This is a genomic window from Paenalkalicoccus suaedae (genome assembly GCF_006965545.2).
Taxonomy (GTDB): Bacteria; Bacillota; Bacilli; order Bacillales; family Salisediminibacteriaceae; genus Paenalkalicoccus; species Paenalkalicoccus suaedae.
Genome location: NZ_CP041372.2, coordinates 3,504,058 through 3,561,728, shown reverse-complemented (window position 1 = coordinate 3,561,728; position 57,671 = coordinate 3,504,058). Strand labels below are relative to the sequence as shown.

At 45.7% G+C, this 57,671-nt stretch carries 56 protein-coding genes (2 of these 56 only partly in view); 48 read left to right on the top strand and 8 right to left on the bottom strand.

Going from position 1 to position 57,671, the window contains the following annotated elements:
- From icmF to FLK61_RS18135, 5 genes are all read left to right on the top strand, one after another.
- A protein-coding gene (gene icmF / locus FLK61_RS18155; protein WP_249777634.1) for a fused isobutyryl-CoA mutase/GTPase IcmF crosses the window boundary here: on the top strand, positions 1-1,811 show its 3' portion. The gene continues 1,420 nt to the left of window position 1, outside the view; the window shows 1,811 of its 3,231 coding nt (coding positions 1,421-3,231); its start codon lies beyond the left edge, outside the window; it ends in the stop codon at positions 1,809-1,811.
- A gap of 1,221 nt (positions 1,812-3,032) precedes the next feature.
- Positions 3,033-3,542 (top strand): DNA-directed RNA polymerase subunit delta, encoded by a 510-nt coding sequence (gene rpoE / locus FLK61_RS18150; RefSeq protein WP_176010756.1) that lies wholly within the window; start codon positions 3,033-3,035, stop codon positions 3,540-3,542.
- A 324-nt stretch (positions 3,543-3,866) separates the two neighbouring features.
- Positions 3,867-5,465: a CTP synthase gene (gene pyrG / locus FLK61_RS18145; RefSeq protein ID WP_176010755.1), complete on the top strand. Its 1,599-nt coding sequence runs from the start codon at positions 3,867-3,869 to the stop codon at positions 5,463-5,465.
- Positions 5,466-6,415: 950 nt separating this feature from the next.
- A complete protein-coding gene (locus FLK61_RS18140) occupies positions 6,416-6,733 on the top strand; it encodes a hypothetical protein (RefSeq protein ID WP_176010754.1) in 318 nt (105 codons plus the stop codon).
- Positions 6,734-6,776: 43 nt separating this feature from the next.
- Positions 6,777-7,319: a dihydrofolate reductase family protein gene (locus FLK61_RS18135; RefSeq protein WP_249777633.1), complete on the top strand. Its 543-nt coding sequence runs from the start codon at positions 6,777-6,779 to the stop codon at positions 7,317-7,319.
- On the opposite strand, the gene FLK61_RS18130 is transcribed toward FLK61_RS18135, so the two are convergent.
- Positions 7,316-7,825: a GNAT family N-acetyltransferase gene (locus tag FLK61_RS18130; protein WP_176010753.1), complete on the bottom strand. Its 510-nt coding sequence runs from the start codon at positions 7,823-7,825 to the stop codon at positions 7,316-7,318. The genes FLK61_RS18135 and FLK61_RS18130 overlap by 4 nt on opposite strands.
- Before the next feature lie 527 nt (positions 7,826-8,352).
- On the bottom strand, positions 8,353-8,850 hold the full coding sequence (locus FLK61_RS18125; protein ID WP_176010752.1) for a DUF2529 family protein: 498 nt from the start codon (positions 8,848-8,850) through the stop codon (positions 8,353-8,355).
- A 225-nt stretch (positions 8,851-9,075) separates the two neighbouring features.
- Between FLK61_RS18125 and FLK61_RS18120 the strand changes: the two genes are divergently transcribed.
- From FLK61_RS18120 to FLK61_RS18085, 8 genes are all read left to right on the top strand, one after another.
- Positions 9,076-9,447, top strand: coding sequence for a response regulator (locus FLK61_RS18120; RefSeq protein WP_176010751.1), 372 nt, complete (start codon positions 9,076-9,078; stop codon positions 9,445-9,447).
- Between the two features lie 235 nt (positions 9,448-9,682).
- A complete protein-coding gene (gene fba / locus FLK61_RS18115) occupies positions 9,683-10,546 on the top strand; it encodes a class II fructose-1,6-bisphosphate aldolase (RefSeq protein WP_176010750.1) in 864 nt (287 codons plus the stop codon).
- 90 nt (positions 10,547-10,636) lie between these two features.
- Positions 10,637-11,287 (top strand): fructose-6-phosphate aldolase, encoded by a 651-nt coding sequence (gene fsa, locus FLK61_RS18110; RefSeq protein WP_176010749.1) that lies wholly within the window; start codon positions 10,637-10,639, stop codon positions 11,285-11,287.
- Positions 11,288-11,366: 79 nt separating this feature from the next.
- Positions 11,367-12,653: a UDP-N-acetylglucosamine 1-carboxyvinyltransferase gene (murA, locus tag FLK61_RS18105; RefSeq protein WP_176010748.1), complete on the top strand. Its 1,287-nt coding sequence runs from the start codon at positions 11,367-11,369 to the stop codon at positions 12,651-12,653.
- 63 nt (positions 12,654-12,716) lie between these two features.
- Positions 12,717-13,685 (top strand): class II fructose-bisphosphatase, encoded by a 969-nt coding sequence (glpX, locus tag FLK61_RS18100; RefSeq protein ID WP_176010747.1) that lies wholly within the window; start codon positions 12,717-12,719, stop codon positions 13,683-13,685.
- A 368-nt stretch (positions 13,686-14,053) separates the two neighbouring features.
- Positions 14,054-15,361, top strand: coding sequence for a transcription termination factor Rho (rho, locus tag FLK61_RS18095; RefSeq protein ID WP_176010746.1), 1,308 nt, complete (start codon positions 14,054-14,056; stop codon positions 15,359-15,361).
- 114 nt (positions 15,362-15,475) lie between these two features.
- Positions 15,476-15,718, top strand: coding sequence for a type B 50S ribosomal protein L31 (locus FLK61_RS18090; RefSeq protein ID WP_176010745.1), 243 nt, complete (start codon positions 15,476-15,478; stop codon positions 15,716-15,718).
- A gap of 1,135 nt (positions 15,719-16,853) precedes the next feature.
- A complete protein-coding gene (locus FLK61_RS18085; protein WP_176010744.1) occupies positions 16,854-17,471 on the top strand; it encodes a thymidine kinase in 618 nt (205 codons plus the stop codon).
- A 39-nt stretch (positions 17,472-17,510) separates the two neighbouring features.
- Here FLK61_RS18085 and FLK61_RS18080 read toward each other — a convergent pair whose 3' ends face one another.
- Positions 17,511-17,966, bottom strand: coding sequence for a DinB family protein (locus FLK61_RS18080; RefSeq protein ID WP_176010743.1), 456 nt, complete (start codon positions 17,964-17,966; stop codon positions 17,511-17,513).
- A gap of 233 nt (positions 17,967-18,199) precedes the next feature.
- On the opposite strand from FLK61_RS18080, the gene FLK61_RS18075 reads away from it, so the two are divergent.
- From FLK61_RS18075 to FLK61_RS18060, 4 genes are all read left to right on the top strand, one after another.
- Complete coding sequence (locus FLK61_RS18075) at positions 18,200-19,138, top strand: cell wall hydrolase (protein WP_176010742.1); 939 nt, start codon at positions 18,200-18,202, stop codon at positions 19,136-19,138.
- A 153-nt stretch (positions 19,139-19,291) separates the two neighbouring features.
- Entirely contained in the window at positions 19,292-19,507 is a 216-nt protein-coding gene (locus FLK61_RS18070) for a DUF3953 domain-containing protein (protein WP_176010741.1), read from the top strand.
- 811 nt (positions 19,508-20,318) lie between these two features.
- A complete protein-coding gene (locus tag FLK61_RS18065) occupies positions 20,319-20,882 on the top strand; it encodes a helix-turn-helix domain-containing protein (protein ID WP_176007880.1) in 564 nt (187 codons plus the stop codon).
- Positions 20,846-21,712, top strand: coding sequence for an IS3 family transposase (locus tag FLK61_RS18060; RefSeq protein ID WP_176008054.1), 867 nt, complete (start codon positions 20,846-20,848; stop codon positions 21,710-21,712). Before FLK61_RS18065 ends, FLK61_RS18060 begins: the two co-directional genes overlap by 37 nt.
- Before the next feature lie 652 nt (positions 21,713-22,364).
- Here FLK61_RS18060 and FLK61_RS18055 read toward each other — a convergent pair.
- Positions 22,365-23,699, bottom strand: coding sequence for a CoA-disulfide reductase (locus FLK61_RS18055; protein ID WP_176010740.1), 1,335 nt, complete (start codon positions 23,697-23,699; stop codon positions 22,365-22,367).
- 131 nt (positions 23,700-23,830) lie between these two features.
- Here FLK61_RS18055 and prfA point away from each other — a divergent pair, with 131 nt between their 5' ends.
- From prfA to FLK61_RS18030, 5 genes are all read left to right on the top strand, one after another.
- Complete coding sequence (gene prfA, locus FLK61_RS18050; protein WP_176010739.1) at positions 23,831-24,898, top strand: peptide chain release factor 1; 1,068 nt, start codon at positions 23,831-23,833, stop codon at positions 24,896-24,898.
- A 12-nt stretch (positions 24,899-24,910) separates the two neighbouring features.
- Complete coding sequence (prmC, locus tag FLK61_RS18045; RefSeq protein ID WP_176010738.1) at positions 24,911-25,759, top strand: peptide chain release factor N(5)-glutamine methyltransferase; 849 nt, start codon at positions 24,911-24,913, stop codon at positions 25,757-25,759.
- Between the two features lie 146 nt (positions 25,760-25,905).
- Entirely contained in the window at positions 25,906-26,493 is a 588-nt protein-coding gene (spoIIR, locus tag FLK61_RS18040; protein WP_176010737.1) for a stage II sporulation protein R, read from the top strand.
- Between the two features lie 46 nt (positions 26,494-26,539).
- A complete protein-coding gene (locus FLK61_RS18035; RefSeq protein WP_176010736.1) occupies positions 26,540-26,941 on the top strand; it encodes a hypothetical protein in 402 nt (133 codons plus the stop codon).
- A gap of 177 nt (positions 26,942-27,118) precedes the next feature.
- Positions 27,119-28,162, top strand: coding sequence for an L-threonylcarbamoyladenylate synthase (locus FLK61_RS18030; protein ID WP_176010735.1), 1,044 nt, complete (start codon positions 27,119-27,121; stop codon positions 28,160-28,162).
- 187 nt (positions 28,163-28,349) lie between these two features.
- Here the strand turns inward: FLK61_RS18030 and FLK61_RS18025 are convergent, their stop codons facing one another.
- Genes FLK61_RS18025 through FLK61_RS18010 form a run of 4 tightly spaced genes read right to left on the bottom strand, consistent with a single transcriptional unit; the run spans position 28,350 to position 30,624 of the window.
- Positions 28,350-28,913: a group-specific protein gene (locus FLK61_RS18025; RefSeq protein WP_176011299.1), complete on the bottom strand. Its 564-nt coding sequence runs from the start codon at positions 28,911-28,913 to the stop codon at positions 28,350-28,352.
- A gap of 48 nt (positions 28,914-28,961) precedes the next feature.
- Complete coding sequence (locus tag FLK61_RS18020; RefSeq protein ID WP_176010734.1) at positions 28,962-29,639, bottom strand: VOC family protein; 678 nt, start codon at positions 29,637-29,639, stop codon at positions 28,962-28,964.
- A gap of 56 nt (positions 29,640-29,695) precedes the next feature.
- Positions 29,696-30,103 (bottom strand): hypothetical protein, encoded by a 408-nt coding sequence (locus FLK61_RS18015; RefSeq protein ID WP_176010733.1) that lies wholly within the window; start codon positions 30,101-30,103, stop codon positions 29,696-29,698.
- A 17-nt stretch (positions 30,104-30,120) separates the two neighbouring features.
- A complete protein-coding gene (locus tag FLK61_RS18010; protein WP_249777632.1) occupies positions 30,121-30,624 on the bottom strand; it encodes a GNAT family N-acetyltransferase in 504 nt (167 codons plus the stop codon).
- A 458-nt stretch (positions 30,625-31,082) separates the two neighbouring features.
- Between FLK61_RS18010 and FLK61_RS18005 the strand changes: the two genes are divergently transcribed.
- From FLK61_RS18005 to FLK61_RS17880, 26 genes are all read left to right on the top strand, one after another.
- The gene (locus tag FLK61_RS18005) at positions 31,083-31,619 is read left to right on the top strand and encodes a manganese efflux pump MntP (RefSeq protein ID WP_176010731.1); all 537 of its coding nucleotides are present in this window, start codon (positions 31,083-31,085) and stop codon (positions 31,617-31,619) included.
- A 117-nt stretch (positions 31,620-31,736) separates the two neighbouring features.
- On the top strand, positions 31,737-32,396 hold the full coding sequence (locus FLK61_RS18000) for a low molecular weight protein arginine phosphatase (protein ID WP_176010730.1): 660 nt from the start codon (positions 31,737-31,739) through the stop codon (positions 32,394-32,396).
- Positions 32,397-32,399: 3 nt separating this feature from the next.
- Positions 32,400-32,840: a ribose 5-phosphate isomerase B gene (rpiB, locus tag FLK61_RS17995; RefSeq protein ID WP_176011298.1), complete on the top strand. Its 441-nt coding sequence runs from the start codon at positions 32,400-32,402 to the stop codon at positions 32,838-32,840.
- Between the two features lie 12 nt (positions 32,841-32,852).
- Complete coding sequence (locus FLK61_RS17990) at positions 32,853-33,401, top strand: TIGR01440 family protein (protein ID WP_176010729.1); 549 nt, start codon at positions 32,853-32,855, stop codon at positions 33,399-33,401.
- A gap of 983 nt (positions 33,402-34,384) precedes the next feature.
- Entirely contained in the window at positions 34,385-35,623 is a 1,239-nt protein-coding gene (gene glyA / locus FLK61_RS17985; protein ID WP_176011297.1) for a serine hydroxymethyltransferase, read from the top strand.
- 280 nt (positions 35,624-35,903) lie between these two features.
- Positions 35,904-36,533: a uracil phosphoribosyltransferase gene (gene upp / locus FLK61_RS17980; RefSeq protein WP_176010728.1), complete on the top strand. Its 630-nt coding sequence runs from the start codon at positions 35,904-35,906 to the stop codon at positions 36,531-36,533.
- Positions 36,534-36,559: 26 nt separating this feature from the next.
- The gene (gene wecB, locus FLK61_RS17975) at positions 36,560-37,702 is read left to right on the top strand and encodes a non-hydrolyzing UDP-N-acetylglucosamine 2-epimerase (RefSeq protein ID WP_176010727.1); all 1,143 of its coding nucleotides are present in this window, start codon (positions 36,560-36,562) and stop codon (positions 37,700-37,702) included.
- A gap of 1,085 nt (positions 37,703-38,787) precedes the next feature.
- A complete protein-coding gene (locus tag FLK61_RS17970) occupies positions 38,788-39,825 on the top strand; it encodes an HD-GYP domain-containing protein (protein ID WP_176010726.1) in 1,038 nt (345 codons plus the stop codon).
- Positions 39,826-39,894: 69 nt separating this feature from the next.
- Entirely contained in the window at positions 39,895-41,952 is a 2,058-nt protein-coding gene (locus tag FLK61_RS20270) for a S8 family serine peptidase (protein ID WP_176010725.1), read from the top strand.
- 313 nt (positions 41,953-42,265) lie between these two features.
- A complete protein-coding gene (locus FLK61_RS17960) occupies positions 42,266-42,499 on the top strand; it encodes an AtpZ/AtpI family protein (protein ID WP_176010724.1) in 234 nt (77 codons plus the stop codon).
- On the top strand, positions 42,496-42,870 hold the full coding sequence (locus FLK61_RS17955) for an ATP synthase subunit I (protein ID WP_176010723.1): 375 nt from the start codon (positions 42,496-42,498) through the stop codon (positions 42,868-42,870). The genes FLK61_RS17960 and FLK61_RS17955 overlap by 4 nt, the downstream gene beginning before the upstream one ends.
- A gap of 78 nt (positions 42,871-42,948) precedes the next feature.
- A complete protein-coding gene (atpB, locus tag FLK61_RS17950) occupies positions 42,949-43,647 on the top strand; it encodes a F0F1 ATP synthase subunit A (protein ID WP_176011296.1) in 699 nt (232 codons plus the stop codon).
- Positions 43,648-43,735: 88 nt separating this feature from the next.
- The gene (atpE, locus tag FLK61_RS17945; protein WP_176010722.1) at positions 43,736-43,957 is read left to right on the top strand and encodes a F0F1 ATP synthase subunit C; all 222 of its coding nucleotides are present in this window, start codon (positions 43,736-43,738) and stop codon (positions 43,955-43,957) included.
- Positions 43,958-44,056: 99 nt separating this feature from the next.
- The gene (atpF, locus tag FLK61_RS17940; protein ID WP_176010721.1) at positions 44,057-44,554 is read left to right on the top strand and encodes a F0F1 ATP synthase subunit B; all 498 of its coding nucleotides are present in this window, start codon (positions 44,057-44,059) and stop codon (positions 44,552-44,554) included.
- Positions 44,551-45,105, top strand: a complete 555-nt coding sequence (locus FLK61_RS17935) for a F0F1 ATP synthase subunit delta (RefSeq protein WP_176010720.1) — start codon at positions 44,551-44,553, stop codon at positions 45,103-45,105. Before atpF ends, FLK61_RS17935 begins: the two co-directional genes overlap by 4 nt.
- Positions 45,106-45,116: 11 nt before the next feature.
- Positions 45,117-46,616, top strand: a complete 1,500-nt coding sequence (gene atpA, locus FLK61_RS17930; RefSeq protein ID WP_176010719.1) for a F0F1 ATP synthase subunit alpha — start codon at positions 45,117-45,119, stop codon at positions 46,614-46,616.
- 66 nt (positions 46,617-46,682) lie between these two features.
- A complete protein-coding gene (gene atpG, locus FLK61_RS17925; protein WP_176010718.1) occupies positions 46,683-47,567 on the top strand; it encodes an ATP synthase F1 subunit gamma in 885 nt (294 codons plus the stop codon).
- 52 nt (positions 47,568-47,619) lie between these two features.
- Positions 47,620-49,032, top strand: a complete 1,413-nt coding sequence (gene atpD / locus FLK61_RS17920; RefSeq protein ID WP_176010717.1) for a F0F1 ATP synthase subunit beta — start codon at positions 47,620-47,622, stop codon at positions 49,030-49,032.
- Between the two features lie 79 nt (positions 49,033-49,111).
- The gene (locus tag FLK61_RS17915; RefSeq protein WP_430708821.1) at positions 49,112-49,516 is read left to right on the top strand and encodes a F0F1 ATP synthase subunit epsilon; all 405 of its coding nucleotides are present in this window, start codon (positions 49,112-49,114) and stop codon (positions 49,514-49,516) included.
- A gap of 1,024 nt (positions 49,517-50,540) precedes the next feature.
- Positions 50,541-50,774, top strand: a complete 234-nt coding sequence (locus tag FLK61_RS17910; RefSeq protein WP_176010715.1) for a DUF1146 domain-containing protein — start codon at positions 50,541-50,543, stop codon at positions 50,772-50,774.
- A 281-nt stretch (positions 50,775-51,055) separates the two neighbouring features.
- A complete protein-coding gene (gene murA, locus FLK61_RS17905) occupies positions 51,056-52,366 on the top strand; it encodes a UDP-N-acetylglucosamine 1-carboxyvinyltransferase (protein WP_176010714.1) in 1,311 nt (436 codons plus the stop codon).
- Positions 52,367-53,260: 894 nt separating this feature from the next.
- Complete coding sequence (gene spoIID, locus FLK61_RS17900; RefSeq protein ID WP_249777631.1) at positions 53,261-54,241, top strand: stage II sporulation protein D; 981 nt, start codon at positions 53,261-53,263, stop codon at positions 54,239-54,241.
- Between the two features lie 61 nt (positions 54,242-54,302).
- Positions 54,303-55,052, top strand: a complete 750-nt coding sequence (gene spoIIQ / locus FLK61_RS17895) for a stage II sporulation protein SpoIIQ (protein WP_176010713.1) — start codon at positions 54,303-54,305, stop codon at positions 55,050-55,052.
- Between the two features lie 424 nt (positions 55,053-55,476).
- On the top strand, positions 55,477-55,761 hold the full coding sequence (gene spoIIID / locus FLK61_RS17890; RefSeq protein ID WP_176010712.1) for a sporulation transcriptional regulator SpoIIID: 285 nt from the start codon (positions 55,477-55,479) through the stop codon (positions 55,759-55,761).
- A gap of 378 nt (positions 55,762-56,139) precedes the next feature.
- Entirely contained in the window at positions 56,140-57,144 is a 1,005-nt protein-coding gene (mreB, locus tag FLK61_RS17885; protein ID WP_176010711.1) for a rod shape-determining protein, read from the top strand.
- A gap of 21 nt (positions 57,145-57,165) precedes the next feature.
- Positions 57,166-57,671: the 5' portion of a flagellar hook-basal body protein gene (locus FLK61_RS17880; protein WP_176010710.1), read on the top strand. Its footprint extends 310 nt past the window's final position; the window shows 506 of its 816 coding nt (coding positions 1-506); the start codon lies at positions 57,166-57,168; the stop codon falls past the right edge of the window.

Here is a 57,671-nt window from a genome sequence, read left to right as displayed (position 1 = left end):
GCGCTATCGAAGAAAAGCGCGCGCATATTGATCGCTCGCTTCAATCCGATGTGCGCGAGGCGTTAGATGCTTGGCCTAAGAAAGTAGAAGCTTATAAACAGGACTCCTTTGTCACGAAAATCCGTGATAAAGAGCTCGTAACCGAGCTTACGACAACAAGTCTCTCTGGTCTCTCGATTCCAAAGGTGTCCCTCCCGCGCTATCAGGACTACGGCGAGATCATTAGCTGGATTCGTCGTGAGAACGTCCCTGGCGAATTCCCGTACACGGCGGGCGTGTTCCCATTTAAGCGCAAGGGCGAGGATCCGAAGCGCCAATTTGCCGGAGAAGGTAGCCCTGCACGCACAAACCGTCGCTTCCATTATTTATCGAAGGACGACGAAGCGAAGCGCCTCAGCACGGCCTTCGACTCGGTGACCCTGTACGGCGAGGATCCTGGCCACCGCCCGGACATTTACGGCAAGGTTGGTGAGAGTGGCGTGAGCATCTGCACGCTCGAGGACATGAAGAAGCTCTACGACGGCTTTGATCTCATCGCACCATCGACCTCTGTTTCTATGACCATTAACGGGCCGGCGCCGATCATCCTAGCCATGTTTATGAACACGGCCATTGATCAGCAGCTGCAAGCCTTTGAGGCAGAAAATAATCGGAAGCCTACGGACGACGAGGCAGCTTCGATTCGAGCGAAGACTTTAGCCGTTGTGCGAGGCACGGTGCAGGCCGATATTTTAAAGGAAGACCAAGGCCAAAACACGTGCATTTTCTCCACAGAATTCGCGCTACGCATGATGGGCGATATTCAGCAATATTTCATTGATAACGAAGTCCGTAACTATTACTCGGTCTCCATTAGTGGCTATCACATCGCAGAAGCAGGCGCTAACCCAATTAGTCAGCTTGCCTTTACGCTTGCGAATGGCTTCACCTACGTCGAGTACTATTTAAGTAGAGGCATGGATATCGATAAATTTGCACCGAATCTCTCATTTTTCTTCAGTAACGGACTAGACCCTGAGTATACGGTGATCGGTCGCGTTGCGCGTCGTATTTGGGCGATCGCGATGAAGCGCAAGTACGGCGCAAACGAGCGTAGCCAAAAGCTGAAGTACCATATTCAAACGTCCGGCCGCTCTCTGCACGCGCAGGAGGTGGACTTTAACGATATTCGTACGACCTTGCAGGCGCTCCTTGCGATTTATGATAACTGTAACTCGCTCCACACGAACGCCTACGACGAAGCGGTGACAACGCCGACAGAGGAGAGCGTGCGCCGTGCGATGGCGATCCAGCTGATCATCACGAAGGAAATGGGTCTCGCCAAAAACGAGAACCCCCAGCAAGGCTCCTTCATCGTCGAAGAGCTCACCGATCTTGTCGAGCAAGCGGTGCTCTTAGAGCTCGAGCGCATGAACGATCGTGGCGGCGTCTTAGGCGCGATGGAAACCCAGTATCAGCGCGGCAAAATCCAAGAGGAGTCCCTCCTCTATGAGACGAAAAAGCATAACGGCGAGCTCCCAATCATCGGGGTGAACACGTATCTCAACCCAGAGGAGCCATCAGACGACGATTTTAAAATGGAGCTAGCTCGTGCGACCACAGCAGAGAAGGAGTCACAAATAGAAGGCCTCCGTGCCTTTCAGGATGCGCACAAAGATGAATCTGGTCCAGCACTAGCGCGCCTCAAAGAAGCGGCGATTGCAGGCGAGAATATCTTTGCGGAGCTCATGCATACGGTGCGCGTGGCGAGCTTAGGGCAAATAACGGCGGCGCTTTATGAGGTTGGCGGGCAGTACAGAAGGAACCTTTAGTTGCCCAAAGGCTAACTAGCTTAGAGCGTCATATGATCAAGAGCCAACTAGTTTAGAGCGTCAGCTCTCCGAGCTTAATATGATAAAGAGGAGTCAGCTCTGCGAACACCCTACGACATTAGTAGGGTCAGTGCCTGAGCCTACTCGTCGGGCAGGGTGAGGCTGCCGCCTTACCCTAAACGCCCTTCTGCGTGGTCTCAGTCTCTGCCTATTCCTACTAATTGTCTCCAGGCATTCTCCGAGTCTGCCTCCTCCTGAGTTTTTAGGAAAAGAACAGATCTAAGCGTAAAGTTATAGTTTAGTTCATGTGCAAAATCCAACGCTAAATGAATGCTAAATCAGGTACTGGATTACAAGCGGATAATATGACATAAACCGTGAAAGCTCGTCTGCTTCTTTTTTTAGGGAAGGGCGGGCTTTTGTTGGCGTTTATTTGGAGAGGAAGACGGGTCTTTTTTTATATGAATAATGATTTGGAAGAAAACAAACACAGAATGCGAGTTACCAAACACGAAATTGTGAAATCGACGAGAAACCAAACACAGTACCTTGGTTACCAAACAAGAAAGCTAGAAATCAGCTATTTACCAAACACACGTCCAACATGCATGCGTGTTTCTTGTGGATCTTACTAAGCGGCAGTTGATTAAATAAGAATTTCCTGTGAATGTTGTAGATCTGTCGCTATTGTGAAGAGAAAGCACGAAGTAGTGAAGAGCAAGTTGCCAGAAGTGACGCGCAAAATGAGAAAAGTGACGAGAAAGCAAGAAGTGGAATTAAAAGCGAGGCAACGCCCTTCCGCCTCGTGCCCCTAACAAAAAAGAAGAAGGTTTTGCAATTAATATACCGTCACCGCAGGCGACCCGCAGCGACGTTTGTGCACTACCAGTGGTAGCCCTTCCGCGAAGCGAAAATCCTTTCGACCGGCCATTGGTTTGGCCGGACGAAATAGTTGAGCAAGCCACCACAGGTAGAAGCAAACGACGCGTAGGGGCGCCGGAGGTGCCGCACTTGACCTAGTTCTTGACCTGCAAAGTAGAAGAAGGGGCGCCGGAGGTGCCGTACTTGACCTTGACCTTAAACACCATTTAATAAAAAATACACAGAACATATAGCATAATCCCAAGACTTGTGTTTATAATGGAAGGTATGAATTCGTTCGCAACACGCTATCACACGTAGCCCAAAAGCTACGGCCAATATAGAAAGGAAGTGTCAAGGATGAGCTTGAAGGATTACACGAAAGAACAGCTAGCGGAAATTTCCATGCTTGATATCGCATATGAACTATTAGTAGAACAAAACAGCCCAGCTGACTACCAGGCGTTACTTAGCCGCATTGCTGAGCTACGTGACATGACAGAAACACAGATTCAAGAGCGTATTTCTCACCTTTATACACAAATGTCTATTGATGGACGTTTCGTCAACTTAGGTGAAAACCGTTGGGGACTTCGTTCATGGTATCCATTCGACCAAACAGAGGAAGAGCTTTCTCAAACGATGCCTAAGAAGAAAAAGGCACGTGCTGAAGAAGACGAGGAAGTTGTTGATGAGTTTGAGGTGGAAGATATCGACGAGTTCGAAGACTTAGAAGATGAGCTTGATGATCTTGCAAACGAAGAGGATACAGACTTCGATGAGTTAGATGAAGATGAAGAAGAAGAGTATGATGAAGAAGATGAAGACGAGGACGATGATGAGGAAGACTTTGAAGAGGACGAGCTGTAAAACCAGCTTCGACTTTCCAAAAAACCTTTCAAAAGCCTTACGTTTTCGGCTTGACTTTTATCACACGGATAGATAGAATCATGATTGGGCTCCATAAATTTGGAGACTAAATAACGTTTACGTTTCAATCCCCCCTCTATGTAGTGGCAGAGGGGGGATTTTTGTTTTTTTGAGAATCTTATGCGGTAGGATGAAGGATGACGAATAATGTACTGCATAAGCTACATCTACGTACGGCGTCTCTAGATGAAAGAGGCGTTACGAGTGTTTCTTACAGCCAAAAAAGGCCCCTATATAACTATGAAGCTTGAAGGAGTGAGCGTTTTGACTAAGTATATTTTTGTGACGGGCGGCGTTGTGTCGTCTTTGGGTAAGGGTATCACGGCGGCGTCTTTAGGACGATTATTAAAGAATCGCGGATTAAAGGTGACGATTCAAAAGTTTGATCCATATATTAACGTGGATCCGGGGACGATGAGCCCGTATCAGCACGGGGAAGTTTTTGTAACCGATGATGGTGCGGAGACGGACTTGGATCTTGGACACTATGAGCGTTTTATCGATATTAACCTTGGTAAGTTTAGTAACGTGACGACTGGTAAGATCTACTCGACGGTGCTTAAAAAGGAGCGTCGTGGTGACTATCTTGGCGGTACGGTGCAGGTTATTCCGCACATCACGAATGAGATTAAGGAGCGCGTATTCCAAGCGTCACGCGAAGGTAGCCCAGACGTTGTTATCACGGAGATCGGCGGTACAGTTGGGGATATCGAGAGCTTGCCGTTCCTAGAGGCAATTCGTCAGATTAAGAGTGACGTCGGTCACGAAAACGTGATGTACATTCACTGTACGCTGATTCCGTACCTTGGTGCTGCAGGTGAGATGAAGTCGAAGCCAACCCAGCATAGCGTAAAGGAGCTTCGTAGCTTAGGTATCCAGCCAAACGTGATCGTCGTTCGTACAGAGCGTCCAGTGCCAGAGGATATGAAGGACAAGATTGCGCTCTTCTGCGATATTAACAAAAACGCCGTGATCGAAGCGCGCGACGCAGACACGCTTTACCAAGTGCCACTTGAGCTTCAGGCGCAAGGTCTTGACCAGTATGTGTGCGACCACTTAAAGCTTGATTCCCCAGAGGCAGACATGGAGGAGTGGATCGGCCTTGTTGAGAAGGTAAAGAGCCTTGATAAGAAGGTCACGATCGCGCTCGTTGGTAAATATGTCTCCCTCCCGGACGCATATTTATCCGTTGCCGAAGCATTGCGCCACGCCGGCTATGCCTTCGACGCAGATATCGATATCAAATGGGTTGATTCTGAGACCGTTACGCGTGAAAATGTGGCGGAAATGCTACACGGAGCGGACGGAATCCTGGTTCCTGGCGGATTCGGAGATCGTGGTGTAGAAGGTAAAATCGCTGCTATCGAGTATTCTCGTTTAGAGGGTGTCCCATTCTTAGGTATTTGTCTTGGTATGCAGCTCGCGACGGTGGAGTTCGCACGAAACGTACTTGGCTACGAGGACGCGCACTCAGCAGAGCTAGATCCAGAGACAACAAACCCAGTTATCGACCTTCTGCCTGAGCAAAAGGATATTGATGACTTAGGTGGAACGCTTCGTTTAGGTCTATTCCCATGTAAGCTTCGTCCTGGTACGAAGACGTTAGATGCTTACGGTGAAGAGGTTATTTACGAGCGTCACCGTCACCGCTATGAGTTTAACAACCAGTACCGCGAAGAAATGGAAGCGAAAGGCTTCATCTTCTCTGGTACAAGCCCAGACGGTCGTCTAGCAGAGGTTATTGAGATCACGGAGCATCCGTTCTTTGTAGCATCTCAGTTCCATCCGGAGTTTGTGTCGCGTCCAACGCGTCCACAGCCATTGTTTAGAGAGTTTATTGGTGCTTCTTTAAAGTCGGAGTAATTTTTAACGGACTTTAGTGAATGCTATTTATATGAGCGGAGGCCAGCCCTGTGGGCTGGTTTCTTTTTATTTGCTAAAGTGCTAACTAGCTTAATGCCGAGCTCTTCGAGCTATTTGCTAAAGTGCTAACTAGCTAAGATCAAGAGATTTAGCTCTTCGAGCTTTAATTGCTAAAGTGCTAATTAGTTTAAATCTGCACTTCGAGCTGTCAGCCCTCCGGACACTCTGCGACATCCATAGGGCCGGCCTTTGAGCTTCCTCGTCGGCAGGAGTCGACTGTCGTCTCCTCCTAAACGCCTCCTGTGGGATCTCAAAAACCTCTTTCCCCTATTGATTGTCTCCGAATGTCCTCCGGGTCTGCCAGCTCTGCGTTTGATTTAAAAAGTGCGTGATGAAGAAACTCTTTTTAGTTGATTTTAGATATTGGATAAGTGGCTTTAAAGCAATTTAAGGTTTTATGTACCGTGTTGAGAAAGAATGTACTGTATAGAAATTTTATGTACGGTATGAAAAAAGAATGTACCGTGTGCGAGATTTATGTACCGTATACAAAATTAATGTACCGTGAGCAAGTTTTGTAATGGATCGCTCTTACGTTTTTTAAAAGCTAGTTAAACGGTCTTTAGGCATGTAATGTAGTAAAAATGTGTTTGTTTTTTTAAGAACGGTTACCTTCGATTCTCCGAAGCGAAGGCTGGCGTCTCCTAGAGGGGAACTTTCGCGCACCGAAAATCCTTTTGCACGACCCTTGGTCGGGCAAAATAGTTGAGGAAGCACCTCAGGAAAGCGCCAGCCGGGAGCGAAGGAGAATCGAAAATTTGAGTTCGCGCTTGAATTTTTGACGACCGTTGATGAATATATTATTAAAGTGGGCGGCGCTGATTGGGAATTTCGTTCTGAGGATATTTCGAGGAACTAAACACGTCGCGTGAGGGAAGGTGCTGGTAAGAGTGCGTAGGTTTGTAAAAGACATCGGTAGGTCGCTTGAGTTACTTCTCTTTTTGGGTATTGGATTATACATAACAGAGTATGTGGCTGGTCCTTTTTATGAAGGACAGGGAATACGTTTTGAGGGAAACGTTTGGGTGAATTGGTTTGCGATCTCGTACGTGCTATTTGTGGTATACGTAGTGATAATGGGGCTGTTTTTGTTTAAGAATGTCGCGTTTTATCGATGGTTCCTAAGCTCCGTGATCTTTTGGATTTTATGCGCGGGGGCTATCTTTGTGGTGGTATTACCAGTTGTTGTTGGAGAAAATCCGTTTTAGAATAGACTAGATTTTCTGTTAATAAGTAAAGGGGTGCGTGTGAATGAAAAGAAGTGTTGCGCTATTTATCGCGACTAGTCTCGACGGCTATATAGCGACGGAGGAAGAGACGCTGGAGTGGCTGTTTGAGGTTGAGGGCGAGGGCGATAACGGATACAGCGATTTTTATACGACGGTGGACACAGTTCTAATGGGCAACAACACGTATAAGTGGCTCATGGACTCAGAAGAGGTGGAGGAGTACCCTTATAAGGATAAGGAAAGTTATGTGTTTACGAGCGCGGAGATAGCTTCTGATGAGAACGTCGAATTTGTGAATGACCCTGCTGCGTTGATTACGACGCTGAAGCAGGAGGACGGCGAGAGAATTTGGCTTGTAGGCGGTGGTAGCCTATTTTCGTCGTTTTTAGAAAAAGGGTTAGTGGACGAGATTATTATGACAGTAGCCCCGAAAGTGATTGGAGAAGGCATTCCGTTGTTCCAACCTAGAAAGTATCGAGCGAATTTAGAGCTAGTTGGCGTGCAGACATTTAATCAGTTTGTCGAGCTACATTATAAAGTAATACATGCCCCTTCCGCCGATTAGCGGAGGGGTTTACTCATGATGACGCTACGATAATTGGTCGCTTCCCAGTCCACATATTCCACAAATCCGTAGCCTCTTTTTGTGTACAAGGCTATTAGGTGGTCAGCGGTTTCGGCTGTATCAAGCGCAACGTGATGCATGTGATCTTGCTCTCGTGCATACTGCTCGATTGCGTCTAAGAGGCGCTTGCCGACGCCACTACCTTGATACTCTGGAAGGACACCAAACTGTCCAATCACAGCTACATCCGATTTACTGTACCACGGACAGCTCACTTTTGTGCCAGGAGGATAGAACGAGATCGTACCGACGATCCGCTCCCCGTCTAACGCAACGAGGCAACGTGCCTGTGCAATGCGCTCACGCGTAATCGTGCTGTTCTGATGCGACGCCACATAGCGCATCCCCATATCCGCAAGCTGCTTATACGCACGATTCAGCACAACCGTCAGCTCCTCAATATCCCTCTCGTCTTCAGAAAATACAGTGATATCTATGTTTTGCATGTAAATCTCCCTTCAAAATGTGAGTTTTAGAATGATGTTTGTGAGTTAAGTTCTTTACTTTAGAGTTATGTGCCTCATTAAGGAGTTATGTTCCTCGTTCTGGCGTTATGGACTCCATCTGCTAGTCCTATATCGCACCTCAACTTATAAGAACCACTTACTGCTCTCAAAGTTCTAAACAGCACGGCACTCCATTCACTAGCAACCCCAATCGAATCAAAAGCCAGCCATCACTCCACATCAAAGCCTTCCAAAAGAAAAGCGAGGCAACGACCTCACGCCTCGTATCCTATACAAAAAAAGAAGGTCAGGGATTGCATACTAACCGTAACCGAAGGAGACCTGAAGCGGCGTTTGCGTAACTACCAGTGGTAGCCCTTCCGCGCAACGAAAATCCTTTCGAACGGCCATTGGTTTGGTCGGTCGAAATAGTTGAGTAAGCCATCACAGGTAGTAGCAAACGCCGCGCAGGGGCGCCGAAGGTGCCCGCCCTTGACCTCAATTCCTTGACCTTATCCTAACCTACCTCAAGCATACTCCTCCAAGATCTCTGTCACTAAAAAGTACAACCGATAGTAAGCCTGTAACGCCATCAACAAATGCGGCTCCCCAACCCGACTGCCATCCTCCATCGGAATCAGCCCGCGCGTCACTCCAGTCTCAATGACAAACGATGCCCCCTCCGTTGCAGCGCCTGCCTTTGGCGCAAACACGATGGTAGTCATTCCTGCAACTTTTTCTAAAGCAGCACGAAGCTCTTCGCTCTCACCAGATTTGGCAAAGAAAAGGGCTGTGTCGATCGGATGAGCCTCCGTGCACTCCTCTATGCGCGCACTCTTTGTGATCGCATCCGTGCCCATCTGTGTCTGGAGGAAAATACCGTCGAGCTCTTCCTCGGTATACCAGTAAACAGCACCGTCACCTAAAATACTTTGAGCAAGCATACGAGAAGCGTCCTCAAAGTCCTCCTCAAATTGATCTAATTTTTGTAAAAGCCCTTTTAATTGGGTGTCGAAAATTTTCATTTTATACCAACTTTCTTCTTATTTAATAGTCGATTTTTGCTTATTATATCAAGCTATACACATGTTTCTCGAAAAAATGTCGAAAAAGAACTGACAATGTCTACCGGAAAGGTTTGAATTTTTTCCAAATTTTTATATAATAGATAAGTAGCATTTAGTAGAAATGGCTTATGTATCTATCTCTATTTTAACAACAAGGCATACAAAGAGGGAGGGGATTTTTTCATGGTAGAAAAGCTATTAGTCGTCGATGATCAATTTGGAATAAGGGTGTTACTAAAAGAAGTATTTCAAAAGGATGGATATGAAACGTTCGATGCTTCGAATGGAAAGACCGCGCTTGAGATTATTGAGCAAGAACGTCCGAATCTCGTTCTGTTAGATATGAAAATCCCAGGAATGGATGGCTTGGAGATACTGCGAGAAATGAGAAGGCAAAAGCTTGATGTGGATGTAATCATGATGACAGCTTACGGGGAGCTGGAGATGATTAACGAGGCAAAATCATTAGGAGCAATGGCACATTTTTCTAAACCATTTGATATTGATGAAGTTCGCACGCGAATTCGCGATTTTTTTAATGAAAAAAACCAATGAAGGCGGTTCCAGGAAATTAATTAATGCGCAGGGCGTGAAAAATGCGTCGAATATGCTATAATGATTTCGTGAGTCTGCCTGTAGGAGAGCTATGGCCAGCATGGTGATGGCTTTTTATCATGCAACGTCCGAAGCATACAAATGGTCGTGAGTACGTCACCGCTATTTGTATGTTTGTAAATGCATGCAGGAGTTAGACGAATGCTCGTATTTAATCAAAGGGAGGATTTATCGAATGCCTTTAGTATCGATGAAAGAAATGCTTATTACTGCGAAAGAGAAATCTTACGGAGTAGGTCAGTTTAACCTAAACAACTTGGAGTTCACGCAAGCTATTTTACAAGCTGCTGAAGAGGAAAAGTCTCCAGTAATCCTTGGTGTATCTGAGGGTGCGGCACGTTACATGGGTGGATTCAAAGCGGTTGTTGCAATGGTAAAAGGTCTTATGGAGGAGTACGGTACAACTGTACCTGTTGCGATCCACTTAGACCACGGTTCAAGCTTTGAGAAGTGTGTAGAAGCGATCCACGCAGGATTCACATCTGTTATGATCGACGGCTCTCACTACCCACTTGAAGAGAACATTGCACTAACAAAAAAGGTTGTTGAAGTTGCTCATACGCTTGGAGTATCTGTTGAAGCAGAGCTTGGCCGTATCGGTGGACAAGAAGATGACCTAATCGTTGACGATGCAGATGCTGCATACGCAATTCCTTCTGAGTGTGATCAACTAATCCGTGAGACAAATGTAGACTGCTTCGCACCTGCATTAGGATCTGTACACGGACCATACAAAGGCGAACCAAACCTTGGTTTTGATCGCATGGAAGAGATCTCTACACTAACGGATGTACCTCTAGTGCTTCATGGCGGAACTGGTATCCCAACAAAAGATATCAAGAAAGCTATCTCTTTCGGTACAGCTAAAATTAACGTAAACACAGAAAACCAAATCACGTCTGCAGCTGCAGTGCGTAAAGCTCTTGAAGAAGATCCAAACATGGTTGACCCACGTAAATATCTTGGACCAGCTCGTGAAGCGATTAAGCAAACGGTTATTGGCAAGATGCGTGAATTCGGTTCTTCAAACCAAGCATAATTTAACAAAGTCGGCGTTCCTTTTGGGGCGCTGACTCCATTTTTATAGAGTTAGAAAGCGTTATCATTCCGAATTGGAGGGGCATGATCTATGAAATTTTTTGTAGATACAGCGAACGTAAATGAAATTAAAGAGGCGCATGAGCTAGGTATTATTGATGGCGTAACGACAAATCCATCACTTGTAGCAAAGGAAGGCGTAGATTTTCACGATCGTTTAAGAGAAATTACACAAGTAATTACAGATGGATCCGTTAGCGCAGAGGTCATCGCTCTTGATGCACCGGGAATGATTGAGGAAGGGAAGAAGCTTGCCGAGATTGCACCTAACATCACGGTAAAAGTCCCGATGACATTAGAAGGTCTTAAAGCTGTTCGGACGTTCAGCGAGCTTAATATTACGACGAATGTCACCCTCATCTTTTCTGCCAATCAAGCGTTGCTTGCAGCAAGAGCTGGCGCTACATATGTCTCCCCATTTTTAGGAAGACTTGATGATATAGGGCATAATGGGGTAGAATTGATTTCAACGATTTCAGAAATATTTGACCGCCACATGATCGAGACACAGATCATTGCCGCATCGATTCGACATCCACAGCACGTAACAGACTCCGCACTAAATGGTGCAGACATCGCAACTGCTCCACTTAGTGTATTAAAGCAGCTAGTTAAACACCCACTTACAGACGCAGGCATCGAGAGGTTTTTACAAGATTATGAAGCGAGTCAAAAAGGATAAGTAAATGGTTATGCCTAGGGGGAGCGAGTGTCAGTCGCTCCCTTTCGGCACAAGCATTTGTGTAGAAAGGAAGCGGCGTATGGATAAAATTTTGATTGATGGTGGACGCGATCTTGAAGGGACCGTTCAAATAAGCGGCGCAAAAAACAGTGCAGTAGCACTCATTCCTGCAGCAATTATGGCGGATTCAACGGTAACGATTGATAATTTACCGGAGATTTCAGACGTAGGAATTTTAAAGGATTTACTGGAGGAGATTGGCGGTACGGCCGAGCTATCGGGAGATACGCTCGTCGTGCACCCCGAAAAGATGTTTTCGATGCCACTCCCAAACGGAAAGGTAAAAAAGCTACGTGCCTCTTATTATCTCATGGGTGCGATGCTTGGAAAGTTTAAAAAAGCCGTGATTGGTTTACCTGGAGGCTGTAACCTAGGGCCTCGTCCGATTGATCAGCATATTAAAGGCTTTGAAGCACTTGGTGCGAAGGTAACGAATGAGCAAGGAGCGATTTATCTACAGGCGGACGAGCTTATTGGGAATCGCATTTATCTGGACGTTGTGAGCGTTGGCGCGACGATTAATATTATGCTCGCAGCTGTTAAAGCGAAGGGCCAGACGATTATCGAAAACGCGGCCAAGGAGCCGGAAATCATTGATGTGGCAACCCTCCTATCTAGTATGGGTGCTCGCATTAAGGGAGCCGGAACGAATGTCATTCGTATCGACGGGGTGGACACGCTCCATGGATGTCGCCACTCCATTATTCCAGACCGGATTGAAGCAGGCACGTACATGATTTTTGCAGCTGCGATGGGGAAGGGTGTTACGGTGGATAACGTCATTCCACTTCACTTAGAGTCACTAAGCTCGAAGCTACGTGAAATGGGTGTGCAGCTTGAAGTAGGCGATGACTGGATTCATATCTCTAAAAACGGCGAGTTAAAGCCGATTGATGTGAAAACACTTGTTTATCCTGGTTTTGCTACAGACCTACAGCAACCAATGACAGCGTTACTAACGCAATCAGAGGGATCGAGTATTGTTACGGATACCATCTACAATGCGCGATTCAAGCATATTGACGAGCTTCGTCGCATGGGAGCATCTATTAAAGTAGAAGGACGCTCCGCTTTAATTAACGGTAGCTCCAATCTTCAAGGAGCGAAAGTACGAGCAACGGACTTACGTGCTGGTGCTGCATTAATTGCAGCGGGACTGGTGGCTGACGGAGTAACGGAGATCACAGACGTGTATCACATTGACCGCGGCTATACGTCTATTGTAGAGAAGCTTACGAGTCTTGGAGCCAAAATTTGGCGTGAGAAATTGACAGAAGCTGAGCTTGAAGAAGTAAATAATTCGTAAGCGCATGTGCACCATCTTTTCTGTACAGACAAATGATTGACTATCATTAGGGGGCGAAGTGAGATGGAGAGAGGTTTATCAATGGAATTAGTGCGTGTCACGGAAGCGGCGGCACTTGCATCAGCTAGATGGATGGGACGAGGTCAGAAGGATGAAGCGGATAACGCAGCAACAGAGGCGATGCGCGATGTATTCGATACGATTCCAATGAAGGGCACGGTCGTCATTGGCGAGGGAGAAATGGACGAGGCGCCAATGCTGTACATTGGTGAGCGTCTAGGGAACGGCTTTGGCCCACGCGTTGATGTTGCAGTAGATCCGCTCGAAGGGACAAACATTGTTGCCGCTGGAGAGTGGAACGCACTCGCAGTTTTAGGAGTGGCGGATAAAGGCTGTCTATTGCACGCTCCTGATATGTACATGGATAAAATTGCTGTCGGTCCTGAGTCCGTTGGTAAAATTGACATTGATGCACCAATCCGTGATAACCTACACGCCGTTGCACAGGCGAAGGGGAAGGATATTGGCGATATTGTCGTGACGATTCTTCGTCGTGAGCGCCATCAGCGAATCATTGATGAAGTGCGCGCGGCCGGAGCTCGCATTAAGCTCTTAGGAGATGGAGATGTGGCAGCGGCGATCAATACTGCCTTTGAGGATACAGGTGTCGATATCCTACTTGGATCCGGCGGAGCTCCTGAAGGGGTGCTAGCGGCTATTGGTCTTAAGTGCTTAGGTGGCGAAATTCAGGGAAGGCTTCTCCCGCAAAACGAGGAAGAGCTTGAACGTTGCAAAAAGATGGGGATAGCAGACATTCGTCGCGTTCTCCATATGAACGATCTTGTATCTGGGGACGATGCGATCTTTGCAGCAACAGGTGTAACGGACGGAGAGCTATTAAAAGGTGTCCGTTACAAAGGGCAAACTGGAACGACGCAATCTCTCGTTATGCGCGCGAAGTCTGGTACTGTGCGATTCATTGATGGGAAGCACCACTTAGAGAAAAAGCCTGATTTAGTGATTAGAACTTAAGTGAAAAGGGAATAGATAGAAAGCCTAGGCTGCAGAGGAAGTGCTCCGCTGTAGCCTTTTTAAAAAAACTATTGTCAGATAAACAGGACTATGATTAGATTAATAGAGGATTTTCACCTACTCCACGATCCTTCTTTAGCGACTTCATCCGCTTTGCGCGGACCTACAACCTACCGAAGAGTTATCCAAAACCCAAAAGAATCGTGAAGAGAATACGTTTTAACCGCCATTAGTGATCACGAATCCACTAAACGACGGCTATTTTTTGTCTTTATATACAAAAGAATCACAGGATAAGAGCCTACCTACTCTTATTTTCAGAAAATCATAGATGATCGATAAAAATGAATTGAAGAAGGTGCTAGTTAATGGGAGTAACACTGACAGAAATGGAAGGCATGAAGCTAAAGGAGCTGTACCAGCTTGCGAAAGAGCATAAGGTCCAGTACTACAGCCAGCTGACCAAAAAAGAACTTATTTTTGCCATCTTTAAAAAACAGGCAGAGAACGAAGACCTGATGTTTATGGAGGGTATTCTAGAAATCATTCCATCTGAAGGCTTCGGCTTTTTACGATCAAATACGTATAAACCAAGCTCACAGGATATTTATATTTCTGCGTCTCAAATTCGCCGCTTTCAGCTACGTAACGGCGACCGCGTCTCTGGTAAAGTAAGAAAGCCAAAAGAAAATGAGCGCTATTATGGACTACTTCAAGTTGCAGCAGTAAATGGTGAAGACCCAGAGCGCGCAAGTGAGCGCCCTCACTTCCCGCAGCTAACGCCACTTTATCCAGACAAAAAGATGAAGCTTGAGAACTCTCCAAAGAGTGTCGCTTCTCGTGTGCTAGATATGATCGCGCCAATTGGTTTTGGACAGCGTGGACTTGTCGTCGCACCGCCTAAAGCTGGTAAAACACTACTATTAAAAGAAGTGGCGAATAGTATCGCAACGAATCACCCTGACGTAGAACTAATTGTGCTTCTAATTGACGAGCGTCCAGAGGAAGTAACGGACATGGAGCGTTCTGTTAAGGGTGAGGTCGTAAGCTCTACCTTTGACGAAGTGCCAGAGAATCATATTAAGGTAGCCGAGCTTGTGCTAGATCGCGCGATGCGCCTAGTCGAAGCAAAGAAGGACGTCGTTGTTCTCATGGACAGCATCACGCGTTTAGCGCGTGCCTACAACCTCGTTATCCCGCCGAGCGGACGCACGCTCTCAGGTGGTATCGACCCAGCCAGTTTCCACCGTCCAAAGCGCTTTTTTGGTGCCGCGAGAAACATCGAGGAAGGTGGCAGCCTAACCATTTTAGCGACTGCGCTAACGGAGACAGGCTCTCGTATGGATGACGTTATCTACGAGGAATTTAAAGGAACGGGTAACATGGAGCTCCACTTAGATCGTAAGCTTGCGGAACGTCGTATTTACCCAGCAATTGATATTCGTCGTTCTAGCACACGTCGCGAAGAACTATTGCTTCCTAAGCAGGAAATCGAAAACCTATGGGCGATCCGTCGTACTATTAATGATCAGCCTGACTTTATCGAACGCTTCTTAAAGAAGGTCCGTGAGATCGAGACAAACGAAGAACTTTTCAAATCATTTGAGCGTGGAAAAAACGCATCGCGTGCGAAACAGGCATCTAAACCATCTACATCGGAAAAAACATCTGACTAAAAAGATTGTATTGCATTCTCCCGGTTCAGTTGTTATACTACGTCTATGTGTGAATAAGATTGGCACAGATAGAACTCTGTTTCGAAAGATTCAGGGCGGAAGGAGTGAAGAGACATGAGAGAAGGAATTCATCCAGATTACCGTAAAGTAGTATTCAAGGATACTAGTACGGGCTTCATGTTCTTGAGCGGTTCCACATTGTATTCAAGCGAAACAGTGGAATGGGAAGACGGAAACTCTTACCCACTTTTAACAGTGGAAGTAAGTTCTGACTCACACCCATTCTACACAGGTAAGCAGAAATTCGCTGATGCTGGTGGACGTGTTGATCGCTTCAAGAAGAAGTACGGCATGTAATCACATAGTGCTATTAAAGCAGGCTTCGGAGCTTCGTCTCCGAGGTCTGTTTTTATGTTAACGAGCAAGCAGCTCGTTAACAAACAGCATCGTAGACTGCGCTCTTTGCAGTCGGAGCTAGCCTTGCAGTTAGAAACCAGTGGGCGGTTTTCCCGCTGGTTTCAGGCTAGCGGTAGATGCTTTATGTTAATCAAGTGCCGACTAGCTAAATGTCTTAGCTATTCGAGCTTCAATTGCTAAAGTGCTAACTCGTTTAAATCTGCACTCCAAGCTGTCAGCCCTGCGGACACTCTCCGACATCCATAGGGCCGGTCTTTGAGCTTCCTCGTCGGCAGGGTGCGGCTGCCGCCTTACCCTTAACGCCTCCTGTGGGATCCGGGAGACCTCTTTCCCCTATGGATTGTCTCCGAATGTCCTTCGGGTCTGCCATCTCTGCGTTTGATTTAAATAGTGCATAAGAGAAGAGCCTTTCTAGGTTAGTGAGGCTACGTATTTTTGCTTTCTTGTCACTTCTGGCAACTTGCTCTTCATAACGTGTTACTTTCTCTTCAAAACGCTGGTGCTTCGCTTCACTTCTCGACAATATTAATCTTACCCAAAAGAAGCTCAAGAGGAGGCAGACTCGGAGAATGCCCGAAGACAATTAGCAGGAATAGGATGGAGATGAGACCACGCAGGAGGCGTTTAGAGGGAGACGATAGTCGACCTCTGCCGACGAGTAGGCTCATCTTCAGACCCTGCTAATGTCGTAGGGCGTTCATAGAGCTGACTCCTCTTACTCAGTGTTGTAGATAAGACTGGACGAAACTAGTTTGCACTTAAGTAATTGAAAGCTCGTAGAGCTGGTCCAATGTAAGATAAAGGAGCCGCCAGCCTAGACCGAAAAGGGACCGAAGGTTCTTCACTTGAACTACAGTGTAGAAGCATAACACCAGAGGTCTGATAAACCTTCTTGACCGCCAAACAAAAGAAGTGGTAGGATAATTTGGTCTGTGTTTTTAACGTGTGACTATAGACCTTTCCTCAGCGAATTACCCAAAATCGCTGATTTAAAATACGAAAAAAGCTATAATAAGGGAATAGGAAATTACCGCGTAGGTACATACGTGATTATGGAAAACGGGAGAGTCGGAGTATGCATTTAACGAGAAAAGAAGGTTGGCTTGAGGTTGTTTGTGGAAGCATGTTTTCAGGGAAATCAGAGGAACTGATTCGCCGAGTACGACGCGCTAGCTTCGGTCGACAGAAGATACAAGTGTTTAAGCCGAAGGTCGATAACCGCTACAGTCAACAGGAGGTTGTCTCGCACAATGGCTCGAAGGTTTACGCCGTGCCACTTGAAAGTGCCAATGAAATTTATGATTTATTAGAGGAAGATACGCAGGTCGTTGCGATTGATGAAGTACAGTTCTTTGACGAAGCTGTTGTTTCTGTCGTACAGGAGCTTGCGGATAATAATATTCGTGTTATTGTTGCAGGTCTTGATCAAGACTTTCGCGGCGAGCCGTTCGGACATATGCCACAGCTATTAGCATTAGCAGAATCGGTCACAAAGCTCCAGGCTATTTGCTTATCGTGTGGATCACCAGCTAGTCGTACGCAACGACTTATTAATGGAGAACCAGCTTCTTATGATGATCCGATTATTCTTGTCGGAGCTTCGGAGTCTTACGAGCCAAGGTGCCGCCACTGCCACGAGGTCCCTGGTAAACCAGAGCGTATTGCAAAGATGCAAGTGATAGAAGGTAGCTAATAAGAAAGGCCTCTCCGAACGCTCGGAGAGGCCTTTTGCTTATCCTCGTTCTATAGCTGCGTGGATTTGTTTCAGGTGATGCTCGTCATGTTTGACGAAGATTCTCGCAATTTTTTCTGCAGTAAAAGCACGTGTGCTCTTGCCAATTTTAAACGTTGCATCCTGATCGACAGCCGCAAGCGCCGAGGCAAGCTCTCTCCGCGTCCCAACAAACGTACGCAAAATGTACGCCGCGCTTCGGCCAGATAAAGCGCCAATCGCCGCAGCGTTAAACGTGTCATGGTTAGGGAAATCACGCATTTGCGCGCCTTCGGTCATCTGAGGCACAAGCTCCTCTAATATGTATTTATCCCAGTAGAGCATGTGACCCACGATCTCGCGAGTCGACCACTTACCAGGCTGATACGGCTTTGTCAGCACCATCTCGTTAGACTCCTGCAGGACACCATCCACCGTCTCCGCAGTCTGAAGCAATGATTCATAAGACTTTTTCATGTCAAACACCTCCAAAGAAAATTTTACCATACAATGCCCATAGTCGGGAGGGAATTAAAGGTCATAAGCCTTACTTAATATGACAATAACTCCTAGTAATATTATAGTTTGTTACAGTGTATTACGTTTTAGTAACATCCGTTGCTTCCTATAAGATTACCGACTAAGATGGTAAAAGCTAAAAGAAGTAATAGGGGGGTGAATCAGGCAATGTACCTCAGATTGCCTGGTATATGATAGTAAAAACATTTTTGCAGTTTAGTCTACTAGCCTTTGCGCTTTTATTTTTCGGAACTACAGCAAGTGCAAGTGAACCGAATATCATTGTTGATGGGGACAGACTGTCTTTCCAAGAATCAATTTTTGTAGAGAATAATCGTACATACGTACCTGTGCGTTTCATTTCAGAAAATATGAATGCGGATGTTAAGTGGGACCAATTAAATCAAAAGGTAACAATTGAAACGACTATTGGCGACACAATCATCTTGTATATTGGCAGAAGCGAAGTCACGCTTAATGATGCTGTGCATGCAATGGATGTATCACCGATCGTAAGGCATAACCGAACATACTTACCAATTCGCCACATATCAGAAATTTTGCATAGTGAAGTAGCATGGCGCGATGGAAATGTTCATATCAATCGAGTCCCTCTTCACGTCATTAAAAGTGGAGAAACATTAACATCGATTGCTCAGAATACAGGCGTAACAGTCGAACAGTTACGTGAGAGAAACGGATTAAGCGGCTGGTCACTATTTGCTGGCGAAGCGTTAAAAATCGTCATTCCATCACTTATGAACGAAAATTTCGTAGATGAAGATGTAGACCTGCTCGCAAGATTAATTCATTTAGAAGCAAATGGGCAACCGATGTCTGGTAAAGTTGCTGTTGGAAGTGTCGTCATGAATCGCGTAGCAAGCAGTAGCTTTCCAAACAGCATTCGTGAGGTCATCTATCAGCCACGACAATTCACTCCTGTCGGAAACGGAAGAATAAATAGTGTAACAGCGAGTGAACGATCTATAGAAGCTGCAAGAAGAGCCATAGCTGGCGAAAACCAAGTAGCCAACGCACTATTCTTCTTCAACCCAAGAATCTCAAGTAGCTCTTACCTGCACGGCCTAACACCAGTAACAACAATCGGCGACCATCGCTTCTCAAGATAGGTTTGAAGCAAGAGCAGAAAACATAAGAAATTTATAAGAAAGACCTCTCCGAACACTCGGAGAGGTCTTTTGCTGTGAAGCAACTCATTAGATGGCTATTCTTTTCCATGTTAAAATAGGCAGAAACGTAAGAAGAAGGAGGATCTATATAAGATGATTCAAAAGCTTTTACCAGTCTTTGGAGTTGGCACATTAATATTCGGACTAGCTGCTATTAACAGCCCGGAGCGTATATATAGTGTGTTATTTGGAGTCTTCATGGCTTTGATGTTTGGCGCAGTAGGGCTAAGAGACTATAAACAAGATAAGGTAATTGGTATCATGATGATTCTAGGATCCATCGGTGTGATCATAATCACTTTTCGCTAATCATTCATAAACAGCGCATAGCTTATGCCACTGGCTACTGCAGCTGTTGCTGCTATTATCACTACTCTAATAAGGCCTGATAGATCGGGGGCTGCATAACTCAAAAGTAACTCAAAAGTAACGAAACCAATGCAACGGTAATACCTACAGTCAAAAAAGAAGGGTCTATTAGAACGCTAGGGGTAAGCCTTTTTCCTTTTCTTATACGCATGTACAATAATGATGAAACAGGAGTCAGCTCTATGAATGCCCTACGACATTAGCAGGGTCTGAATCTAAGCCTACTCGTCGGCAGAGGTCGACTAACGTCTTCCTCTAAGCGCCTTCTGCGTGGTCTTAGCTCCATCCTTATCCTGCTAATTGTCTCCGGACATTCTCCGAGTCTGCCTCCTCAAGGAGACGTTACGCTTCAGAGCATCAAAAGAAACAGTACTTTAATAGCGCGAACGCTTCTTTTTTGATAACTATTTTAGGCGAAAGTTTATTCCCTAGCTTTAAGAGCAAGTCTTGCATGCGGTACATTTATTTCGTTTATGGTACATAAATTTTCTATAAGGTACATAAATCTCGCACAGCGTACATTTAGTAAAGGAAGTAGCCCTCAACGTACATTCATTCTAAATACAGTACATTTATTTCGTACACGGTACATAAAGCTTAATTGCGGTACATAACTCTCAAATACGGTACATAAAAATCCTATCTGCTAAAGAACCACTTCTCTAAAACCTCAAGTCAACATAAAAAAAGAGCACTCCGGTACCGACCCCCGAAAGTTAGAGTAGATAATCTAACTTTCGGGGGTGTTTTTATGGCCAAATATAGTGAAGAATTTAAAATGAAACTTGTTAGCGAATATTTGAATGGAAATCTCGGGTATAAATTATTAGCTAAAAAGTATAATATGCCCTCTCGAACTCCACTACAAAATTGGGTAAGATCCTATAAAACGCAAGGGGTTGAAGGATTAAAACGAAGAAGAACGAATGAGGCGTACTCTGTTCAATTTAAAGTGGATACGATACAATTTATGCTTGAGACAGGTGCTTCTTTTCAGGAAACTGCTGAACAATTTAGATTAAATAATCCTGCTTTAATTTACAGTTGGATGAAAACATTTAATGAACAAGGATTAGGAGGCCTGAAACCAAGATCAAAGGAGCGACCTTCTATGTCTAAAAACAGTAATAAATCAAAGGGAAAAGAAGAGAAGAAGTTAACACGTGAAGACGAACTAGAACGCGAGAATGAACTGTTGCGGCTAGAAAATGCCTACCTAAAAAAGTTGAGAGCTTTTCGAGAGAATCCGAATGCCTTCCACGAAAAGCACAAGCAACAGTGGCGTTCGAACTCAAAGAAGAAGGATACCGATTAAAAGATATTCTAGTTATTGTAGGTATTCCAGAATCAACCTACCACTATCATGTGAAAAACTTTGGGAAAGAAGATCCGGATAGAGAACTAAAAGAAGTCATTACTGAGCTGTTTAAGGCGTTTCATGAACGTTATGGTTATAAACGCATTACCAAGGAATTAAAGAAATCAGCCTGGTGTATTAATCACAAAAAAGTGTATCGACTTATGAGGGAATTAGGGTTAAAATGCGTAAAGTTTATGAGGAAGTCTCGTAGATACAATTCTTATAAGGGTAAGGTTGGAAAGGTAGCGAAGAATCGACTGTCCCGCCGATTTAGCACGCCTATTCCTTTTCAGAAATTAGTAACCGACATTACAGAATTCAAATGTCTAGGAGAAGAGAAATTGTACTTAAATCCACTCCTTGATCTTTACAATGGGGAAATTATCGCGTTTGGTATCAAGAAACGTCCAACATTAGATCTTGTCATGGAACCTTTAAAAGAAACAATAGAAGTACTAGGAGCTCAGGCAACCTATCGTACGACTATCCACTCCGATCAAGGCTGGCATTATCAGCACAACCAATGGGTGAGGACATTAAAAGAAAATAAAGTATTTCAAAGCATGTCACGTAAAGCAACCTGCGCAGACAATGCTTCAATAGAGAATTTCTTTGGTATATTAAAACAAGAAATGTATTATGGAGAAAAATTAGTGAGCTACGAAGAATTAAAAAGGCAGATTGAAGAATATATTTACTGGTACAACCATATACGATCAAAAGAAAAATTGGCTGGTTTTAGTCCAGTCGAATACCGAACACAAACCAGCCAATTAGCTGCATAATAAAAACTCTAACTTTTAGGGGTAGCCACCTCCAATAAAAAGGAAAGCTCTTTTTTAAGCATTTTTTAAATCAAACGCAGAGCTGGCAGACCCGGAGGACATTCGGAGACAATCCATAGGGAGAAGAGGTCTTTGAGATCCCACAGGAAGGCGCAAATTAATAGAGCATCGACCGCTAGCCTGAGAACAGCGGCAACATCACCCTCTGTTCTCTAAGTGCAAGGCTAGCTCAGACTGCAAAGAGCGCATTCTGCGATGCTAGTTCAGACCGCAAAGTACGCGGTCCTTGCCGACGAGGAAGCTCAAAGACCGGCCCTATGGATGTCGTAGAGTGTCTGGAGGGCTGACAGATCGGAGTGTTATCACTTTCCTTTAAAGCTAAGCATCAACCACTAGCCTGAAATCAGCGGCAAAAGCCCCCACTGCTTTCTAAGAGCAAGGCTAGTTCAAAAAGCTCGCAAAAACCGCAAGCTTTTTGTGATGCTTTTCAGACCGCGAAGATCACACGGTCAATGGATGTCGTAGAGTGTCCGGAGGGCTGACAGCTCGAAGAGCAGATTTAAACTAGTTAGGGCTTAGTCATTCTAGCCCGAAGGGCTTGCTCTTAAACTAGTTAGCACTTAAGCAATTAGCCCGAAGGGCTGCTCTTAGCTCACTTAAACCGCCGCGCACTCTTTTGGATAGGATCCCACGTCGTATTAAACGGCGGCGCATAGCTCAAATCAAGATCCTGCAACTCCTCCGTCGTCATCTCATTAAATAACGCCACCGCCGCCACATCAATCCGCTTCGCAATCCCTTGCGTACCAACAGCCTGCACACCTAAAAGCTGATGCGACACCTTATGGCGAACAAGTTGCAACCACAGCTTTTCCCCACCAGGATAGTAGCCAGCGTGAGGAGAGTGCTCAAACACATTCACATCATACGGAATGCCAAGAGACTCCGCCTCCGCAGTACTCAAACCCGTACGACCAGCGTCCACATCAAAAAACTTCATGATCGCCGTGCCGACAATCCCGTTAAACGTACGTGATGAACCAGCCATGCGCAGACCAGCGATCCGCCCCTGCTTATTGGCCGTCGTGCCAAGCGGAATGTAGTCGTTCAAACGCTTGATGCGGTGGTATTGCGTCGCGCAGTCACCAGCTGCGTAGATATCAGCAACATTCGATTCCATGTATGGGTTAACAACGACAGCGCCGTTTGCATGGAGGTGAATAGATGTGTCGTTCAAAAAACGCGTATTGGGCTCAATGCCGACGGCAACGATGACTAAATCGGTCTCATACGTACCTTTATTTGTTGTCACAGTGTTTACGCGAGTTTCCCCAGAGAAGTAAGAAACCTCCTCGCCAAGCGAGAGGTGAATGTTCTGACGCTCGGCTTCCTCAATCAGTTTATCGCTAATTTTTTTATCGAAGCCTACGCCGAGTCTCTCTGCGCGGTTAATGATGCGCACGTTTTTGCCGAGCTCGACTAAGTTTTCGGCGACTTCAAGGCCGATATAGCCTCCGCCAATAATCGTTACGGTGAGCACGCCGTCGAGCGCCTCTTTTAATTCATCTGCGTCTGGGATCGTTTTGAGGACGTGGATGCCCTCGAGGTCGTTTCCCTTCCAGTCTGGCATGACAGGAGATCCTCCTGAAGCAACGAGTAGCTTATCGTAAGCTTCCTCGAAGTCAGTTTTAGATCCATCTGCTTCGTGGACGGTACCGTAGACGCGCTTTTCGTTTTCATCCACGCGTGTTACCTCATGAAAGATGCGAGCGTCTATGCCGTCTTCCTGAAATTTTTCACGTGTACGTGCAATAAGATGCTTGCGACTTTCCACAACATCTCCTACGTAATATGGAAGCCCGCATTGGGCATAGGAGTATATTTCTCCTTTTTCTAAAACGGTGATTGATACGTCCTGCTCGCTTCGAATGAGCTGCATGGCTGCGCTCATCCCAGCTGCGTCACCACCGATAATAATGACCTTCATAATGTACCCCCTTCAGTATGATTCTCCTACTACTATACCCAATTTGGACGTATATACAGCATTGATTTTACGCGTCGTTGCACATATACTAGAGAAAGACTGTAAAAGAGTCCTAGGAGAGGTGAAGATACATGTTTGATCGCCTGCAATCAGTAGAAGATCGCTATGATCAATTAACGGAGCTATTAATGGATCCGGATGTCATTAGCGATACGAATAAGCTTCGCGAGTATTCAAAGGAGCAATCCGACATTCAGGAGACGGTGGAGACATACCGCCAGTATAAAGAAGTAAAGCAGGGCTATGATGAAGCAAAGGAAATGCTTCATGAAAGTCTGGATAAAGAAATGCGTGACATGGTAAAAATGGAGGTCTCAGAGCTTGAGGATCAGCTTCCACCATTAGAAGAAAAGCTTCGCATTCTTCTTTTACCAAAAGACCCGAACGATGATAAAAACGTTATCGTCGAGGTTCGTGGCGCAGCGGGTGGAGACGAGGCGGCATTGTTCGCTGGTGATCTATACCGCATGTACTCTCGTTTTGCGGAAGCGCAAGGCTGGAAGAGTGAAGTCATTGAATACAGCGAAACTGGAATCGGTGGCTATAAAGAGATTATCTTTATGATTAACGGGAAGGGCGCGTTCTCGAAGATGAAGTATGAGAACGGTGCGCACCGTGTGCAACGTGTCCCAACAACAGAGTCAGGTGGACGTATCCATACTTCGACTGCGACCGTTGCGGTACTTCCAGAAGCGGAAGAAGTGGAAGTGGACATTCACGATAAAGATATTCGCGTTGACACGTTCACGTCAAGCGGACCTGGTGGACAGAGTGTAAACACGACGATGTCGGCTGTACGTTTAACTCACTTACCGACAGGCGTTGTTGTTTCGTGCCAGGACGAAAAATCGCAGATCAAAAACAAAGAAAAGGCTATGAAAGTACTTCGCGCCCGTGTGTACGACAAGTTCCAAAAAGAAGCACAGGCTGAATACGATCAGCACCGTAAGTCAGCGGTAGGAACTGGAGACCGTTCGGAGCGTATCCGCACGTACAATTTCCCACAAAGCCGTGTTACCGATCACCGTATCGGTCTGACAATTCAAAAGCTCGACCAAATCCTGCAAGGTAATTTAGACGACATCATCGACGCGCTTATTATGGAAGAGCAGTCGCAAATGATGAAAGACGCAGAGTAAGGACGAACGCCTATGACACAGCACGTATATGAAGCCCTCGCATGGGCTTCTTCTTTTTTGGAAAAGTATCCGGATAGAGAAGAGATCGCCAAGCTTTTACTCATGCATCACACCGGCTGGAGTCGCTCACGCCTGTTTGCAGAAATGCGAACCGAGCTCTCTAGTGAAACGTTAGATGCATTTAACGAAGATATTCAGACTGTGGCAGGTGGCATTCCTGTCCAGCACGTGATTGGTCACGAATCGTTTTACGGTCGAGACTTCTTCGTCAACCGCCATACGCTTATCCCGCGCCCAGAGACCGAGGAGCTCATTGAGCTAATCGTGACCGAGGCCAAGTCGTTATCACGACCGCTTCGCATCGTAGATATCGGCACTGGCACCGGCTGCATCGCCATCACCCTCGCGCTAGAGCTTGGTGCAGAGGTCGACGCAGTCGATATTTCCACTAATGCCCTGCATGTTGCTCGTGAAAATGCAGCGAAGCTTCAGGCTGATGTAACGTTTTTTGAAGGAGATTTATTTGCGCCAGTTGAGGAAAAAACGTACGACATTATCGTGAGTAATCCCCCTTACATTCCAGAGGGAGACCGCGCAGACATGGATGTCCACGTAAAAGACCACGAGCCCGCGAACGCACTGTTTGCAGGTGTAGATGGTCTGGATATTTACCGCCGCTTCGTACAAGGTCTTTCGACGCGTATTCGCGCAGGTGGCATCGTTGCCGTGGAGATCGGTCACGGACAAGGTGGGGCTGTTACAGCGTTAATGCAAGAGGCATTTGGCGATACGGCAACAGTATCTCTGCATAACGATATAAATGGTCGCGAACGCATCGTGATGGCGAGACTTGGGAAGTGACGGGAAAGCAACGAGAACTAAGCAGCACGGCACTTATCAACGAAGCACTCATCATTAAAAGCTACCAGACAAAAAAACTGTCGAACGGTTTCATGTTTGCCCCCTCGTATTCGTGACAAAGCTGTTACTACAAGGGGGCGTTACAGATGAATCAAACGATTAAAATTGCACTCATTATGCTTATTTTATGTATATCATGGCAAGGTCAAATGTACGCGTACGATTCCACTTACTTTTCAACAGAAGAGCAGGTAGAAGAGGCAATTCCTGAAGAGGCAATCCGCCTGCGTATTAAATCAAATAGTAACTCGGCCGAGGATCAGCAGGCGAAGCTTGCCATCCGAGATCGTGTGCACGGAGCGATATCCGCTTGGACGATGGAGATGAGCACGAAGGACGAGGCGCGCGCTCTAATCACGGATCGATTACCAATGCTTGAAGCGATCATTGCACACGAGCTGTATGAGCAAGGTGTCCATCAGCCCTTTCGTGTATCCCTTCAGGAAGTCGACTTCCCGACGAAGCAGTATGGCTACAGACTTTATCCAGCTGGAGCATACGAAGCAGTCTACATTGAACTAGGCGAAGCTTCAGGTGATAACTGGTGGTGCGTCTTGTTCCCGCCGCTATGCTTTACTGAAATATCGGAAGAAGAAGAGGAACCAGTAGAAAATCGCTTCTTTGTTGTCGATGTCGCAAAAAATGTATGGAACTCTCTTTTGTCAGAGTCATAGATTCCCCTACTTTCGCATACTATTTTCGTAGAAAGGGGCGAGCTTGATGGCATTTTATATAGAAGAGATGAGTACAGCAAGGCAGGCGGAATTGGACAGGTTTTGGGCAAAAATCGGCTTTACAGCAACACCTGACTGGCAAATCTTTGCGGCGAATACCCTTGCCCATGAGATCGTTGGCACAATCGCGGTGCAAATGATTGAGGGCGACGCGTGTGTGCGTGGGCTCATAATCGATGCAGCGCACAAGGAGAAGAGTCATGTCTTGCTCCTAGCACTCGTTCATGCGGTCGTTGAGGCGCGAGAAAATCTATTTGTTTGTATGAAAAAAGAAGAATCGCTTTTTCCACAGCTAGGCTTTAAACGAATTATACCTAGTTATCAACAGGCAAAAAGGTTTACAGATCAAGGGTTGTCTGCTAAAGTCATTTATCAACACTGTGGATAGTAAAAACAGTCATCCACATGTTTATACACAGATTCACAGAAGTTATCCACCGTATTTGTGGATAAACACAACAATTTGAGGATAATTAACGATCGTACGTTCCTATATGGGAGCGTGCGTTTCGTTGTTTCTATAAGAGAATGAGTTTGAATGAACAGTAATAGGGAGGATGTACACATGTATCAACAGACAACTGTGTGGAATGTGGATAAAAATGTGGATAAGTCAGCTGGAGAGGGTGTTCAGGAAGCTGGTCGGGCGATCCAATCTGGAGAAGTCGTGGCATTCCCAACGGAAACGGTATATGGATTAGGTGGAGATGCCACGTCAGACACTGCGGTGGCTCGTATTTTTGAGGCGAAGGGTCGCCCATCGGATAACCCACTGATTGTCCACATCGCGGAGACCGAGGACATGGCAAAGCTTACAAACGAGCTTCCCAAAGTCGCGGAACAGCTGATGGATGCCTTCTGGCCAGGGCCGCTCGCGATTATCGTCAAACATAATCACAGCTTATCCACAATTGTCACAGCGGGTCTTGATACGGTGGCTGTGCGCCTACCAGATCATGAAGTCGCGCGTGAGGTGATCAAAGCAAGTGGCGTACCCGTCGCAGCACCAAGCGCGAATCGTTCTGGTCGCCCGAGTCCGACGACGGCTCAGCACGTATATGACGATCTCAACGGACGCATCGCAGGGATCGTCGATGGCGGTGCTACCGGAGTTGGCGTCGAGTCGACGGTCATCGATTGCACGGTCACGCCTCCAATGATTCTCCGTCCTGGCGGTCTATCGAAAGCGGACATTGAGTCCGTCATCGGCGAAGTCGCGATTGATCCGGCACTCACAAAATCCGACGACGCCCCGCGCTCCCCGGGCATGAAGTACACGCACTATGCGCCAGACGCGCCGCTTGTGTTAGTCGACGGCGACCAAGCCTTTTTAGAAAAAGTAGTTGGAGACGCACAAGCAGAGGGTAATCGCGTTGGTGTCCTCGTACCTGACGAATATGTGCCGAATGTGACTGTGGAAAAAGTAGTAACACTTGGCTCCATTTCGGATGTAGCTGCGATAGCAGCACAACTGTATGATGGCTTACGCAGTTTTTCCACAGAGGATGTGGATATCATCTTTGCGACGGTGTACGAGCGCGATGGAATTGGAGAAGCGGTGATGAATCGGCTGGAGAAAGCGGCTGGTGGAGTAGTGGTAAGGCGCTAATTAACTGAAGATTATATAATATGATGCAATTAACCGGAAAAGCGTCTCGATTAACCATAAATGAGCTTCAATAAACCAGAAGTGCTATATCCAGATGTTCTTCTTTTTAAAAAACGAGCTGTGTAGAAATTATAGCTTCGAAACATAAAAACAGAACTCCAAAAGAGTTCTGTTTTTATGTATTCCTCTATTTAATACCGTCACTCCAATTAATTGTTTCTACATTGGAAACATTGACTCTTCCTAAGCTAAGGATGTGGGGGATAAAGGGGAACAATCCAAACTGAGTTCCTTTCTTAAATTCTTCTATGTAATAATCCACGGTGTCATTGGGGATAGCTGATAATTCCTCATATCGCATTAAATCAAGTAGCTCTATCTCGTCCATACTCATTTCTGCAGCAGGACCTCTATAGGTCTCTTTGCTGTAATGGAAAATAGCGTTTTTATTCAACTTTAAATTTGAAATAGGAATCTTATAAAAAATAACATCGTTTTTTGTAGGAATACCTACATCTTTTATAGCAGCATAAACATGAGATGGATGCAGGGGCAAGAAATGAATAACATCGTTCCACAAGCAATTCATTTTCGGTATTTGCCGAGTTAGTAGCTTTTTTCTTTCCTGATGATTCAAGTACTTCTTCGTGTACTGGTGATAAAGAGATTCATCAATTGTCTTTAACTCATTTAACGGAATAAGCTGTTCACCTAACATGTTTTTAGGAACCATATGATAGACGTATGGAATAATAAATCTCCTCCCTGTGATAGAAACTGTTATTCTAAAATCCCTTTTTCATCGAATTGTACGTAATACTCCGCCTGTATCAACCTCAATCACATCTTTAGTAGATAAGGTCATCGAGAGAGGGAAGGCGTTAGAAATCTTATCTGAAAAAATCCAGCGTCTTCCGGGTTGATTCAAAATAATGAAAACTCCCTCATTCTTTTCTCCCATAAAATTGATGCTAGTACGATCTATCAAGCCGTTGTTCATTTTTGATATTCCAATACTATTTAGTTCGTCAGCTGCGCGCGCTACATCGTGCACAGTCACACCTATTTCACTTATATTAAGAAAGCTTTGCATGGAAAATGGCTCTTCTTGAACCGCGTTTATCTCATGCCTAGAAATCAACTCAATCACATTACCAGAGGGATCGCTAAAATAAAGAGCATGAGCAGAGAAAAAATCAAAATAAGCCTCATCCTGACCGTTTTCAACGTTTAGGCTAACTCTCGCTTTTGCCCATTCTTTTGCTTCGTTGAACTTATTTGACGGGATATTAAAGGCGACGTGGTAATGAGGATGTGAGACTGCATCATCGAAAGCAAATTCTAATTCGCTACTACCAACAGCGATTTTAAAGCCATTCATACTCTCATCTATCAAAGCAAAGCCTAATTTCTTTACATAGAAGTCCTTCATCTCAGTTAACTTATCTGTACATAACATCAATCTGTTAATATGCATGGTCGTTATTTCCTCTCAAAAGTTCTCTTTTACATCAACCGTCTTGTAGGCAACAGCTAATAACCTAGAGTATCAAAATACGTTTCCTCACCGTTCTCAATTAACCGAAGTGTTTCGTAGCTTTGATCTTGGTTGACCACATAATAGTGTTCATGAACGAGCTTCTCAGAGGAGTCTGACACGCTTTCTGTCTTGTAGGAGAAAAATAGGGTTGAATCCTCTGCATAGACGTCAAAGTCTGTGACATACTCGTCTCCCATGTTAGAAGTATTTATATATACAACAGCTTCATGGTTTTCTGCGCTCGTGCGGACATGTACACCGTCTGAATCCACTAGCGAGAAAAAATTCTGTGTATCAGCATCGAGATCAGCTCTCTCTTTTTCTTCAAAAGAAAGGGAGTTGTTGCACCCGACAAGTAATCCAAAGCCGATAAGTAGTAAAAGAACTAATCTAAATTTCAACTATATCCTCCCTTTCATCAAATCCTCCGTTTATACCTTAGAGATCTGTACCCCTCTTCCTCGGAATAGCCGTGAGCCGGGCGCTCCTCCTGATACTCAAATCCAACCGCCTCGTAAAAAGGAATGCCCATATCGTTGTACTTCTGTACAGACACCCACTGCTCCTTCGCCCCGCGCGCCCGCTGGTCATCTGTCACAGCAGTCAAAAGTCTGCTCCCAATGCCTTCGCGCTTTCTTGCCGGATCAAGATATATGACAAACAGCTCCGCCACGCTATCCGCAGTAAATCCGCCACCAGCTGCACCAACAACCTGCCCATTATCCACAGCCACAAACCATCCGTTCCACGCATCAGAAACATCCGTAATTTCTCTCTCAACCCGCTCCAGGTTATAAAATTCCTTAATCGTTTTTTCGATATGCGAAGCCGCAATTATCCCTGGATATGTATGCCGATATGCATCTGTACAAACACGGACAATCCCCTCCGCATCCTCCAACCGAGCCAACCTAATGTCCATTAACAACTCGCCCCCTTTAAAAAAGATCGTAACGTTCATTATGGGAAAAAATGATACATTTAGTTTATCATGGGTAACTTTTATATGGAAGTTAAAATCCAAATAGCGACAATCGAACTTAACTATGACTAAAAGTCTTGTAATGAATAACGTGCTTTGAACGAATCTTTTTAAATTAAACGCAGAGCTGGCAGACCCGCAAGACATTCGGAGACAATCCATAGGGAGAAAGAGGTTTTTGAGATCCCACAGGAGGCGCTTAAGAGGAGACGACAGTCGACTCTTGCCGACGAGGAAGCTCAAAGACCGGCCCTATGGATGTCGTAGAGTGTCTGTAGGGCTGACAGCTCGAAGAGCTAAGGCACTTGGGCTTAACTAGTCAGCACTTAGGCAATCAACACGTCTATTTCCCACACCTCCCACATAAGCTTGTACCGAACAAAGTGAGGAGGATGCATGTGGAATACTGGCTGTCAGCTTCAATGATCGCATTTGCCCTTAGTATCGACGCCTTTTCGATCGCACTCGGACTAGGTGTTAACAAGTTATCCACACGACGAATTGCGATAACAAGCGCACTCGTGGGATCGTGCCATATCTTTTTACCGCTCATCGGCATGCTACTCGGACATTTCCTGAGCCTCCACATTGGACATATCGCCGTCATCCTTGGAGCGCTCGGTCTCATCGTACTCGGACTGCAAATGATTATCGCAAGCTTTAGAAGCGGCTCGACCCTATTTTCCCCCAAAGGAATGGGGCTATTGGTGTTTGCTGTGTCGGTGAGCATGGATAGCTTCTCGACAGGCTTTAGCATGGCCGCGGCTGGCAGGGAGACCATGCTCTTACTCCTCCTATTTGGAACATTTAGTATGGCACTAACTGCGCTCGGACTCGTGCTCGGCAGACGACTCCAGCTACTCACAAGCCTCTCGCTCGAATGGCTCGCAGGACTTGTCCTCCTTGGCTTTGGCGTGTCGATGCTTTTTACGTAAGAAAATCGTGTGGAACGATTTGCCCGCGTTTTTGTGGTAAAATAGAGGCAGAGAGATGATTGATTTTCATCTAACTCGGGAAACGTAAAAGAAACATCAGATTAAGGAAGTGAGCGGATGGAACGAGTATTATTTGTTTGTACAGGTAACACATGCCGAAGTCCTATGGCAGAGGTTATTTTTGAGAATAAAAAGCAGAACGAAGATTTTAGAGCGCAGTCTGCGGGAGTCCATGGCATGGAAGGCATGCCAATGTCAGAAGGCTCTCGCCAGGTTCTCGCGCGTCGAGGTATGATGGAGAGCCACCAGTCTCAGGGAGTATCGCCTGACCTGCTCGAGTGGTCCGACCTTACACTTGCGATGACAAACGCACACAAGCAAATGCTAATTGAGCAGTATCCTACATACGCTGATCAGATTTTTACGCTGAAGGAGTATGTATTGGACGATTCTAATACGCTACAGAAAATCGAGGAACTGCGCGAGCACCACGTGCAAATGGAGCTAAAGCGTGCACAGTTTGTCACGGCAAACCAAGATAAAATTGAACGCTATAATGAGACAAACGATATGAATAACCAAAATAGCAAAGAAGAAGAACTATTAGAACAGCTTCATCCACATCAAGTCGCGATCGATCGCATTGAGTGGGACTTGCCATCCTTTGATATTCAAGATCCATTCGGTGGCGATGATGCCCAGTACGAAGCGACATATAAAGAAATGGAAGAAGCGATCACAAAACTTTTAGCCAAGCTAGAAAAAGGAGAAGGATAAATGATGAAAATTGTTATTGCATCTGATCACGCAGGGTACGCTTTAAAGGAACAAGTAATTCCAGTCATTGAGGAACTCGGTCATGAGGTTGTAGACGTTGGAGCCGGCGGCGCCGACTCAGTCGATTACGCTGACTACGGTTTCCCCGCAGCAGAAATGGTTGCAAATAAAGAAGCAGACCGCGGCATCGTCATTTGTGGAACGGGTATCGGTATGTCGATCACAGCGAATAAAGTAAAAGGTATCCGCTGTGCCCTCGTTCACGATCTATTCTCAGCAAAAGCAACGCGCGAGCACAACGACAGCAACGTCCTCGCGATGGGCGAGCGCGTCATCGGTCCTGGTCTAGCACAGGAAATCGTTAAAGTATGGCTCGAAACAGAATTCGAAGGCGGACGTCACGGTCGTCGCATCGAAAAGATCGAAGTATACGAAACAAAATAGGAGGTGTCTCAGATGGCGACAGAATGGACAGGCAGCCTAGCACCGCAGCTCGCCAAAGCACTCGACGAGCTACAGGAGCAGGCACAGCTAAAAAAAGGACAAATTTTAGTCATCGGCGCAAGCACAAGTGAGGTCATCGGCAAACATATCGGCAAAGCAGGCTCGATGGATGTCGCAACAGAGCTCTATAAAGCTTTAGATGAGTTCCGTAATAAGCACGACATTTACCTCGCCTTTCAGTGCTGCGAGCATTTAAATCGTGCGATTTTGATCGAGCGCGACTGCTTAGAACATTACCGATTAGAAGACGTCTCTGTCATTCCTGTCCCATCCGCAGGCGGATCGATGGCGTCATTTGCTCACAAGCAAATGACAGACCCCGTTTTAGTCGAAGATATTCAGGCTCACGCCGGTATCGACATTGGCGACACCTTTATCGGCATGCACCTCAAGAAGGTAGCTGTGCCAGTGCGCACTTCTATCAAGAGCATCGGAGACGCGCACGTCACATTTGCACGAACACGACCAAAGCTTATCGGTGGTGCAAGGGCACAGTATTAAATAAGTAGAATAATGAAAGAGGAACAGCGTGTGAATATCATGCTGTTCCTCTTTTTTATGGAACGTTCGGTACTCCTGCGCTCCCGGCTGGCGCTTCCTAAGTCAGAGTAGTCAGCTCTGCGAACACCCTTCGACATTAGTAGGGTCAGTGCCTGAGCCTACTCGTCGGCAGATTCTATCACTAAGAAAAAGGGCGTTATCTAGCTTTATGAGAATCACTTGCTCGCGGTAGATTTATCTTATGTATGGTACAAAAACTTTTTATACGGTACATAAATCTCGCATAGCGTACATTTAGTAAAGAAAGTAGCCCTTAAGGTACATTCATTCTGAATACGGTACATTTATTTTGTACACGGTACATTTATCTCAAATATGGTACATGAAAATCCTATTTGCCCAAGAGCAACTTATCTGAAACCATAATTCCAAACAAAGTGAGAGCTTTCCCACAAAGAGGAAGGCTCTTTTCTCATGCACTTTTTAAATCAAACGCAGAGCTGGCAGACCCGGAGGACATTCGGAGACAATCCATAGGGGAAAGAGGTCTTTGAGATCCCACAGGAGGCGTTTAGGGTAAGGCGACAGCCGCACCATGCCGACGAGGAAGCTCAAAGACCGGCCCTATGGATGTCGTAGAGTGTCTGGAGGGCTGACAGCTCGGAGAGCAGATTTAAACGAGTTAGCCCTTGAGCAATTGAAGCTCGAAGAGCTTAGGTACTTAACTAGCTAGAACTTGATCAATTTAGCCCGAAGGGCTAATCTCTAGATCTTCAAGGTTGATCGAAACTAAACCGAATTCACGAACATTCGACACATAATTGTGAATAAAAACCGTCTTTTCTAAATTGAAAGCGCAACCATTAGCCTGACTTCTTCAGAAACCTTTGCCTTTAACTCGCAAAAACGATAAAATGGACGAAGAACGAGGCATGTTCAAGATTTAGGGAGGGTTTTTGATTATGACGACAGCAACTGGTAAATTGAGTCACATTCAGGCACAGGACGCAAAGCTCTTTGAAGCAATGAATAAGGAGCTTGGGCGCCAGCAGGACAATATTGAACTTATTGCATCCGAAAACTTTGTTTCCCCAGCAGTCATGGAAGCGCAAGGATCCGTATTAACAAACAAATACGCAGAAGGATACCCAGGCAAACGCTACTACGGTGGCTGTGAGCACGTCGATGTTGTCGAAGACATCGCGCGAGATCGCGCGAAGGAAATCTTTGGAGCGGAATACGCAAACGTACAGCCGCACTCTGGTGCACAGGCAAACATGGCTGTTTACTTTGCATTCCTTGAGCAAGGCGACACGGTACTTGGAATGAACCTATCGCACGGCGGACACTTAACCCACGGTAGCCCAGTTAACTTCAGTGGAAAGCAATATAACTTCGTTGAATACGGCGTGGATAAAGATAGTGGTTATATCAACTACGAAGACGTGCGTGAAAAGGCGCAGGAGCACAAGCCGAAAATGATCGTTGCAGGTGCCAGCGCGTACCCGCGTGAAATCGACTTTAAAAAGTTTCGCGAAATTGCGGACGAAGTCGGTGCATATTTAATGGTAGATATGGCGCACATTGCTGGACTTGTTGCAACTGGCGATCACCCAAGCCCAATCCCGTATGCAGACTTTGTTACGACAACGACGCACAAGACACTACGCGGACCGCGTGGCGGACTTATTTTAACTAAAGAAGAGTATGGTAAAAAGATTGATAAAGCGATCTTCCCTGGGCTGCAAGGTGGACCACTTATGCATGTCATTGCATCAAAAGCCGTTGCATTTGGCGAAGCGTTACAAGAGGAGTTCGGAGCGTACTCGAAGCAAATTATTAAAAACGCAAAGGCGCTAGCCGAGGCACTAACTGAAGGCGGCGTTGACCTTGTTTCTGGCGGTACAGATAATCATTTAGTCCTTTTAGATCTACGTAGCCTCAATTTGACCGGAAAAGTTGCGGAAGCAGCGCTTGATCATGTGTATATTACGACGAATAAAAATACGATTCCGTTTGATCCGGAGAGCCCGTTTGTGACGAGCGGCCTGCGTATCGGTACGGCGGCGATTACGTCTCGTGGCTTTAAGGAAGAGGATGCGGCCGAGGTTGGGCGCATTATCGCAGACGTGTTGAAGAATCCAGAGGACGATGCGACGATTGCAGACGCGAAGTCTCGCGTTGCGGCGCTTACTGGCAAGTACCCAATGTACACAGAATAATAGATGGTAGGTGTTTAAAAAGGCCTTGCGAGGTCTTCTTAAGCACCTCTTTTTTGTGCGGTGGAAAATGTGGTGGGGGTGCGCGTTTTGGGGAAGTGACGCGCAATATGAGAGAAATGACATGCAATCTGCAAAAAACCAAGAGAAGTGACACGCAATGATCAGAGAGACACGATTTTCTCACAAAAGTCGTTGAAATGAACGTGAACTTGGAGTAGAATCTTCAAAGAGTGTGTCAGAAACGGGCGAAAGCCGTACTTAGAAGAGGGAGTGGATTTTGATGGCGAAGGTATTTGTATTTGATCACCCATTAATTCAGCATAAGCTTACGTATATTCGTAATAAGGATACTGGAACGAAGGAGTTCCGCGAGATGACGAACGAAATCGCGGGTCTGATGGCATTTGAGATTACGCGTGAGCTTCCGCTCCAAGAGGTAGAAGTCGAGACGCCGGTTGCGACGGCAACATGCAAGCGTATCGCAGGTAAAAAGCTTGGGATCGTACCGATTTTACGTGCGGGCCTTGGCATGGTTGACGGGATTATGGAGCTTGTACCAGCAGCTAAAGTTGGACACGTTGGTCTTTACCGTGATCCGGAGACGCTAAAGCCGGTCGAATATTACGTGAAGCTTCCGAACGATACTGGGGAGCGCGACTTTATCGTAGTGGATCCAATGCTTGCGACTGGTGGATCCGCGATTGAGGCGATTAATGTGATGAAAAAACGTGGAGCGGTCAACATTAAGCTGATGTGCTTAGTTGCAGCGCCAGAGGGTGTGGACGCGATGAAGGAAGCGCACCCTGACGTAGATATTTATCTTGCAGCACTAGACGAAAAACTAAACGAAAAAGGCTACATCGTTCCTGGTCTTGGAGACGCAGGAGATCGCCTATTCGGTACGAAGTAATCTCACCTTACAAAGGATGTGTCTGAATGAGTCAGCGTAAAAAGATCATGACGATTTTCGGGACAAGGCCAGAAGCCATTAAAATGTGCCCGCTCGTCTTAGAGCTAGAGAAAGAGGAACAGTTCGAATCGATCGTGACCGTAACAGGTCAGCATCGCGAAATGCTTGATCAAGTACTAGAAATCTTTGGTGTCACGCCAGATGAGGACTTAAATATCATGCAATCGCGCCAAACGCTGACGGATGTCACGACACGTGCCCTGCAAGGATTAGATGAAGTAATGAAGCGTGTAAAACCAGATATGGTGCTCGTGCACGGGGATACAACGACAACATTCGTTGCAAGTCTCGCGGCGTTTTATAACCAAATTGCAGTCGGCCACGTCGAGGCTGGTCTGCGCACGTGGAATAAATATTCACCGTACCCAGAGGAGATGAACCGTCAGCTTACAGGCGTTATCAGCGACCTGCATTTCACCCCGACGGAGAAGTCCTACGAGAACCTCACGGCTGAGGGCAAGGCAGAGGAAGGCATTTTTGTTACTGGTAACACAGCGATTGATGCGCTTCACACGACAGTCACCGACGACTACGAGTCGGATGTGCTCGGACGTTTAGGCGACGATAAGCTCATTCTTGTCACAGCCCACCGTCGAGAAAATCTAGGTCAGCCAATGCGCAATATGTTCTCTGCAATCAAGCGTATTGTTACAGAGCACGATGACGTTCAGGTCATCTACCCTGTGCATTTAAATCCTGTCGTGCGCGAGCTCGCGGATGAGGTACTCGGTAACGACCCTCGCATTCATTTAATTGAGCCACTTGGCGTACGCGACTTCCATAACTTCGCATCACGCGCGCACATTATCCTAACGGATTCTGGAGGCGTGCAGGAAGAAGCTCCGTCACTAGGTGTGCCTGTGCTTGTTTTACGTGACACGACGGAGCGTCCAGAAGGTATTGAGGCAGGTACGTTAAAGCTTGCTGGTACAGATGAAGAGAACATTTACTCGCTTGCAAAAGAGCTTCTAACAGACGAAGCGGCTTTTGAAGCAATGTCAAAGGCGTCTAATCCTTATGGCGATGGTCGTGCATCAGAGCGTATCGTAGAGGCGATCAAGTACTTCTATGGTTTGCGTGACGATCGTCCGGAAAGCTTTAGACCTTAAATTAATGAAGTGCCACTTATTTTTAGTGCAGCTCTCCGAGCTGTCAGCCCTACGGACACCCTGCGACATCTATGGGGTCGGCCTTTGAGCTTCCTCGGAGGCAAAGATCGCCTCCTGTGGGATCTCAAAGACCTCCTGCTCCCATGGATTGTCTTCGGGTGTCCTCCCGGGTCTGCCAGCTCTCTGAGCGGGTTAATAAAGTGTTGCTTGTTTAAAATCAGTTATACGTTATATGTAAGGACGAGAGCTCTTCTATTATTAGAAGAGTTCTTTTTTGTGTGGGGGAAGGAATGCACATAGACGAGGGTGAAATGCAGACAGCGGAGTGAAGAATGCATACTGGCAGGGTGGAAATGCATGCGGTGGAGGTTGAAATGCAGATGGCCAAAATAAATGCACACGAACGAGGGTGAAATGCAGACAGAGCGGTGGAGAATGCACACCGGCAGGGTGGAAATGCACGCGGTGGAGGTTGAAATGCAGATGGTCAAAATAAATGCACACGGTGGACCGATAAATGCAGACGGTCAAATAAATTTACAAAACTGCACTGAATTCACAGAGTCTAGCTCGTGAACTTACAGCAAGCTCTTCAGCAATTAGCTCTTTAAAATCATATAGAGTGAAACTATATAAAAAAGGTGAACGGTAATACTTTTACCAACACCATCTCATTTTTATAAAAGCTAGGCAACGATCTTTCGCCTAGTAAATAGAAATCATTAAAAAGATAGTAAGGAACCGTTACCCTCCGGGTCTCCGAAGCGAAGGCTGGCGTCTCCTAGAGGGGCACTTCCGCGCAGCGAAAATCCTTTCGATCGGCCATTGGTTTGGCCGCTCGAAATAGTTGAGCAAGCCCCTCAGGAAAGCGCCAGCCGGGAGCGAAGGAGGACCGGAGGTCCTGCTTTTGACCTTGACCTTGATCTTGCTTGACCCTGCCCTACAGAATATTAAAACAACTACTATTTCTGTATAAAAAAGTAAGCAAAAAGTCTTAAATTTCCTAATCTTACAACAAAGCAGATGATAAAAGGATAAAAGTACCATACAATAAACCTACACAAACTCGCTAGGGAGGTAACAACGTGCTCGTAAATATCCATGTAAACCAAGCAGACGAACGGTATTTTCTCGCCGAAGATTTGTACATGCAGGGTAGATTACTGATGAAAGCAGGAGGGCGATTCTCGCCGCGGATCAGACATTTGCTCCAGCAACAAAAGATCACGCATGTCACCGTGACAGAAGACAAAAGCTACATAGGACGATTAAAAAAGCAGCCTACCTTAGAAGATGCTAAAGTGGCAAAGAAGGCGTTTTTTGACATGCTCACACATGTTGGTGAAGAGCGCCGCTACGGCAATTCGCTCCATAAAATGGCGGACTTTAAGTGGATCGAAGGCTTATTTGTCATGCATATGGAGGATCCAGGAATTCGGCAGGCCGTCGCGCGAATGGAGGCGACAGATCCTTTAACGCTGAGACACACCTTTGATACGTTTATCTTCGGGAGCTTATTGGCGAGACGTCTGCTCCTAACGGATATTCATGCGTTCTCGCAGGCATGTCTTCTCCATGATATTGGTAAAACATCGTTACCAACGGAAATCTTGCATAAGTCGCCTTTAACAGCCGATGAACTGACGGAGCTACGCGCTCACATTGGAGATGGGTATCGACTTTTACAAAAGCTCTACGTAGATAAGCAGGCAACGGCATATGTGAAAGCATATGGAGAGTTTAGGCAGTTTTATGTGAAGGCAGGAGAGCGTAGACCGTATTTAAGAGAAAGTCAGCTTCTTTCTATAGTAGACATGTACTCTGCGCTCACGTTACCTAAACCGTACAGAAAAGCTTTCCCTGCGCCTAAAGCGCTTGAAATGATATTAGGTAAACAGCGCTGGGTAGCGCATGATCTCCTTTATGAACTGTGTAAGCTGTTGGAAATCTTCCCAGCGAAATCGATCGTAGAGCTTACAAATGGAGAAAAGCTAGCCGTGAAAAGTGTGTACGATAATGCTCCTACACTCCCGACATTAACGGATGGAGACCCTAAAAATGATAAACGATTGCCGACAAATTTATCGGTAAGTGTTGCTAATTTGATTCACATTCCTTACTAAGGTGGAAGGACTCACCTTGTATCATTCCACTCCTCTAACGCAAGCTATGGAAAGAGAGGAGTGGCAGTCATGCGATATGTCGTTATCATATTACTTTTAGTATGTGTACTACCTATACAGGCTTATGCAAAAGAAGAAACGAGTGTGTATGTGATTGAGACAACTGCCACACCTGAGTCACTTGGGATCACGCCTCGCTATGAGTTCTCGGAAGGTTTCACCGGATTTTCTGCCGAGATCACAAAAAGTCAGGCTGACGCTCTTAAGGCTCAAGGGATGATGGTAGAAGAGAATAATATGTACGCGCCGAAGCTCGCGGAAAGTGTCCCGTTTGTTTATGAGAATGAGGCTCGTGAGTCGCGCTACACGGGGAAAGGTGTGAAGGTCGCGGTCATTGATACGGGGATTGACTACACGCACCCTGACCTTGCTAAACAATATAAAGGTGGGCTCGATCTTATTGACGGTGATAAGGATCCGATGGAGACAAAGTCGCCAGCAACCTTTCATGGGACGCACGTCGCGGGTATTATCGCAGCGAATGGTCGCATCAAAGGAGTTGCGCCTGAAGCGGATCTTTACGTGTATCGCGCTCTCGGTCCTATGGGGATGGGGACGACAGAGCAGGTGCTTCGAGCTATTGATGCAGCAGTCAAAGAGGGTGTCGATGTCATTAACCTTTCTTTAGGGAATGCGGTTAATGGACCAGACTGGCCAACGAGTGTTGCTCTGGATCGAGTCGTAGACAAAGGGATCGTGGCCGTCACGTCAAGTGGCAACAGTGGTCCTGGTCTATGGAGTGTTGGATCTCCGGGAACGTCCTCAAAAGCCATCTCCGTGGGAGCCTCGACACCACCACTTAGGCTCCCATCGATTCACGTAAATGACAAAGAAATTCCTCTCGAGCCAATGCTTCGCGCAGCGCCGTGGACCCTCACCCGCGCTTATGAGATCGTTTCGTTAGATTATGGCGAGGAAGCGGATTACGAAAGTGCGGACGTGGCTGGGAAAATTGTACTCGTGAAGCGAGGGCGCATCAGCTTTACGGATAAAGCAAACTTTGCAAAAGCAAATGGAGCGAAAGCACTCCTTATTGCAAATAATCGAGAAGGCATTTTTGCTGGTATGCTCGAAGAATCCATCAACCTGCCAGTGGCCTCAATTACGAATGATCAAGCCAAGCTTATCCAAGATAGTAAAAAACCCCTTCGCACCATTTATCACCTCGTCGTAGACACCGTAGCCCCCTTTAGCTCCCGAGGACCAGTCACCCACACGTGGGAAATGAAGCCAGACCTAGTAGCACCAGGTGTGCAAATTGATAGCACTACCCCAAATGGATATACAAGCTTAAACGGCACAAGTATGGCAGCGCCACACGTAGCTGGAGCGGCAGCACTGCTTTTAGAAAAGCACCCCGACTGGACCCCAGAGCAAATCAAAGCAGCACTCATTAATTCCGCCAAACTACTCACAGATGACCAAGGAGATCCACTCCCAGCCTACGCGCAAGGAGCAGGCAGACTCGATATTAACGCCGCGCTCGACGCCACCATTCTCTTGACGCCAGAGCCACTTCGAGATAATCAACCCTTTACGCTTCATATGCAAAATGTGACGGACACTCCTCAAACCTTGCGTATCACATCAGAAATAACGGACGCATTAGAGGTCACCCTTTCTGCAGGAGAGACGAAAAAAGTGACGTTGCCTGTCTCGTTACAAGCGCAGGTAGCAGGGATTCATACAGCTTGGTTACAAGCAAACATCGTTGATAGTGATGAGGCGATTGACGTTCCTATCTCATGGATCGTGGATGAACCAGATTATCCTCGCGTCACGTCATTCATGCTTCAGCAGGAAGAGCATGGAGGACTATCTGTAGAAGCTTACTTACCAGAAGGAGCAGATCATGTTCAGGTTACGCTTTATGATTCCGTGACACGTAGCTTTATTGGTGTGCTTCATGACGAAAAGCAGGTAAAGCGAGGGATTTATCGAACGAGCGTGGATGTGGACGTTGGAGCAGGAACGTATATTGTTTCGCTAACAGCAACAAAGGGAGCAGAAAGCGATGGCATGGAAGAAGTCTATCTAGTTGGAGCAGAAGCGTTAAGCACTCCTTAATCACAAAATAAAGAGGTTTATCTAAACCGTTAGAGCCGTGCCATTAAACCTATGGCACGGCTATCTTTTCACAAAAAATTCACAATTAAATTTCTTACAAATATAACAGACATTTTTCACAAACTTATGTATAATAGAAAGCGTGCACACAGGATTTTCTCACATTTTTACATAGGAGAAATGAAAACGGTATATGCTTTGTGAGCGTAGGGTGGACGCGCTTTCATGAGGTTGACACTCATGGGCGACTATTGTACGATAACACATGGTATAAGTTGTATGGTGCGCAAAAGTGAAATGAGGACGTATACAAATGGCACAACAACCACGCAACAGAAAGGCAATGAAAGCATTTGCTCTTATGTCAACAATCTCGGCGTATACAATCGGGGGAGTTCTGTTAGGCGTTATAGTTGGCTTGTGGCTCGACAGCCGTTATGACGGCAGCGGCCTGTTTCTTGTGCTCGGGTTTCTCATTGGCTTAGTCGTTACATCTTATGGCATCTACAAGACGGTGCAACAGTTTTTGGAGGACGATTCTACATGATGAATGACTATAAACGCATAGCAAAGCGTTATGTCACGTATACGCTGATTATTATTGCCGTGCTTGTCGTCATCGCAGTTATGACCTCCATGTCACGATTCTTTTTCGGAGTTGCCCTTGGTGCGAGCTTTAGTTTACTGAATCTTATTACTACATATTTTCAGGTGAAGCGCATTAGCCAGATGCAGGCAGACCGCAAGTATCGTTTCTCAATCGGGACCGTAGGAAGATTGATGATCGTTGTAGTGGCACTAGTACTTGCACAGCAGTTCCCAAATGTCTTTGATTTAACGGGCGTTATTGTCGGACTTGCTGTCACGTATGTCATCCTTCTTATTGATCCGATTTTACAAATTAAGCATTTACGATAACGTGGGCTTCTGCTGTCAGTTGGGGCTTTCAATGCATCAGAGAGAGAGGTGAAAACAAGATTGGATACACAATATTACATGATTGATATCCTAGGTATTCCGCTTAACGTACCTAATATGCTCATGGTTACTGTCTCTATGGCAATTGTATTTTTCGTGTGTTTCTTCATGTCACGTAAAATCCAAATGTATCCGACCGGAGCACAAAATGCGCTTGAGTATCTTGTCCAATTTGTTAAAAACATTATTAGCGCAAATATGGACTGGAAAACCGGCTCACGCTTCATTATGTTAGGACTTACGTTAATCCTGTATGTTTTCGTGGCAAATATGCTAGGGGTACCGTTCGAGCTTGCGACTAGTGGAGATCACTATGTTTGGTGGAACTCTCCAACGTCAAATCCAGTATTAACGATTTCATTAGCAGCATTTATCATTATCCTTACACACATTTACGGTATCAAGCTCAAAGGACCTAAGGAATACGGGAAGGATTATTTCCGACCAGCCTTCTTTATGGCACCGTTTAAGGTGATTGAGGACTTTGCCAACACATTAACGCTAGGTATGCGTCTTTACGCTAACATCTATGCGAAGGAAGTTATCCTTATGATGTTAGTTGGTCTAGGTACATCAGGTATCTTCTGGATGATCGGGGCGTTTGCGCCACTTGTTATCTTCCAGGCATTCAGTGTCTTCATCGGATCCCTTCAGGCATTCATCTTCTGTATGCTGACGATGGTTTACATGGCACACAAAGTGAACGAAGAGCACTAATTTTCTGTAAATAAGCGCTCTAGCTTAGGGCGAATTATTTAATAAAGCAAACAATAATTTCAAGTATCTTAGAGGAGGATTTTTTATTATGGGTTTAGTAGCTATTGCAGTAGGTATTGTAGCAGGTTTAGCAGCGATCGCAGGAGCATTCGGGGTAGCAATCGTTGTTGCTAACACACTTCAGGGAGTAACTCGTCAGCCAGAAATGCGCGGTCCACTACAAACAATCATGTTCATCGGTGTACCGTTAGTAGAGGCACTACCTATCTTCGCAATCGTAATTGCGTTCTTATTATTAGGTAACATTTAATAGGCGATAGACGCCTACAGGCACATGGCGGAGAACGTACTTTTACACTCTTCGCCATTCCTTTTGTATCGATGATGGAGTGAAAAGGAGGCGACAACGTTGTTTGATATAACTGAAATTGCATGGTGGAATGCGCTGTACCAACTAGTTGCGTTCGGTGTACTTCTACTATTACTTAAAAAGTTTGCGTTTGGACCTGTCATGAATATGATGGAAACGCGCGAAAAACACGTTGCTGATCAAATCGCTTCCGCTGAAAAGAATCGCGAAGAATCTGAGAAATACTTAGAGGAGCAGCGCGAAGCTATTCAAGCGGCTCGTATGGAAGCGAAAGAAATCGTGGAAAATGCGAAGAAGATGAGCGATCAGCAAGCGCAAGATGTTATCAAAAATGCACGTCTTGAAGCAGAGCGAATGAAAGATAATGCAGTGAAAGAAATTAACACGGAAAAGGAGCAAGCGATCTCCGCGCTTCGTGAGCAAGTTTCGACACTATCTGTTCTTATCGCATCGAAGGTTATTGAGAAGGAGCTAGATGAGAAGGAGCAAGAGCGACTCATCCAGGAAACGCTTAAAGAAGTAGGCGGAAACCTATGAGAAGAGATCCAATAGGCTTCCGTTATGCTTCGGCGTTATTCGACTTAACACGCGAGCAGAACAGCCTTGATCAAACGCTTGAAGAGCTTAAGGCTGTTCAGACAGCGATGACAGATACGAACCTTCTTGACGAAGTGTTCCGGCACCCAAAAATGACGGACGAACAAAAGAAGTCCATCATCAAAGATGCGTTTAGTGGCAAGGTTAGCACACCAGTCGTTAACCTGCTTCAGCTTCTTATTGACAACAAGCGTGAATCACTCTTTACGTCAATTGTAGAAAGCTACCAAACGCTAACGTATGAACAGCAAGGCATTGCAGAGGCGACAGTCTATACTGCAAAAGAGTTAACAGAAGAAGAGAAGGAAGCTATCGCCGTAACGTTTGCTAGAAGAGCTTCTAAGGCGAAGCTTTTTATTCATAATGTGGTAGACAAGGACGTCATTGGCGGGATTAAAGTCCGCATCGGAGATACCGTGTACGACGGCACAGTCGCCAATCAATTAGAACGTATACATTCGCGCATGGTCGCGGGTAACGTAAGTAGATAGGGGTGAACGATATGAGCATCAGAGCCGATGAAATTAGCTCTTTACTGAGACAACAAATCGAAGGCTACCAAACGGAAATGGAAGTCAATGATGTAGGTACCGTTATCCGAATAGGTGACGGAATCGCAATTGCACATGGCCTAGAGAACGTTATGGCCGGTGAACTACTTGAGTTTAATAATGGTGTCATGGGTATGGCACAAAACCTAGAAGAGAACAACGTAGGTATTATCATCTTAGGTCCTTATGTCGATATTCGTGAGGGAGATGAGGTACGTCGTACTGGACGTATCATGGAAGTACCAGTTGGGGACGAGCTCCTCGGTCGAGTTGTAAACTCACTAGGTCAACCACTTGATGGTAAAGGCCCAATCAATACAACAAAAACACGCCCAATTGAAGGCGCTGCTCCTGGTGTTATGGATCGTAAATCCGTACACGAGCCACTTCAAACGGGAATTAAAGCGATCGACGCACTTATCCCAGTAGGTCGTGGTCAACGTGAGCTTATCATCGGAGACCGTCAGACTGGTAAAACATCGATTGCAATCGATACAATCATTAACCAAAAAGAAGAAAACATGATCTGTATTTATGTAGCAATTGGTCAAAAAGAATCAACTGTTGCAGGAGTAGTAGAAACACTACGTCAGCACGGAGCGCTTGATTACACAATCGTTGTAACTGCTAGTGCGTCTCAGCCGGCACCACTTCTTTTCCTAGCACCATACGCTGGTGTAACAATGGGTGAAGAATTTATGTATAACGGCAAGCACGTACTTGTTATTTATGATGACTTAACGAAGCAAGCATCAGCTTACCGTGAGCTTTCTTTACTACTTCGTCGTCCTCCAGGTCGTGAAGCATTCCCAGGGGATGTTTTCTATCTGCACTCCCGTTTACTTGAGCGTGCAGCGAAGCTATCTGATGCAAAGGGTGGCGGCTCATTAACGGCACTTCCGTTTATTGAGACGCAGGCTGGAGATATCAGTGCTTACATTCCAACAAACGTAATCTCGATTACAGATGGACAGATCTTCCTTCTATCTAACCTCTTCTTCTCTGGCGTACGTCCTGCCGTAGATGCGGGTCTATCCGTATCCCGTGTAGGTGGTTCTGCACAGATTAAAGCGATGAAGAAGGTAGCTGGTACATTGCGTCTTGACCTCGCGTCTTACCGTGAGCTAGAAGCATTTACACAGTTCGGATCTGACCTTGATGCATCTACGCAAGCTAAGCTTAACCGCGGTGCGCGTACAGTAGAAGTACTTAAGCAAGGACTTCACATGCCTCAAGCTGTAGAAAAGCAAGTATTCATTCTATTCGCACTTACAAAAGGCTTCTTGGATGACGTAAAGGTCGAAGATATTTCACGCTTCGAGTCTGAAATGTTTACATTCCTTGAGCATAACCATAATGACCTTCTTACTCACATCAAGACGACAGGTAACCTGGCTGAAGATGCAGAGATGAAGGCAGCAATTGAAGCATTCAAAAAGACGTTCCAGTAAGGAGCAGAGCATAAACGAACGAGGTGTCCAATGGGACACCTCGGACGTATAAGGTGGTGAAGAACGTTGGCGTCTTTAAAAGAGATAAAGACACGAATCGGCTCAACAAAGAAGACGAAGCAAATTACGAAGGCAATGGAAATGGTATCAGCAGCAAAACTTAACCGTGCCCAAGGAAAAGCGGAAGCCTTCCAGCCGTATACGAATAAAATCCGTGAGGTAGTAGCAAGTATTGCCGAAGGTACTGAGGGTGTCTCTCACCCAATGCTCGAAAACCGCGCTGAAGTCAAAAAGACTGGTTATATCGTAATCACGTCTGACCGAGGTCTCTGCGGAGCATACAACAGTGGGCTTTTACGACAAACGGCAAAGCTTATCAATGAGCGTCACAGCTCTCCTGATGAGTACGGAATCGTTGCTTTAGGACGTATCGGCCGTGATTTCTTCAAGAAACGCAATATGCCAATCTTCCAAGAAATTATCGGATTACCAGATCGTCCAGACTACAACGACATTAAAAACATTGCCCAGACAACGGTGCAAATGTTTGTCGACGGAGTATTTGATGAAGTGTACATTCACTTCAACCACTTCGTGAGTGCCATTAGCCAAGAGGTAACCGAGCAAAAGGTACTTCCACTAACTGGTCTAGCGGAGGATGTAAAAGCAGATGGCGACACGAAGGTAGGCAAGCTTGATTACCTTTATGAGCCAGACGCAGACTCTATTTTAGAGCAGCTTTTACCTCACTATGCAGAAAGCTTAATTTTCGGTGCGCTATTAGATGCGAAGGCGAGTGAGTTTGGTGCTCGTATGTCGGCTATGCGTTCCGCAACAGATAATGCAGATAACCTCATCGGTGACTTGACACTCGTTTACAACCGAGCGCGTCAGGCAGCAATCACGCAGGAAATTAACGAGATTGTTGGTGGAGCTGCAGCCCAAAGCTAATAGAAGCCTATTGATTCTTAAGGATCATCGGCGTTTTGAAGGAGGAAAGACGATGAACAAAGGACGGATTACGCAGGTAACAGGTCCGGTAGTAGATGTAAAGTTCGAACGCGGCCAGCTACCCGAGATTTATAACGCGATCAAAGTAACGCGTACCGCTCAGACAGCAGGCGAAGTTGACATCGACTTAACGCTTGAGGTTGCGATCCACTTAGGTGACGATACAGTTCGTACTGTAGCGATGTCGTCTACAGATGGTCTCGTACGTGGGATGGATGCACTTGATCTAGGAAAGCCAATCTCAGTACCAGTTGGAGATATCACGCTTGGTCGTGTATTCAACGTACTTGGAGAAAATATTGATTTAGATGAGCCAATCGAAGCAGGCGTTGCACGTGATCCAATTCACCGCGAAGCACCAGCTTACGACGAGCTTCAAACAGAAACAGAAATCCTTGAGACTGGAATCAAGGTAGTAGACCTTCTAGCACCTTACGTTAAGGGTGGTAAGATCGGTCTGTTCGGTGGTGCCGGTGTAGGTAAAACCGTACTTATCCAAGAATTAATCAACAACATCGCACAAGAGCACGGCGGTATCTCTGTATTCGCAGGTGTAGGGGAGCGTACTCGTGAGGGGAACGACCTTTACTATGAGATGAAGGATTCCGGCGTAATCAACAAAACAGCGATGGTATTCGGTCAGATGAACGAGCCACCTGGAGCGCGTATGCGCGTTGCCTTAACTGGCTTAACAATGGCAGAGCATTTCCGTGACGTAAAAGGCGCGGACGTACTTCTATTCGTTGATAACATCTTCCGTTTCACACAAGCAGGTATGGAGGTATCAGCCCTACTAGGACGTATGCCTTCTGCCGTAGGTTACCAGCCAACGCTATCGACGGAGATGGGTCAGCTTCAAGAGCGAATCACATCGACGAAGAAGGGTTCTGTAACATCTATCCAAGCGATCTATGTACCAGCCGATGACTATACGGATCCGGCGCCGGCTACAACATTCGCCCACTTAGATGCAACAACAAACCTTGAGCGTAAGCTTTCTGAGATGGGTATCTACCCTGCCGTAGACCCACTTGCATCTACATCACGTGCATTATCTCCTGAGATCGTTGGAGACGAGCACTATGCTGTTGCCCGTGAAGTACAGGTAACGCTTCAAAAGTATAAGGAGCTTCAGGACATTATCGCGATTCTTGGTATGGACGAGCTATCTGAAGAAGATAAGCTAACGGTTAGCCGCGCGCGTCGTATCCAGTTCTTCCTATCTCAAAACTTCCACGTAGCCGAGCAGTTCACTGGTCAGCCAGGTTCTTACGTGCCTGTTCAGGAAACAATCAAAGGCTTCCGTGAAATTCTTGACGGTAAGCATGATGACGTTCCTGAGGACGCATTCCGTCTTGTTGGACGTATTGAAGATGTACTCGATAAAGCGAAGCAAATGCAATAAAAAGTGATTTTCCTTACAGAGAGTGTTTTCTCTCTTAAGGAAGTGTCCTTTCGACGAAGGAGGATGAACGGTGAAGACGATGCAAGCAAACGTCGTCACTCCAGACGGCAGCGTATTCAGCGGCCAAGTCGAGATGGTAAGCGTACGTACGGTTACTGGTGAGCTTGGAATACTTCCAAATCACTTACCACTCGTTGCGCTTCTCGCAATCGGTTCGGTTCGAATCAAAAAGGATTCAGAGATTCACCTTATTGCAATTAGCGGTGGCTTCATGGAAGTACGCCCAGATGAGGTAAACATTCTAGCAGAGTCTGCTGAACTACCGTCGGATATTGACGTAAATCGTGCTCGCGCAGCGAAAGAACGCGCCGAGAAACGCCTAAAAGAAGCTAAACAAGACAATTTCGATTTCAAACGCGCAGAGCTCGCTCTAAAGCGTGCGGTCAACCGCCTCGACGTATCAACAGGAGAAGGCAACCGTTAAATCAATATTGTTCATACAGAGAAGGCTCGCGCTTATGCGCGGGCCTTTTTGTGTGGAGCGTGTTGGTGGGAGTTATCACAGAATGCGGTGCAGTTATCACGAAACTGATGAGAGTTATCACATTATATGGTGTAGTTATCACAGAATGTGGAGGAGTTATCACAGAATGGGGGTCAGTTATCACGAAACCGAGATTAGTTATCGCAAAATACAGTTTAGTAATCACAAGAATGCGACCAGTTATCACAAGATCGGAATCGAAATAAAGACCCAGCTTCTAAATCTAAAGTTGCTATGTGCTACTACCACAAAAGAGATTTTGATACAGTGGCAGTTGAGCAATAGATCGGGTTTTGCTTTCCGTCATACTGTGATCTCGGCTCAGTTAGAAGCAGGGACGAATGATCGAAGGGCATAATCAGATAACCATTCACAAAAAACAAATAAACAAAGGCCATAACTAAATAAGCACCCCATCCCCCAAACTTCGACGATATTTTCCAATAAAAACACATCGCCGAACCTCCACAAATGTTTCCACATAAACAGACATAATCTGTCAGTGAACGACGAACAGTGTAATGCAAGCTTTACCTTTATGAGAAAATAGGTAGATTTGACATATTCGTGGTTTAAAATTCAGGTAAAAAGTGAAATAGAACACCATTGAGTCCATTGCTCATATAATAATACTAACTAATACAGCTAAGAAAATAATTAAAATTGCCGTAACTTATATAGAAAAATATCGACTATAACAGCGTGCAGGTTTTAATTAAACAGCACACTACGAATATGTGTGCGCAAGGAAAGCGCTTCCACTACAAATGAACAAGCAATTTGGGAAAAATGAATCAAAAGCACTACAAATTTCCGCTCTTTTCGAGGGGAAAAAACCTAGCCAAGCGCAGTAGTTTCGGCTAAGATTAACAATGTGTCCAATTGTGCCCAAGCACATGTTTCGGCAAAAGAGGACATAGTTCGTAAAAGAAGAAACGTAAAGGGATAACGGAGGGACGACGTTGTGATTGACTCGATCGGACAGCAATCTTTATTTAACATATTGATCAGCTTGATGGTCGTCACTGTAGTTTGGTGGTGCGTGCAATCATTTCGCTTTGATTTATTTGTGAAGGATCCCGACGGTATAAAAGCGAAAGGTCTGATGATTATCTTTACCATCGCCTTAAGCCATCTCGTCACGAGTTTCTTACTTAACTATTTAAACTGGTCGACTATGATTAGTGATTTGTTTTAACGCAGCACTTAGCCGATAATTCCATACATGAATGATTGGTATAAGGGCAAAATGTTGTTAAAGAAATGTTGAGCTGACGGAATTTGATTTTGGTTTTTAGAATGGCAACATGGCCGTTCTATGTCATTTTATGCACCCGCGGCGCGCGAAAAATGGACTAACTATTGATACCAAATAAATGAATATATGGATGCCTACTACAACGCAGACATTAGCCTAGCACGGGAAAGATAATGACGGAATACGAATAACATAAGAAATTGGACGCGGAGGGGAATATATTGGAAAAAATTATCGTACGCGGTGGCAAGCGATTACAGGGTGAGGTGCGCATTGAAGGCGCAAAAAATGCTGTATTGCCTGTTATTGCCGCATCTATTTTAGCTAGCAAGGGAACAAGTAATATCTATGATGTACCTGCATTAGCAGATGTATTCACAATCAATGAAGTGCTTCGTAACTTAAACGCAGAAGTAAGCTACGACGGTACAAATCATATACAAGTAAATGCAGAGGACACGCTTGCAGTAGAGGCTCCATTCGAATATGTACGTAAAATGCGTGCATCATTCCTAGTAATGGGACCACTTCTAGCACGCACAGGACATGCACGAATCGCACTTCCTGGAGGATGTGCAATTGGATCACGTCCTATTGATCAGCATTTAAAAGGCTTTGAAGCAATGGGAGCAGATGTTGAGATTGGCAACGGCTTTATTGAAGCAAAAGTGAATGGACGTCTTCAGGGAACAAAGATTTATCTTGATTTCCCAAGCGTTGGCGCGACAGAAAATATTATCATGGCAGCTTCTATGGCAGAAGGAACAACAATTTTAGAGAATGCCGCTGAAGAGCCAGAAATCGTATGTTTAGCTAATTACATCAACGCAATGGGTGGTAAAGTACGTGGTGCTGGTACAGGCACTATTCGCATCGATGGAGTAGAAGAGCTTCACGGGGCGGATCACGTTATCATTCCAGACCGTATTGAAGCGGGTACTTTTATGGTAGCAGCAGCTATCACTGGTGGCGACGTTCGCATTGATAATGTACTTCCAGAACACCTACGTCCTGTTATTGCTAAAATGATTGAAATGGGCGTGGAAATTCAAGAAATCGAAAATGGACTACGCGTTATTGGTCCTGAGAAATTAAAAGCAGTTGATATTAAGACAATGCCACACCCAGGTTTCCCAACTGATATGCAAGCACAAATGATGGCTATGATGAACATGGCTGAAGGTACGAGCGTAGTGACTGAGACTGTTTTTGAAAATCGTTTTATGCACGTTGAAGAGTTCCGTCGCATGAACGCGAATATCAAAATTGAGGGTCGTACATCCATCGTTAATGGTCCTGTTAAGCTACAAGGTGCAGAGGTATCTTCTACAGACCTACGTGCTGGAGCAGCGCTTGTATTAACTGGACTAGTTGCAGATGGTTACACGCGTGTTACTGAATTGAAGCACATTGATCGTGGCTATGTGAACTTCACAGAAAAGCTAGCGGCACTTGGTGCTGATATTGAGCGAGTAAATGATGATGCAGTTGTTCAGACTGAAGAGAAAGTAGAGTCAAACGCGGTATCATAATATTCCTATACGAACGTACGGTGCATCGACATAATGTCGGTGCACCTTTTATTATGGAAACTAGTTTAAGTTCAAGTGCCTTAGCTCTCTGAGCTAAATTGCTTAGGTGCAATGTAGTTTAAATCTGCTCTCCGAGCTGTCAGCCCTGCGAACACTCTACGACATCCATAGGGCCGGTCTTTGAGCTTCCTCGTCAGCAGGAGTCGACTTTCGTCTCCTCCTAAACGCTTCCTGTGGGATCTCAAAAACCTCATACCCCTATGGATTGTCTCCGAATGTTCTCCGGGTCTGCCAGCTCTCTGTTTGTTTTAAAAGTGCTTAACAAAATAGAGATAGACGTTTCAAAAAAGAGCTAATTTACTTAAAGTTGCACTGAATATATTTTATTTTTTAAAAAGAAGTAGCTGAATTCATTTCGTATATGTATGGAGATCAGTGTTTGAAAATGCACTATAATTTTCTCTTCACTGAGGTTTTGCTTTTATTTTGGTCTAAACTTTGTCCTAAAGAAGCTAAAAAGGAGGCAGACTCGGAGAGTGCTCGGAGACAATTAGCAGGATAAGGCTGGAGATGAGACCTCGCAGGAAGGCGTTTAGAGGGAGATGGTAGTCGACCTCTGCCGACGAGTAGGCTCAGATTCAGACCCTGCTAATGTCGTAGGGCGTTCGGAGAGCTGACTCTTCTTACCTTATGATCTAATAAGACTGAACAAAACGAGTTAGCCCTTAATCAACATAGCTCGAAGAGCTGAGGCACTTGAACTAAACTAGTTGGCACTTTATTAATCTGGATTATTTCCCGGGAAAGAATGAGTGTTCCCGTCTCTATTTCCCGATTTCCCTTTGTATAGTTCGTCCATTCCTTGCATAGGATGGAGACAAAGGGAGGTGCTATATGAAAAAACAAAACAAACATATTAAAAAGTATTTACTTACGCTATTTGTAGGGCTGATTCTTATTCTGTTGCTTCCTGCGCTTCTCGTGACAGTGCTACACACAGACAACGTTGCGTCTGAACCAAATGGACAAGCTGTAATGAAAGCAGTACATAAAGCGGATGACGTGCAAGAACCGACTGTATCTATTACACGATCAGAAACGAATGAATCAGAGGAACTAGCTTTTGAAGAGTATATTATTGGCGTTGTAGCAGCAGAAATGCCGGCTTCTTATGAGGAAGAAGCGTTAAAAGCGCAGGCTGTTGCAGCACGAACGTATTTCCTAAGGCAATTATTAGATGGACAAGATGTGACGGATACAACAGCGCACCAAGTCTTTAAAGACGAAGCGCAGCTTCGCGAGACCTGGGGCAATGAGTATGATACGTATTATACGAAGATCCAACATGCCGTAATTGCGACTCAGGGAGAAGTCTTAACGTACGAAGGTGAGCCCATAGTTGCGACGTTTTTCTCGACAAGTAGCGGGAAAACGGAAAATGCAGAGGACTATTGGGGAGGCGCGTTGCCGTACTTGAGAAGTGTAACGAGCGACTGGGATTCGTCGTCGCCGAAATATGAGAAGGTTTATGAGGTTTCTCACGAAGAGGTAGCAAGTGGGCTTGGGGTATCTGTCGGTGGGCGTATCAGTGCGCTCACGGAGGGTGGTGCTGTTGCAGAGTTTGAGATCGGAGGCAAGACGCTGACTGGGCGTGAGGTACGTGAGAAGCTTGGGCTCGATTCGAGCGCGTTTGAGTGGGTAGAGAGTGCGACTGGGGTCACGATCACGACTCGTGGCTGGGGTCACGGCGTTGGGATGAGTCAATACGGGGCGAATCAGATGGCGCTTGATGGGCAAAAATATGAGACTATTTTGCATCATTATTATTCGGGAGTAGTGGTCGAGGATGGTTATGGAGGAAAATTTAAAAATTAATTTGTAATAAATGTATATATTCTCACCAAATGGCGACAATGGTTGCTGAGGTGATGAAAAAATGAAATCAAATCAAGAATCGAATTCATTTAAAACAAAAATCAGTCGGGTAATGAAGCAGCGTTGGGCAATGCCGGCTCTCTATTTGACAGTATCGGCCATTGCACTGACAGCCTATATGGGGATGACATCGCTAAATAACGAGCAAGCTAGCGAGGCGCCTCCAGAGGCAGAGGTAAACATGGATGATGCAGCGTATGAGGATAACAATGAGCTTGAGGATGCTGTCCCTGTAACAAGTCACGAAGAGCCAGAGACATTCGCACTGCCAGCGCAAAACGTTGATGTTGTAGGAACGTTCCATGAGTTTGATGCTGATGAAGAGACGTTAGAAAAGGCGTTCGTCCACTACAATAATTACTACTATCAGAACAAAGGTATTGATCTTGCTTCTTCTGAGGGTGAAACATTTGATGTAGCAGCTTCCATGAGTGGCCGTGTCGTAAAAGCAAATGAGGACCCGCTGTTTGGACAAGTTGTTCACATCGAGCATAAAGACGGTGTTGTCTCTATTTATCAGAGTCTAAGTGATGTAACAGTTGCTGAGGGTGATGAGGTAGAGCAGGGTGACGTAATCGGTCAAGCTGGACGCAACAGATATAATGAGGAAGCGGGCGTGCATGCGCACTTTGAGATCCGTAAAGATGGTATTCCGTTAAATCCGATGGATGCGATTGATCAGCCAATTACGTCGTTGCCATCAGCTCCTGAAGGGGAAGCTAGTGAGGCGGAATCAGAGCCTACGCCGTAAGGGTGTGAGTACCACGCGTTATGTTAATTAAGAACCAACTAGTATAAAGATTACGTGCAGCTCTCAGAGCTGTCAGGTCTCCGGATCTGCCAGCTTCGAGAGCTTTTTTCGTTTGGGTGCAGTGGTTATGATGAGGGTACTCTTGATTTTTGTGAGAAGGCTCTTAGCAATTTTAAGGTAAGGAGTGTCGCGTACGCAGAAGAGAGATTGCGTACGTAGAACGGAAAAAGCGTACGCAGGGACAAAATCGCGTACGCTTTTACATGCTTAGCAAAAAAAGTTCTGCAATTCAACTTGCGCCGAAGCTACCTCCACTTGTCCTCTAAACACTCGGTCTATCTTCCCTCCTTTTCTCATACGATGTATCAGACCGACATCACGAGAGTGTGCGCTAATGGCGCGCCGACATTAGGAGGCGAAGGATGTGCATGACTACATCAAAGAGCGAACGATCAAGATTGGAAGGTACATCGTAGCAACAAAAAAGACGGTCAGAACGATAGCAAAAGAGTTTGGGGTATCAAAAAGTACGGTGCATAAAGATTTAACAGAGCGGCTTCCTGAAGTACATCCGGAGCTGTATAACGAGGTGAAAAGTATTCTCGACTACCATAAAGCGATTCGACATCTTAGAGGGGGAGAAGCGACGAAAGTGAAGTACAGGAATCGGAACGTCCAGTCAAAAAAGCGCCCATTACAACCTAATTAGTGAAAGGGTGGAAGGAACCTTAGCACGCATCAATAATAACTAAAAGCCTTCCCTAAAAACCGTGACTTTTCACGGTTTTTTTCGTTTTTGTCCGTTGTCGAAAAAAACAGGCAAATTCTATTTTCTTATATGTGGAAACTTGTGATAAAATGTTAAGATGAGGAGAATAATGTAGGAAGCTGTCCCTGTGTCTTAAGAAGTGGGCATACATAGGTAAAACCTGCTATTAAATGATCTCCATCACTAACACGTACGTGTTTACTAATACCTTTTAGAAATAAACTAGCGTCTTTTACTCCGATGTAATGGATGCATACAAGTAATTATAAAAGTAGCATAGACTAAGTTTCTTAACGAAGCAATTAGGAGGATACATTTATGTTTGGACGGGATATTGGAATTGATTTAGGTACGGCGAACGTACTTATTCACGTGAAGGGGCGCGGGATCGTACTCAACGAGCCATCGGTTGTTGCGATTGATACGCAGACGAAGCGCGTGCTTGCAGTCGGTGAGGAAGCATTCCGCATGGTTGGACGTACTCCAGGTAACATCGTAGCGATTCGTCCGTTAAAGGACGGAGTTATTGCAGACTTTGACACAACAGAATCGATGCTAAAGCATTTCCTAGCAAAAATTAAGGTGAAGGGCTGGTTTACGAAGCCTCGTATTTTAATTTGCTGCCCGACTAATATTACCTCCGTGGAGCAAAAGGCGATTCGTGAAGCGGCTGAAAAGAGTGGCGGAAAGAATATTTACTTAGAAGAAGAGCCAAAGGTAGCGGCAGTTGGAGCAGGCATGGATATTTGGCAACCGAGCGGGAACATGGTTGTTGATATCGGTGGCGGAACGACAGATGTTGCGGTGCTATCTATGGGGGACATCGTAACGGCAGAGTCCATTAAAATTGCTGGTGATCGCTTTGACTCAGACATTTTAAATTACATTAAAAAGCAGTATAAGCTCCTAATTGGAGAGCGTACTGCTGAAAATATTAAAAAAGAAGTTGGAACAGTATTCCCTGGAGCTCGCGATGAGAAGATCGAGATACGCGGACGTGATATGGTAAGTGGTCTACCTCGCACGATCGAAGTAGGATCAGAAGAAATTCGTATTGCGATGGAGGAAGCAGTGATGCACATCGTGCAAGCTGCGCGTAATGTATTAGAAAAAACACCGCCGGAGCTTTCTGCGGACATTATAGACCGCGGGATCATTATTACAGGCGGCGGGGCTTATTTACACGGAATCGACCAGCTCTTAGCGGAAGAATTAAAGGTACCAGTTTTAATCGCAGAGGATCCAATGCACTGTGTTGCAAATGGGACAGGCATTCTCTTAGAGAATTTAGATAGAGTCAACCGTAACCGAATTCGCGTATAACGATAAAGAGGTGAGTAATCAATGCTTAGAGGATTGTACACAGCTGGAGCCGGTATGATTGCGCAACAGCGTCGTCAGGAAATGCTGACAAACAACATGGCCAATATAAACACACCAGGTTACAAAGCAGATCAAGCGACGCTGCGCACGTTTCCTAATATGCTAGTCGAAGCGATGGGCACGGATCAGCGCTTTGGACGTGAACGCGTTGGGGAACTGACAACAGGTGTATATCTTCAGGAGCGCTTGCCTGACTTTAGACAGGGTGGTCTGCTTGAGACGACTAACCCTACCGATGTCGCGCTCATGCAAGGTGTTGTGCCACAAACAGAGGATGGCGACGATGCCATGTTAGCCTTCCAGGTTCAAAATAACGATGGAGAGATTCGCTATACTCGCAATGGTAACTTTGCGATTGATGGACAAGGCTTTCTCACGTCTCCTGAGGGCAACTACATTCTTGGCACAGACGGCGAGCCAATCGCGGTCCAAAATGAGCTCTTCCGCGTCGAGCGTAATGGCGAGAT

Excerpts from the sequence above, each read along its gene's own strand:
- rho (WP_176010746.1), top strand. The coding sequence starts at position 14,054 with ATGGGAGTAACACTGACAGAAATGGAAGGCATGAAGCTAAAGGAGCTG.
- FLK61_RS18000 (WP_176010730.1), top strand. The coding sequence starts at position 31,737 with ATGGAACGAGTATTATTTGTTTGTACAGGTAACACATGCCGAAGTCCT.
- mreB (WP_176010711.1), top strand. The coding sequence starts at position 56,140 with ATGTTTGGACGGGATATTGGAATTGATTTAGGTACGGCGAACGTACTT.
- FLK61_RS18130 (WP_176010753.1), bottom strand. The coding sequence starts at position 7,825 with ATGCAAAACATAGATATCACTGTATTTTCTGAAGACGAGAGGGATATT.
- spoIIQ (WP_176010713.1), top strand. The coding sequence starts at position 54,303 with ATGAAATCAAATCAAGAATCGAATTCATTTAAAACAAAAATCAGTCGG.
- atpD (WP_176010717.1), top strand. The coding sequence starts at position 47,620 with ATGAACAAAGGACGGATTACGCAGGTAACAGGTCCGGTAGTAGATGTA.
- FLK61_RS17915 (WP_430708821.1), top strand. The coding sequence starts at position 49,112 with ATGCAAGCAAACGTCGTCACTCCAGACGGCAGCGTATTCAGCGGCCAA.
- FLK61_RS18080 (WP_176010743.1), bottom strand. The coding sequence starts at position 17,966 with ATGAAAAAGTCTTATGAATCATTGCTTCAGACTGCGGAGACGGTGGAT.
- FLK61_RS18065 (WP_176007880.1), top strand. The coding sequence starts at position 20,319 with ATGGCCAAATATAGTGAAGAATTTAAAATGAAACTTGTTAGCGAATAT.
- FLK61_RS17935 (WP_176010720.1), top strand. The coding sequence starts at position 44,551 with ATGAGAAGAGATCCAATAGGCTTCCGTTATGCTTCGGCGTTATTCGAC.
- FLK61_RS18135 (WP_249777633.1), top strand. The coding sequence starts at position 6,777 with ATGAAAAGAAGTGTTGCGCTATTTATCGCGACTAGTCTCGACGGCTAT.
- rpiB (WP_176011298.1), top strand. The coding sequence starts at position 32,400 with ATGAAAATTGTTATTGCATCTGATCACGCAGGGTACGCTTTAAAGGAA.
- FLK61_RS18035 (WP_176010736.1), top strand. The coding sequence starts at position 26,540 with ATGGCATTTTATATAGAAGAGATGAGTACAGCAAGGCAGGCGGAATTG.
- rpoE (WP_176010756.1), top strand. The coding sequence starts at position 3,033 with ATGAGCTTGAAGGATTACACGAAAGAACAGCTAGCGGAAATTTCCATG.
- fsa (WP_176010749.1), top strand. The coding sequence starts at position 10,637 with ATGAAATTTTTTGTAGATACAGCGAACGTAAATGAAATTAAAGAGGCG.
- FLK61_RS17960 (WP_176010724.1), top strand. The coding sequence starts at position 42,266 with ATGGCACAACAACCACGCAACAGAAAGGCAATGAAAGCATTTGCTCTT.
- murA (WP_176010748.1), top strand. The coding sequence starts at position 11,367 with ATGGATAAAATTTTGATTGATGGTGGACGCGATCTTGAAGGGACCGTT.
- prfA (WP_176010739.1), top strand. The coding sequence starts at position 23,831 with ATGTTTGATCGCCTGCAATCAGTAGAAGATCGCTATGATCAATTAACG.
- FLK61_RS18070 (WP_176010741.1), top strand. The coding sequence starts at position 19,292 with ATGATTCAAAAGCTTTTACCAGTCTTTGGAGTTGGCACATTAATATTC.
- FLK61_RS20270 (WP_176010725.1), top strand. The coding sequence starts at position 39,895 with ATGCGATATGTCGTTATCATATTACTTTTAGTATGTGTACTACCTATA.
- FLK61_RS18010 (WP_249777632.1), bottom strand. The coding sequence starts at position 30,624 with ATGGACATTAGGTTGGCTCGGTTGGAGGATGCGGAGGGGATTGTCCGT.
- FLK61_RS18055 (WP_176010740.1), bottom strand. The coding sequence starts at position 23,699 with ATGAAGGTCATTATTATCGGTGGTGACGCAGCTGGGATGAGCGCAGCC.
- glpX (WP_176010747.1), top strand. The coding sequence starts at position 12,717 with ATGGAGAGAGGTTTATCAATGGAATTAGTGCGTGTCACGGAAGCGGCG.
- spoIID (WP_249777631.1), top strand. The coding sequence starts at position 53,261 with ATGAAAAAACAAAACAAACATATTAAAAAGTATTTACTTACGCTATTT.
- atpE (WP_176010722.1), top strand. The coding sequence starts at position 43,736 with ATGGGTTTAGTAGCTATTGCAGTAGGTATTGTAGCAGGTTTAGCAGCG.
- atpB (WP_176011296.1), top strand. The coding sequence starts at position 42,949 with ATGATTGATATCCTAGGTATTCCGCTTAACGTACCTAATATGCTCATG.
- FLK61_RS17990 (WP_176010729.1), top strand. The coding sequence starts at position 32,853 with ATGGCGACAGAATGGACAGGCAGCCTAGCACCGCAGCTCGCCAAAGCA.
- spoIIR (WP_176010737.1), top strand. The coding sequence starts at position 25,906 with ATGAATCAAACGATTAAAATTGCACTCATTATGCTTATTTTATGTATA.
- FLK61_RS18030 (WP_176010735.1), top strand. The coding sequence starts at position 27,119 with ATGTATCAACAGACAACTGTGTGGAATGTGGATAAAAATGTGGATAAG.
- FLK61_RS18120 (WP_176010751.1), top strand. The coding sequence starts at position 9,076 with ATGGTAGAAAAGCTATTAGTCGTCGATGATCAATTTGGAATAAGGGTG.
- FLK61_RS17955 (WP_176010723.1), top strand. The coding sequence starts at position 42,496 with ATGATGAATGACTATAAACGCATAGCAAAGCGTTATGTCACGTATACG.
- FLK61_RS18085 (WP_176010744.1), top strand. The coding sequence starts at position 16,854 with ATGCATTTAACGAGAAAAGAAGGTTGGCTTGAGGTTGTTTGTGGAAGC.
- FLK61_RS18020 (WP_176010734.1), bottom strand. The coding sequence starts at position 29,639 with ATGCATATTAACAGATTGATGTTATGTACAGATAAGTTAACTGAGATG.
- atpA (WP_176010719.1), top strand. The coding sequence starts at position 45,117 with ATGAGCATCAGAGCCGATGAAATTAGCTCTTTACTGAGACAACAAATC.
- FLK61_RS18075 (WP_176010742.1), top strand. The coding sequence starts at position 18,200 with ATGATAGTAAAAACATTTTTGCAGTTTAGTCTACTAGCCTTTGCGCTT.
- FLK61_RS18090 (WP_176010745.1), top strand. The coding sequence starts at position 15,476 with ATGAGAGAAGGAATTCATCCAGATTACCGTAAAGTAGTATTCAAGGAT.
- FLK61_RS18125 (WP_176010752.1), bottom strand. The coding sequence starts at position 8,850 with ATGAAAATTTTCGACACCCAATTAAAAGGGCTTTTACAAAAATTAGAT.
- prmC (WP_176010738.1), top strand. The coding sequence starts at position 24,911 with ATGACACAGCACGTATATGAAGCCCTCGCATGGGCTTCTTCTTTTTTG.
- wecB (WP_176010727.1), top strand. The coding sequence starts at position 36,560 with ATGAGTCAGCGTAAAAAGATCATGACGATTTTCGGGACAAGGCCAGAA.
- fba (WP_176010750.1), top strand. The coding sequence starts at position 9,683 with ATGCCTTTAGTATCGATGAAAGAAATGCTTATTACTGCGAAAGAGAAA.
- upp (WP_176010728.1), top strand. The coding sequence starts at position 35,904 with ATGGCGAAGGTATTTGTATTTGATCACCCATTAATTCAGCATAAGCTT.